The following is a 57,409-nucleotide window of genomic DNA, read 5'->3' on the forward strand; positions in this document are numbered from 1 at the left end:
GATCTACACCGACTATCTCTACGAGCGCATGCAGCGCAAAGGTTTCCTGTTCCGCGACTGCCAGCGGCTGATCAACAACGACCGCAACCACTTCGCCGCCTGCATGGTGGCGCTGGGCGATGCCGACGGCATCGTCACCGGCGTGACCCGCAATTATTCCACCGCGCTCGACGACGTGCGCCGCGTCATCGATGCCAAGCCCGGCCACCGCGTCATCGGCGTGTCGATCGTGCTGGCGCGCGGCAGGACGGTGATCGTCGCCGATACCGCCGTGCACGACATGCCCAACGCCGAGCAGATCGCCGATATCGCCGAGGAGGCAGCGGGCTTTGCCCGCCGCATGGGTTATGAGCCGCGGCTGGCCATGCTCGCCTATTCCACCTTCGGCCATCCGCAGGGCGAGCGTTCCGAGCGTATCCAGGAAGCGGTGCGAATCCTCGACAGGCGCCGCGTCGATTTCGAATATGACGGCGAGATGGCCGCCGATGTCGCGTTGAACGCCCGCGCCATGGCGCAATACCCGTTCATGAGACTGACCGGTCCGGCCAACGTGCTGATCATGCCTGCCTTCCACTCCGCCTCGATCTCGACCAAGATGCTGCAGGAACTCGGCGGCTCGACAGTGATCGGCCCGCTGCTGGTCGGACTGAACAAGCCGGTCCAGATCGTGTCGCTGAACGCCAAGGATAGCGATATCGTCAACATGGCGGCGATCGCGGCTTATACGGCGGGGACTTGAGAAACGCTCAGTCCGGCGTAAACATCCGCGCTGCCTCGACAACCTCCCCGACCTGGTCCTGCCGCAGTAGGTCGATCGGAATGCGGCCGTCGAGTTGCGTCGCCGGACGCGTCAGCCACAGCCAAGCCAGCCTCGGATTGCCGATAAGGGACAGCACGTCGCTTATGCCCGCCACCGGCCTGCCGTCGACGAACTGCGCCAGCGGAAAGACGTGTTTGCGGCCGCCCTTGCGCAGGGCGATGACGTCCCCCCGCCTTTGCCAGCGGTGCAGGGTCGAGCGGGCGATGCGCAGGTTTTCCTCCAGATAGGTCGAACCGGCGACACGGCCGGCCCAGTCCTCGATCAGCATCGATTCGAGGTCGTCGGACTGGGGAGGAGGTGCTTCATCGGCCAACAAGCCCGTCGGCAGGTTTGTGGTTCCGGCGGTGCCGGCTTCGCTGCGGCGCGCGGCTTCCGCCGCCAGCGCGCGCACGAACTTCTGGGCAAGGCCGGGAAGGTCGGCATGGATGGTGTCGATGGCGCGCTGAAGTTTCGGCGACAGCAAGGTGACGGCCGACGCTATGCTGCCGGCGATCTTGCCGACCGAGACCACTGTGGATCGGTTTATCGCCTCGTCATAGTGGGCCAGCGCGCGTTCGACGTCCTCCGCGACCATCTCCGCGAAGTCGTCCTGTCCGAGACCGTTTGTCTGAGATTTGTTCATGCATCTGTCTTCTGGCCGCGTGCTCCTCCCCAAAGCCACGGCCGGTTGCTGAATTTCTAGTGCGGAAAACGGAGATCGCGGCGGCAACGAATCGCGCCCGACAGCCTGATGTCTTGCATCTTTGAGACCCCAACTGGCTGCGGACGTCCCGAAATGTCAGTCACGGGACGCTCGCAAGTTCGTGTAGGTGCGATATGTGACAACCGCGCGACGGTGAGAGCGGTTGCTTTTCCTCCTCCCGGAAGGAAGAGCCATTCCTACAGCAACCCAGCCTGTTCCGCCTCGCGGCGCAGATTCTGCCTTGGTCTTGGGCCGATCTGTTGGATCACCAGTCCGGCGGCGAGCGAGCCGAGATCACCGCAAGTCTTGAGGTCGCGGCCTTGCGTGTAGCCATGCAGGAAACCGGCGGCATAGAGATCGCCGGCGCCAGTTGTGTCGACCAACTCCCTAATGGCGGTCGCCCGGATCACCACGGTCTCGTCGCCGCGCACGATGACCGAGCCTTTTTCAGACCGCGTCACGGCCGCGATCCTGCAGTCCTTGCGGATTTGCGCCAGCGCCTCGTCGAAGGACGATGTCTGGTAGAGCGACTTGATCTCGTGGCTGTTGGCAAAGACGATGTCGACGGTGCCCGAGCGCATCAATTCGAGGAACTCGTCGCGGTAGCGGTCGACGCAGAACGAATCGGACAGCGTCATCGACACTTCACGGCCCGCCGCGTGCGCCAGTCTCGCCGTCTGCCGGATCGCTTCCTTGGCGCGCGGCGGATCCCACAGATAGCCCTCGAAATAGGTGACCTTGGCGCCCGAAGCCTTGTCGGCCTCGACATCTTCGGGCCCGAGTTCGACGCAGGCGCCGAGATAGGTGTTCATGGAGCGCTCGCCGTCGGGGGTGACGAAGATCATCGAGCGCGCCGTCGGCGGCTCGCCCTCGAGCGGCTTGGTGTCGAAGGCGACGCCCTGCGCATGGATGTCGTGCGCGTAGATCTCGCCCAGCGCATCATTGGAAACCTTGCCGAAGAAGGCGGCGCGTCCGCCGAAGCTGGCAACGCCGGCCGCCGTGTTGCCGGCGCTGCCGCCGGAGGCCTCGATCGCAGGGCCCATGCGGCTGTAGAGCAGTTCGGCGCGGTGGGTATCGATGAGGTTCATCGCGCCCTTGATGATGCCGTTGGTCTCGAGGAATTCCTCCTCGCACTGGGCGATGATGTCGACAATGGCATTGCCGATGCAAAGCACGTCATAATCCGGCATCAATGTCTCCGCCAAAAACCGAGCCGGCTTCTTGCCACGCCCGCGCGGGTCTACAGCATGATCCCGAAAATTGGCAACCGATTTTCCGTCGTTGCCGGCGCGGCGGCGATGACCGTTCCCTGTCGACAAGGCGTAAAGCTGCGGTCCTTGCAAATTGGGGTCCACGTGGTGCGCGTCAACAGCCAGGCGCTACGACAATTCGACCGTGGCCGAAGCACTTCTTCGCGGCGTTGGCTAGAACAAGTCCGATTGCACCCCCGAAGGCGACAAGTCCATGTCCGAAAAAAACGATACGACAACCGACCTGGCGTTGCTCGGCGTCTTGGCGGTGCTGTGGGGCGCCTCCTACACCTTCATCAAGATCGGCGTCCAAACGATCCCGCCGGTCACTTTCATTGCCGCCCGCACCTTGATCGCCGGCGGCATCCTGTTCGCCATCATCCGCTGGCGCGGGCTCGCCATGCCGCGCGATGCGGCCACGTGGCGTCGCTTTGCCTTCCAGGCCTGCCTCAACAGCGTGATCCCTTTCACGCTGATCGCCGCCGCCGAGCGCTCGGTCGACGCCGGCCTCGCCACCATCCTCAATGCGACTTCGCCGATCTTCACCTTCCTGCTGACCGCGCTGATCACCCGCCACGAGCCGGTTACGGTGCGCAAGCTGATCGGTGTCGGCGCCGGCATCGCCGGCATCTGCCTCATCGTCGGCACCGAGGCGCTGGGCGGCCTCGGTCACGAACTGTGGGCGCAGGTCGCCATCGTCGTGGCAACAATCTGCTACGCCGGTGCCGCGATCTTCGGCCGTGGCTTCAAGGGCCTCGACCCGACGTTGCCGGCCGCCGGTTCGATGCTCTGCGGCGCGGTCATGCTGGTGCCGCTCAGCCTGATGGTCGACCAGCCATGGACGCTGACCCCCTCGATGGCATCGATCCTGGCGCTGCTCGGCCTGTCGGTGTTCTCGACGGCGCTGGCTTTCGTCATCTATTTCCGCCTCATCCACACGCTGGGTTCCGTCGGCACGACGTCGCAAGCCTATCTGCGCGTGCCGATCGGCGTCGGTATCGGTGCCGTCTTCCTCGGCGAAAGCCTGGGGCCAACCGCATGGGGCTGGAATGGGCTTCGTCGTCGCCGGCGTGGCGGCCATGACCATACCGGTCCGCAAGCAGGCTTTCGCGCGGTAGGAATAATTCCAGGAAGTGTGAAGCGGCTTTCGATCCGCGATCGCATCAACCAGAAAATCATACGCGCTTGTGCTAGCGACCCGCCTTGCCTATCTCGGAAGGCGTCCGCCTTCCGGCGGTGTCCGCCTTACCTGGGGGTGAAGCACGGTGATTTTGGACGCTGCCCGCACTGCGGCCTTGGAACTGCTTTCGCCTCCTTTCCGTGCCGTGTTCATCAAGACGCTTGGCCTGACCCTGCTGGCGCTGGTCGCCCTGTGGTTCGGCCTGACCAGCCTTGTCGAGTGGCTGGCCCTGCCATGGCTTCACACGCTGTTGCCCGGCGCGCCGTCCTGGGCCGGCTGGCTCGGCGGCATCATTGCGGCAATAGCGCTTGCCTTCGGCATGGCGCTGCTCGTCGCGCCGGTGACCGCCGTGGTCGCCGGCCTGTTCCTCGACGACGTCGCCGAGGTGGTCGAGCGCACCGACTATCCCCGGGATCCGGTTGGGCGCGCCATGCCGGCGCTGTGTTCGCTGGTGCTGGCGATAAAATTCCTCGGTGTCGTCATCCTCGGCAACATCGTGGCGGTCGTGCTTCTATTGGTGCCAGGCATCAACATCGCCGCTTTCTTCGTCGTCAACGGCTATCTGCTCGGCCGCGAATTCTTCGAATTCGCCGCCATGCGCTTCCGCCCCGAGGAAGAAGCCAGGGCCTTGCGCGGGCGCTATGCCGGCACGGTGTTTGTCGCCGGGGTGGTCATATCGGCCTTCCTTGCCGTGCCGCTGCTCAATCTGGTGTCGCCGCTCTTCGCCGCCGCGATGATGGTGCATCTGCACAAGGCGATCTCGGCACGGGAAGCGGCTCGCTCCCGCGGTTGAGCGGTTTCTTCAACGCAACAGGAAGCCGCGCCCCAACTCGTCGTCGGGTTCGACGATGTATTCGGTTCGCCCGGAATAGTAGGCGCGGCCGCCGACGCGGGCGACAATCGCCTCGTGCGGACCGGCCTTCGCCGTTCGCGCCACGGCTCCGGAAAAGCGCGAGCCGGCGATGCTCTCGAAGGTGCGCGTCTGCCCGATGGCAATCTGGCCCCTGGCATGCATGGCCGCCAGCCGGGCGGTGACGCCGGAGCCAGTCGGCGAACGGTCGACCTCGGCTTCGGCGAAGACGCAGATGTTTTTCGTCACCTCGCCGGAAAAGGCATTCTTTCCATCCGTCAAAATGGTGCCGTAGAGAAAGGCAAGATCGGCGTGATCGGGATGCGACAGCCGGAAATCCGCTTTCAGCCTGTCCGTCAAAGCCGTCGCCGCGTCGACGAAATCGCGCACCCGGTTGCGGCCGAACTCAAGGCCGAACTGGTGGCAGTCCGCGAGCGCATAGAAGGCGCCGCCATAGGCGACGTCGAAACCGATCGCGCCATAGCCCGGCAATTCGATCCGTTGGTCACGGGCAAACAGGAAGGCCGGCACGCTTTCGAACGACACCGCGCCGGCCCTGCCGTCCTGGACTTCGACCGAGGCGACCACCAAACCGCACGGCGCCTCGATGTTGACCGTCGTGATTGGCTCCTGTTTCACCACCAGGCCTTCGTCGACGGCATAGCGGCCGAGCGCGACGATGGCGTGGCCGCACATGGTCGAATAGCCTTCATTGTGCATGAACAGTACGGCAAGGTCGGCGCCGGGCAAGTCGGGTTCGACCAGCAAGGCGCCATACATGTCGTAGTGGCCGCGCGGCTCGAAGATCAGCAGCTTGCGCAGATGATCGAGATGGTCGCGCACATAGGCGCGCTTTTCCAGGATGGTGCCCTTCGGGATCTCCGGATAGCCGCCGGTGACGATCCTGAGCGGCTCGCCGCCCGTATGCATGTCGACGACGGTAAGGGTCATGTGACGGGGTCTTTTCAGTCCGAGGATTTGCCGAACAGCGCCTGCAACTTGCCGAACGGCATGGCGGCGCGGGTGAAGCCGAACGTGCCATCCTGCTGAATCTCGCGCGCCGCCGTCTCCAGCATGCCATAGGCGAAATTGGTCAGCCACGGGCCGAGCGAAATGCGTTTTGCCCCTGCCGTGGCGAGATCGGCGGTGGTGAAGCCGGGCCTCGCCATGACGTTGACCGGCTTGCTGACCGCCGAGCACAAGGTCCGCACCATCTCGACGTCGCCGATGCCTGGCGCGTAGAGCACATCGGCGCCGGCCTTCTCGAAGGCCTGCAGCCGCTTGATGGTGTCGTCGAGGTCGGACTTGCCCCACAAAAAGTTCTCGGCGCGCGCCGTGAACACGAAATCGCGTTTCAGCGCGCGTGCTGCTTCCACCGCCGCCGCGACGCGCTCGACCGCGTGGGCGAAATCATAGATCGGCTTGTCGGGATCGCCTGTGTGATCCTCGATCGAACAGCCGGCAAGGCCGGCCGCTTCGGCCGCGAAGATGGTTTCAGCGGCCTGCTCGGCGCTGTCGCCCTTGCCTCTCTCGAGATCGGCCGACACCGGCAGGCTGGTTGCCGCCGTCACCTCGCGGCAATGATGGATCATCTGATCGAAGGTCACGGCGCCATCCGGCAGGCCGCGCGAAAACGCAAAGCCGGCGCTGGTCGTCGCCAAAGCCTTGAAACCGAAGGAGCCAAGCAGCTTCGTCGTGCCGACATCCCAAGGATTGGGCATGACGAAGGTCGTGGCATGCAGGTCGCGAAAAATCTTGCCCTTGTCCATGGTAGTTCCCCCATCGCGTGCTGATTGGTGGAGCGGATTTTATCTTGCCCTCTTTGCCTGGGCAAACGAATGCGGTTGGTTCGGAAGCGTTTGGCGTTCTCTGCTGACAAATGTTCGAACGCGTCGGAATCCTTGACGTAATGTGCTGTTTTCCCAAGTGGCGGATGCCGAACTCTCGTGCGACGACGCCTCGCGCGCTGCCTCGGAGATCGTTGACATCACGGCTCGGGGTGTCGGGCGCGTGGAACGTAGCATAGCGCCCCAACAGGTCCAGTCCGCCCGTCAAACTGGATAAATCAGTGGATCGGCACCAATCCGGCAAGTTCGCGCATGTCGTCGAACAGGATGCCGCCAGCCTGGATCAGGCCATCGCGGTCGGAATAGGGATCGCCGTGATAGGAAAACACCCGCATGCCGGCGGCAATGCCAGCCTGCGTGCCGGCGACGCTGTCTTCGATGACGATGCAGTCGGCAGGCGCAAAGCCTAGGGTGTTGGCCGCATGCAGGAACAGGTCCGGGAACGGTTTGCCGCGCCCGACCATGGTGGCGCTGAACATCGCATGTTCGAACAGCGGCAAGAGCCCGGTCTGGCCAAGCGTGATATGCATCTTCGAGATCCTGGCCGATGTGGCCACGCAATAGGCGATGCCGGCCGCGCGCACCGCCTCGACAAACTCCCGGACATAGGGGATCGCCTCGACGCCATGGGCGAACAGATCAGGCAGGCCGGCATTCCAGCGCTCGACGAAATCGGCGCCGAGCCTGACCTCTGTCTGCTCTTCGATCTGCTTCTGCACCGAGACCATGCTGCGGCCGGAAAAATTCTTGCGGCAATATTCGAAGCTTGTCGGATAGCCGGCGGCAACGAGCCATTCGGCGAGGCGTCGGTTGGCAAGGTTCTCGGTGTCGACGAGGATGCCGTCGCAGTCGAAAATAACAAGTTTAGGAAAGGACATTAGGCGGTGCCGGTTGATCCGAACCCGCTCGCGCCACGCGCCGTGCCGCCGGCCAGGGAACGCTCTTCAACGGCCACTTGAGTCACTGGCGCGAAAACGAGCTGGGCGATGCGCATGCCGCGCGTCACGGCGAAATCCTCGTCGCCGAGATTGATCAAGAGCACCTTCACCTCGCCGCGATAGTCGCTGTCGACCGTGCCAGGCGAATTGAGGACGGTGAGGCCGTGTTTGAAGGCAAGGCCGGAGCGAGGCCGGACCTGGCCTTCCATGCCTTCGGGAATTTCCAGGATCAGGCCGGTCGGCACCAAGGCGCGTTTTCCCGGCAGGATCAGCAGCGGCCGGTCATCCGGCACGGCCGCACGCAGATCCATGCCGGCGGCGCCGGTGCTTTCATAGGCGGGAAGCGGTAGTCCTTCACCATGCGGCAACCTGACGAAGCCGACAGTCGGACCGATCACGGAGGGAGTTTGGAGAGCTGCGCGCATAAAATCGATCCTATCGGCGCGAATGCCGATTCGGTCAATTCGCGTGCAAGAGTATCAACGTCTTTCTTTCGGGCATCACTATGGCCGGAGCGCAGCTCAGCGCACTTCCATCGGAACCACCGTCGTCTCCTTGATCTCCTCCATGACGAAGGAGGCGGACACGTCGGACAGCGCCACCTTGGCGATCAGCCGCTGGTATAGCCGGTCATAAGCCTTCACGTCGGCGACACGGGCGCGCAAGACATAGTCGAGGTCGCCGGACATGCGGTAGACGCCGATGATCTCGGGTAAGCCCGTCACCGCCGCGCGGAATTTCTGCAACCAGCCGGGATCATGGTTCGATGTGCGGATCAGGATGAACACCGACAGACCAAGCCCAAGCTTGTCGGCATCGACAAGCGCCACGCGCCCGGTGATGACGCCATCCTCCTCCAGCCGCTTGACGCGCCGCCAGCACGCATTGCGCGACAAGGCCACCCGTTCCGACAGCTGGTCGACCGACAACGTGCCGTCGCGTTGCAATTCGGCAAGCAATTTTCGGTCGATTTCGTCGATTTCGAGCGCCATGTGGGATGTTTGTCCCAAGGAGTAACAAAATACAAGGACATTTTGGGACCGATGAACCAGCAAAGCGTGCCAGGATACTCAACATAAGAACTCAAGCGCTGAAGGGGACCAGCATGTCGGTAGCAAGCATTTTCACCTCTCATCCGGCCAAGGTCGGCGAAACTTATTTCAGCCATATGGCCTTCGCCGCCTGGTTCTCCTCGCGTCTGCTGATGGCGGCGGGCGCCGCGCTCCTTCACGCTTTCTTGCCATTTCTGTTCGAGGCTACCGCCAGCCGAATCGTCCGCCAGCTTTACGAGCGGACGCACAACAGGGGCACACACGCGACCAAGGAGCCCGCGGCTCTTCCCGATCGCGCCTAGAGGACGACGGAAGCGATGTGCCGATGGGCGGCCTATCTCGGTGAAGCGGTCTTTCTCGAAGACATCCTCACGGCGCCCTGCCACTCGCTGATCGCCCAGAGCCACTGCGCCCAGGAAGCGAAGTCGCCGACCAATGGCGACGGCTTCGGCCTTGCCTGGTATGGCGACCGGCCGGAACCGGGTCTCTATCGCGACATCCTGCCGGCCTGGTCGGACCCCAATCTGAAGAGCCTGTGCCGGCAGATCAAGTCCGGCCTGTTCCTCGCCCATGTGCGGGCCTCGACCGGCGGCGCCACCAGCCGCATGAACTGCCATCCCTTCATCTCGGGTCCCTGGTCGTTCATGCACAACGGCCAGATCGGCGGCTTCGAAAAGATCCGCCGCGCGCTGGAGAATTCCTTGTCCGACGCCGTCTTCGACCTGCGCGAAGGTACCACCGATTCCGAATTGTTCTTCCTGCTGATGATTGATGAGGGACTGGCCGGCGACCCGCAAGGCGCGGTGTCGCGCGCCACCGCCCGGGTGCTCGAAGCCTCGCGCCGCGCCGGCCTTGAACCGGCCCTGAAACTCACCGCCGCCTTCTCGGACGGACAGGCGCTGCACGCGGTGCGCTACGCCACCGACGCCCACGCGCCGACGCTCTATACCTCCATGTTCCGCACGGGCGGCGGCCGCTGTATCGTCTCCGAACCTTTCGACCGCGACGGCGGCGATTGGCAGGCTGTTCCGCCGTCGAGCTTTGTCACCATGACCCGAGAGGAGATCGCCATTCGTCCCTTTGCGCCGGCAGCGCCGAAACTGGCGTTGGTCGGGTAGCGATTCTCCGGATTGCAAATGAGAAACGTCGCGGGACAGCGCTGACTTCATCGACTCGGCAACGCAATTTCGATCAAGCGTTGCCGATCCTCGAATGCTCGACTCCGCTTGAAGTCATGCCGCTGTCCGCCATCTTCACTCGGGCGAGCGCGGTCAAGCCGGAGCATTCGCCATGGACGCCATCTTTTCCTCGATCGCCGATCTCGCGGCCGCCATCGCCAAGCGCAAGATTTCGGCCGTCGAAGCACTCGACGCCCATCTCGCGCAGATCGATAGCCACAACGGAGCGGTCAACGCCGTCATTTCGCTCGACAGGGAAGGCGCGCGCGAGCGGGCAAGAAATGCTGACGCGATGGTGGCGCGCGGTGAGGCGCGCGGGGCTTTGCATGGCGTTCCCTTCACGCTGAAAGACACGCACGAGACGGCGGGCATGAAGACCACTGTCGGCTTTCCGCCCTTCGCCGACTACGTCGCGAGCCACGACAGCCCGGTCGTTGCGAGGCTAAAGGCGGCCGGCGGCAATCTCTTCGCCAAGACCAATGTCGCGACCATGCTTTCCGATTGGCAGTCGAACAATCCGCTGTTCGGCCGCACCAGCAATCCCTGGAACCTTGAGCGGACCGCAGGTGGCTCCAGCGGCGGCGCCGCAGCGGCGGTGTCCACTGGCATGACACCATTCGATGTCGGCACGGACATGCAGGATTCGATCCGGCTGCCCGCCGCCTTCTGCGGTGTCTATGGGCTCAAGCCGACGGAGCGCCGCGTCTCGCTGGTAGGCGCCTTCCCGGACCCGGCTGGCGCCGCGCGCAGCGTGCGGCTGATGTCCTGCCTCGGGCCGCTGGCGCGCAGCGTGGACGATCTGTCGTTGATCTACCGAATCATCGCCGGGCCGGACGGGCGCGACACCGATCTTGCGCCGGTGCCGGTTGAGGCCATGCCGGAGCTTGACCTCCAGACAGTGCGCATCGCCTTTGCATCGACCTTTCCCGGTTTCCCGGTGGCCGGCGACATTAGCGCAGCGGTTGAAAATCTCGCAAGACAACTGCAATCGGCCGGCGCCACCGTCGAGGAAGCGAAGCTGCCCAGGCTCGATCTGCACGACGATCTTGCCCAGGGGGGAGCGCTGATCGGCATGATGATGGAAGCCGCACAGCCGGAGCCGCCGGAAGAGCCGACACCGATCTCCCGCTGGTTCGGGGCACTCGCCCGCCGCGACCGGTCCATCCTCGCCTGGGATGCTTTTTTCGAGAGCCATCACGCGCTGCTTTGTCCGGTCGCCATGACCACGGCCTTCCCGCATTGCGAACCGGGCACGACGATCGAGGTCGGCGGTGGGCAACAGAGCTACTGGATGCTGCCGGCCTATGGCGCCGTCTTCAACTACAGCGGCCACCCAGCCCTTTCGATGCCGTGCGGACAGGATGGCGACGGCCTGCCGATCGGCCTGCAACTGGTCGGCAGACGCTGGTCGGAATCGCGGCTGTTCGGCATGGCCAAGGCGATGGCGCCCTTGACTGGCGGCTTCAGTCGCCCGCCGGGCTACTGAGCGAAGCGACCCAATCCGTAAGGTGCCAGCAGCGGGTCACGCTCGCCGTCGAGGATCTCCCGGGCGGCGAACAGGCCGACCGCCGGCGCCAGCGTGATGCCCGAATGCGTGACGGCGACATAGAGACCACGCATGCCCTCGGCGCGGCCGATGACCGGGAAGCCGTCGACCGGCGTCGGCCGGTAGCCGATCGTGTGGAAATCCAGTTCCAGTCCGGCGCTGTCGCGCAGCATGGCCTTCATGACTGCAAACAACTCGCGAGCCGTGGCGTCGGCATCCATGCCCGGGTCGCCGCCGCCGAAATCAGAGCCGGCGATGATGCGGCCCTCCGCGGTCTGGCGCATGTGCAGCCGCTCGGCCAGCACCAGCCCGTTGAGCAGTTTTCTGTATGGCCGCGAATGGACGATCAGGCCCGGCGGCGTCTCGATCGGCAGTCTGACGCCGGCCGTCGCGGCAATGTCCGGCGAGCCGACGCCGGCCGCGATCACCACTTCGTCGGCGGCAACCAGCCCATGTGATGTGTCGACGCCCGTAATGCGGCCATTGCTCTGGGCAAGTGCCGTTACCGCGCTGATGAGGATGCGCGCGCCATGCCGCTCCGCGTCGGCCAGCAGCGCTTTCGCTGTGGCGACGGGTTCCGCGACGCCCTCTTGGGCGACATGCAGGGCGAAATCTGGAAGTTCGGTCAGATTGGGCTCGATGCGCGCGGCTGCGGCGCGGTCGACGCGCTCGATGCCGTAGCCCCAGGATGAATGTTCTTCGGCATAGGTTTTCAGGTCGGCCGCCGACAGATCCCAGCACAGGCCGCCGCACCAGCTGAGCGGCAGGCCGGGCAGGTCCTGCACCAGTCTTGTCCATTCGGCCATGGCGCGGGTGCGCAGCCGGAAATACGGCTCCGGATTGCCCCAACTGGCGTTGATCCAGGCAAACGAATTCGGAGTCGCCACTCCGCCGGCGGCGCTGTCGGCAATGACCGTCACCCGGGCGCCCGCTTTGGTGAGATGCCAGGCGATCGATGCGCCGATGATGCCGGCGCCGATAACGATGACTTGTTTCGCCGCGGTCATGCTTTCACCTCTGCATCGTAGTCCTCAGGCAACGCTCACCCAAGTGCCACGCTGGCAGCTGCTTGCCAACATCGAGCCGCGAGAAATATGCGTCGTGACGTCAAGTGCCGGCTGCCCCTCGGACCGAGTCGGCTTGAGCGAGCTGCGGCACCCGGCGGCGTCCGCGCCGCCGGAACGGTCGACAGCCCGGCACTGCGCTGCTAGAAGCCCGGCCTGTCACACGGAAATCCCAAAAGAATGCCCGAAACAATACCAGAGGAAGTGTCGCGCCGCCGCACCTTCGCGATCATCGCCCACCCGGACGCCGGCAAGACCACGCTCACCGAAAAGCTGCTGCTGTTCGGCGGCGCCATCCAGCTTGCCGGCGAGGTCAAGGCCAAGAAGGATCGCATCCAGACCCGGTCCGACTGGATGAAGATCGAGCGCGAGCGCGGAATCTCGGTCGTCACTTCGGTGATGACCTTCGAGTATGAAGACAACGTCTTCAACCTGCTCGACACGCCCGGCCACGAGGATTTCGCCGACGACACCTACCGCACGCTGTCGGCGGTCGACGCGGCCGTCATGGTGATCGACGCCGCCAAGGGTATCGAGCCGCGCACGCTGAAACTGTTCGAAGTCTGCCGGCTGCGCGATATCCCGATCATCACCTTCGTCAACAAGATGGACCGCGAGAGCCGCGACCCGTTCGAGATCCTCGACGAGATCGAGCAGAAGCTGGCGCTCGACACCGCACCCATCACCTGGCCGATCGGCCGCGGCAAGACCTTCTCCGGCACCTACCATCTGGCGCTGAACGCGGTGCGCAAGGGCGACGACGAGAAGGAGCGCACGCCGGTCAACGGCCCCGATTCCAACCGCGTCGCCGGGCTGTTGCCCGACAACGAGCGCGAAGCCTTCATCGAGGAGCTGGAACTGGCGCGCGAAGCCTGCCGGCCGCTCGACATCGACGCTTTCCGCGAGGGTCATCTGACACCGGTCTATTTCGGCTCGGCGCTGCGCAATTATGGCGTGCGCGACCTGATCGAGGCGCTTGGTGCCTATGGACCGCCGCCGCGCGCGCAGGAGGCCGACACCCGCAAGGTCGAGGCGACCGAGGATAAGATGACCTCCTTCGTCTTCAAGATCCAGGCCAACATGGACCCCAACCATCGCGACCGCATCGCTTTCGTGCGGGTCTGCTCGGGCAAGCTCGAGCGCGGCATGAAGGCCAAGCTGGTGCGCACGGGAAAGCCGATGAGCCTGTCGGCACCGCAGTTCTTCTTCGCCCGCACCCGCGTTACCGCTGACGAAGCCTTTGCCGGCGACGTCGTCGGCATTCCCAACCACGGCACGCTGCGCATCGGCGACACGCTGACAGAAGGCGAGGAAATACTGTTCAGGGGCGTGCCGAACTTCGCCCCGGAAATCCTGCGCCGCGTCCGCCTCGGCGACGCCATGAAGGCGAAGAAACTCAAGGAAGCGCTGCACCAGATGGCCGAGGAAGGCGTCGTGCAGCTGTTTTCGCCCGAGGATGGCTCACCGGCCATCGTCGGCGTCGTCGGCGCACTGCAGCTCGATGTGCTGAAGGAACGGCTGAACTTCGAATACACGCTGCCCGTCGAATTCGAGATGTCGCGCTTTTCCGTCTGCCGCTGGATATCGGCCGACGACAAGGCCGAGGTTCAGCGCTTCATCGAAGCACATCGCGGCGACATCGCCCGCGACCTCGACAACGACCCGGTGTTCCTCGCCCAGCACGCCTTCTCGCTGAACTACGAAGCCGAACGCTGGAAGGCGATCCGTTTCGAAACGATCAAGGACTATCAGGTCCGCGACAAAGCAGCCTGAGCTGCCGCCTTTTCCTTCTCCCCGTCCACGGGGAGAAGGTGCCCGAAGGGCGGATGAGGGGCGGCGCCGACCTCAAGGACCGATCGGCAATGTGCCCGCCCTTCGCAAGCTCAGGGCGTTCGCTCAGCCCTTCGCCGCCTCTTCGATCTTGGCGATGTCGATCTTGCCCATCTGCATCATCGCCGACATCACCCGGCCTGCCTTGGCCCTGTCGGGGTCCTGGAGCAACTTCGGCAGCTGCTCGGGCACGACCTGCCAGGAAACGCCGAACTTGTCCTTCAGCCAGCTGCAGCGTCCAGGTTCGCCGCCGCCTTCGGTGAGCCTGGTCCAGAAATGATCTACCTCTTCCTGCGTCTTGCAGTCGATCGACAGCGACATGGCCTCGGTGAACTTGTATTGCGGGCCGCCGTTGAGCGCCTGGAATTGCACGCCGTCGAGCTCGAACGAGGCCACCAGCACCTTGCCTTCCGAGGCGTGGCCCTGGGGCCAGCGCGTGACGCTCAGCACCTTCGAATTCTTGAAAATGGACACATAGTGGTTCATGGCCTCTTCGGCCTCACCGTCGAACCACAGGAAGGTGGTAATCTTTTGCATGGTGCACTCCTCGGTTGCTCTGCTGTTGTAGTGAAACGGCTGACTCCGAGAATGGTGCCATTCCTGCCGTCCGTCCCAAGGACGCCTTTGCGGCACCTGATCCGACAACCGCATGCATTTTTTTCGGGAGCCCTCGAATTTTCCAGGAAAATCTGGCGCATTGCAAAAATGTGGCCAGACCATATTTGCGAGTCTATAACGCCTGCGGTCCGAATTCAGCGCCGCCACGCTCCGCATCGAGCGCAGCCGGCCAGCCAAGGAAGAGTCATGCCTGCCTATCGCTCCCGCACCACCACCCATGGCCGCAATATGGCCGGCGCCCGCGGCCTCTGGCGCGCCACCGGCATGAAGGACTCTGATTTCGGCAAGCCGATTATCGCGGTGGTCAACTCGTTCACCCAGTTCGTGCCGGGCCATGTCCATCTGAAGGACCTCGGCCAGCTGGTCGCGCGCGAGATCGAGAAGGCCGGCGGCGTCGCCAAGGAATTCAACACCATCGCCGTCGATGACGGCATCGCCATGGGCCATGACGGCATGCTCTATTCGCTGCCGTCGCGCGAATTGATCGCCGATTCGGTCGAATACATGGTCAACGCGCACTGCGCCGACGCCATGGTCTGCATCTCCAATTGCGACAAGATCACGCCCGGCATGCTGATGGCCTCGCTGCGCCTGAACATCCCGACTGTCTTTGTCTCCGGCGGGCCGATGGAAGCCGGCAAGGTGGTGCTGGCCGGCAAGGCGCAGGCGCTCGATCTGGTCGACGCCATGGTGGCGGCCGCCGACGACAAGATCTCCGACGAGGACGTCAAGGTCATCGAGCGCTCGGCCTGCCCGACCTGCGGCTCCTGCTCGGGCATGTTCACCGCCAATTCGATGAACTGCCTGACCGAGGCGCTCGGCCTGTCGCTGCCGGGCAACGGCTCGACCTTGGCGACGCACGCCGACCGCAAGCGGTTGTTCGTCGAGGCGGGTCACCTCGTCGTCGATCTCGCCCAGCGCTATTACGAGCAGGATGACGAGACAGCGCTGCCGCGCAGCATTGCCTCGAAGGGTGCCTTCGAGAACGCCATGACCCTCGACATCGCCATGGGCGGCTCGACCAACACCGTGCTGCACATCCTGGCCGCCGCCTACGAGGGCGAGGTCGACTTCACCATGGAGGACATCGACCGACTGTCGCGGCGGGTTCCGGTGCTGTGCAAGGTCGCGCCGGCCAAGTCGGACGTGCATATGGAAGACGTCCACCGCGCCGGCGGCATTATGGCCATCCTTGGCCAGCTCGACAATGCCGGGCTGATCAATCGCGACCTGCCGACCGTGCACACGGCTAGCCTCGGCGAGGCGCTCGACCGCTGGGACATTTCCCGCACCACCAGCCAGAACGTACGCGATTTCTTCCTCGCCGCTCCCGGCGGCGTGCCGACACAGGTCGCTTTCAGCCAGGACCGCCGCTGGGACGATCTCGATCTTGATCGCGAGAAGGGTGTCATCCGCTCGGCGGAGACGCCGTTTTCGAAAGACGGTGGGCTTGCCGTGCTGAAAGGCAATCTGGCGCTCGACGGCTGTATCGTGAAGACGGCCGGCGTCGACGAGTCGATCCTGAAGTTCACCGGCCCGGCGCGGGTGTTCGAAAGCCAGGACGCCAGCGTGAAGGCCATCCTCTCCAACGAGATCAAGGCTGGCGACGTTGTCGTCATCCGCTACGAGGGACCGCGTGGCGGCCCCGGCATGCAGGAAATGCTCTACCCGACCAGCTATCTGAAGTCGAAGGGCCTCGGCAAGGCCTGCGCGCTGGTCACCGACGGCCGCTTCTCCGGCGGCACGTCGGGCCTGTCGATCGGCCATGTCTCGCCGGAAGCCGCCGAGGGCGGCACGATCGGGCTGGTGAGGGAAGGCGACACGATCGAGATCGACATCCCCAACCGCACCATCCGCCTCGCCATCAGCGACGCCGAACTGGAAACGCGCCGCGCGGCGATGGAAGCCAAGGGCGCGGACGCCTGGAAGCCCGAGGAAAAGCGCAAGCGCAAGGTGACCACCGCGCTACGCGCCTACGCCGCCTTCGCCACCAGCGCCGACAAGGGCGCGGTGCGGGTCGTGCCGGAGTAAGATCCTGGTGGGGAGTTTGAAGACGCGGCGACAGCTGCGCTCCGTGAGCGGCTTCAACTATGCTCGTTGCCGGTCACGTCGGCGCTGCCCCTCATCTGCCTGCCGGCATCTTCTCCCCGTATAGGGACGGGGAGAAGGGGCTGGCGGCAACCTCTTAGCATTCTTGCAACAACGACAAATTGGGCGAAGCCGTTGGTGCCGACCTCTTTCTCCCCGTCCCTATACAGGGAGAAATGTCCGGCAGGACAATGAGGGGCAGCACAAACTCTGCAGGACTACCTGTCCTCGGCTTGCGCTGCTCCACACTCACGGCATCAGCTGATATTCATAAAGCTTCTGGTAGAGCCCGCCCTGTCTGAGCAGTGTCTTGTGCGGGCCGCTCTCCACCACCTTGCCGGCTTCCAGCACGACGATCGTGTCGGCTTGGTGCACGGTCGACAGGCGGTGCGCGATGACGATGGTCGTACGCCCTTCCGTCAATTGCTGCAGCGCGTCGCGGAACAGGGCTTCCGATTCGGCGTCGAGCGCGCTGGTCGCCTCGTCCAGCAGCAGGATTTCGGCGTTGCGCAGCATGGCGCGTGCGATCGAGATGCGCTGGCGCTGGCCGCCCGACAGCAGACCGCCATTCTCGCCGACATCGGTCTCGTAACCCTTCGCTTGCGCGATGATGAAGTCATGCGCATTGGCCGCCTTGGCCGCGGCAATCACCTCTTCGTCCGTCGCGTCCTGCCGCCCGAGCCGGATGTTGTGCATGATCGTACCGGCAAACAGGAACGTGTCCTGGCCGACATAGGCGATCTTTTCCCTGAGCGAGGCAAGGGTCGCCTGGGAAATGTCCTGGCCGTCGAGCAACACCTTGCCGCTCTTCGGGTCGTACATGCGCATGATCAGGTTCAGGATCGTCGACTTGCCGCCGCCGGAAGGCCCGACCAGCGCCGTCATCTTGCCGGGCGCGAAGGTCAGGTCGAACCGGTCCAGCACCGGCGGGCCATTCTGATAGGCGAAGCTGACGGCGTCGAACCGGATTTCGCCCGGTCCGGCCCGGAGCGACGTTGCATCCGGCTTCTCGGCCAGCGTCAGCGGCTCGTCGGCCAGCTGGAACATTATGCGCACGCCGACAATGCCGCTTTCCAACGCGATGCGCACGCGCGCCAGGCGTTTTGCCGGTTCATAGGCCAGCAGCAGTGCCGCGATGAAGGCCATGATGCCGCCCGGCGTCTGGCCGCCCTGCAGCACCAGCAAGCCGCTGACCAGCACGGCACCGGCGATGGCCAGGCCGGCCAGCGTTTCCATCACGGGACTGGTGATCGCCTCCAGCGCGGCGATGTTGTTGGCCCGGTCCTCGACATCGGACACCGCCCTGTACATGCGCTTGCGCATCAGGCCTTCGAGGTTGAAGGATTTGACGACGCGCACGCCGATCGCGGTTTCCTGCATCACCTGGACGATCTGGCCGACCGAGCGGAACTCCATCGCCGCGAACTTGCGCACGCGTTTCAGGATGCGGTTGACGCCGTAGATGGCCAGCGGACCGACGACGAAGCAGATCAGCGACAGCGCCGGCTGCTGCCAGACCATGACCCCGATCAAGGCAGCCAGGGTCACCAGATCGCGCACATAGGAGGTGACGATGAGGTCGAGCACGTTGCGCGCCGCCTGGGCATTGTTGGTCATGCGGGTGATCAGGTCGGACGACGAGGTCGAGTGGTAGAATTCGATGCCTTGCGCCAGGATGCGGTCATAGATCTTGCGCTGCCGTTCGGCGATGATGGCGTTGCCGACCCGGCTCATGAAGTAGGCCTGGACGAAATTGGCTATGCCCTTGACGATGAAGATCGCGGCGACCGCCACGGCGATCATGTTGACGCGCTCGATCCTTTTGTCGATCACGAATTCATTGGTGATTTCGCGCAGGATCCAGGCGCTGGCAGCCGTCATGCCGGCCACCACGAGCATCGACAGGATGGCAGCGGCGTAGCCGGCCCTGTGCTGCCGGAACGATTCCCTGAGCAGCCTCGCCACGAGGCGCTGGTTCTCCGTCGAACGGAAGAAACGAAACAACGGCTGATCCTTGATGCCGGGATGTCGAAGGCGGCTTATAGAGGGAGTTGCGGCCGGATGGAACCATTGGCGGCTTCTGGAAAGAAACCGCTGCGGCATGCTGTCTTTTGGGACACGATGGAAAAGTGATTCTTGAAGCGGGATGACGACAGATGGACTTCGACCTTATCGTTCGTGGCGGCACGCTGCCGGATGGCAGGATTGCCGATCTCGGCATCAGCGGCGAGACGATCGCGGCGATCGAGCCCAGGCTGGAGGGTTCCGCCCGGGCCGAAATCGACGCCCGTGGCAATCTTGTGTCGCCGCCCTTCGTCGATCCGCATTTCCATATGGATGCCACGCTCTCCTATGGCATTCCGCGCATCAACGCGTCGGGCACGCTGCTCGAAGGCATTTCGCTGTGGGGCGAACTGAAGCCGCTTTTGACGCATGAGGCGGTGCGCGACCGGGCGCTCGCCTATTGCGACTGGGCGGTGTCGACGGGGCTGCTCGCCATCCGCACCCATGTCGATGTCTGCGACGACCGGCTGCTGGCGGTCGAGGCTCTGCTCGACGTCAAGAAAACGGTCGCTCCTTACATCGACCTGCAATTGGTGGCGTTTCCTCAGGATGGCTTCTATCGCTCGCCGACGGCACGCCAGAACACCATCCGTGCGCTCGACATGGGCGTCGACGTCGTTGGCGGCATTCCGCATTTCGAGCGCACCATGGCCGACGGCACGCGCTCGGTGACCGAGCTTTGCGAAATCGCAGCCAAGCGCGGCCTGATGGTCGACCTGCATTGCGACGAGACCGACGACCCGCTCTCGCGCCACATCGAGCAACTGGCCTATGAAACGCAGCGGTTGGGGCTGCAGGGCAGGGTGGCCGGCTCGCACCTCACCTCGATGCATTCGATGGACAATTATTACGTTTCGAAGCTTTTGCCGCTGATCGCGGAAGCCGGCGTCTCCGCCATCCCCAATCCGCTGATCAACATCATGCTGCAGGGCCGCCACGACACCTTCCCGAAACGCCGTGGCCTGACCCGGGTCAAGGAGATGCAGGCGCTCGGCATCCGCGTCGGCTGGGGTCAGGATTGCGTGCTCGACCCCTGGTATTCGCTGGGCACCGCCGACATGCTCGACGTCGCCTTCATGGGCCTGCATGTCGCCCAGATGTCGAGCCCGGCCGACATGGCACGCTGCTTCGACATGGTCACCAATGTCAACGCCGCCATCATGGGGCTCGATCATCTCGGCCTCGCGGTCGGCAAGCGCGCCAGCCTCGTCATCCTCGACGCCGGCAATCCGATCGAGGCCCTGCGTCTGCGCGGCGAACGCATTTGCGTCATCGCCAGGGGCAAGGTGGTGGCGGAGCGCACGAGGCAGGATACCAGGCTTTCGATCGAGGGCAGGCCAGCGGCGGTGAACCGCAGGCACAAAGCCATCTAGGCCCAGCCGATTCCCGGTTCTGGTCCCGCGATTTCCCGGATTCTCCTCGTCAAAGCGGTCGCTTCCGTCTACGACGCAGCTTCGCATGAGAAGAATTGGGATCGGCATGACGCAACCCGTGGCGCAGAATTCCACAATCAGGAACGTGCTTCTGGCCGGCATTTTGTTGATGCTGGCCGGCGACTTCCTGTTTGCGCTGAACGATGCGATGGGCAAGTGGCTGGTCGCCAGCTTCTCCGTTGGCCAGGTGGTGCTGATCCGTTCCATTGGCGCCTTCTTCGTGCTCGGCCCGATGATCGCCCATCAGGGCACCGCCAAGCTGTTTCGCATGGAGCGGCCCGAATTGCAGATATTGCGTGTCGTCATGACCACGCTCGACACCGCGCTCTTCTATGCCGCTGTCGTCTATCTGCCGCTGGCAGATGTCATGAGTTTCTACATGGCCGGGCCGATCTATGTCGCGGCACTCTCGCACCTGCTGCTTGGCGAAAAGGTCGGCTGGCGCCGCTGGCTGGCGATCCTGCTTGGCTTCTGCGGCGTGGTGATCATGCTGAAGCCATCCTCTGCCGCGTTCTCCTTGTCGTCGGGCTTCGCGCTTGCCGGCAGCATCGCCTTCGCCTTCGCCATCATCCTCAACCGGCGGCTGCGCGGCACCAGCGACACCAATCTGGTGACATGGCAAACGATCGGCACGCTGCTGGTCGGCGGCGTCCTGACCATCGGCGCTTGGCGCACACCTTCGGCGCTCGACGTCGGCGCCATGCTGCTGCTCGGCATCGTTTCCTGCGGCGCGCATCTGATGATCACGCGGGCGCTGAAACTGGCGCCGGCTTCGACACTGGCGCCGCTGCACTACACGCTGCTCCTTTGGGCAGTGGTGTTTGGACTGGTGTTCTTCGGCGATGTTCCCGGCCCGCGCATCCTGATCGGCTCCGGCATCATCGTGCTGGCCGGCCTGTTCATCTTCCACCGCCAGAAGGTGGTCGACACCACGGTGCCACCCGAAAATGTGCCGAAGGGCGTCAATTAAAGCCCGGATTTCTGGTGCCTAACCCAAGCTTATCGCGGCCAGGTGCCGTGAAAACTCCGGCGTCTCCATCAGCGCCCTGCAGCGCGCGAAGCGGCTGTCGGCATAGGCGCGGAAATCGTCGACCGGGTTGTTGTTGGCAAGCTGGATCAGCCTCCACAGTGTCCACAGCAAGTCGCACATCGCCTTGTAGATGATGATACGGCCGTGTTCCGCAGGTCTCGCCTCGCCACCGAAATAGGCGCGCATCATCTCTTCATCCTGGAAGGCATCGAATTTGCCTTCCACGCTGAGATCGCCGAGATCCCACAGCGGATCATTCATTCCCGAATATTCCCAGTCGACGATCCACATCCTGTCGCCCGTATCGAGAAAATTCTCGCACAGCGGATCGCAATGGCAGGCGACGAGCGGCAACGGATGGGCGGCGAAGGCGGAGCGCACGCTCTCCGCCTCCCGCACCACGTCGTGATAGCCCGCGGGCAGGGCGACGTCCTTGGTCGAAAGCACCTTGAGATAGTCGTCGATCATCGCGAACAGTTCGAAGCGGAAGGGGAACACGGCGCCCGATGTGTGCAGCTTGCGGAAGGCTTCGCCGGCGCGGGCCGGACTGCCCCGACGTTCCCTAAATTTCTCCGGCGACATCGTCTCGGCCCCGGCGATGAAGCGCGTCACCATCACGCCGGTGTCGGCGTCGACATAGAGCACTTCCGGGCTGACGCCGGCCTTTGCCGCCGCGCGCGCCGCTACCGCTTCATTGGCGCGGTTGATGTATTCCTGGGTGCCTTTGCCGGGGATGCGCAGGCAGTAGTCACCGGCCCTGAAGACGAGGTTGGTGAGGCCGCCAAGCCGGTCCAGCGACCCGGTATAGCCGGCCAGCACCGGAATGGCGTCAAGTGTTGCCCGCGCCTCGTCTGTCGCCATGGCTGCGCCCCACGCCGTTATTTCTTCGGGCAACGGTTCCACAATTTTCGCCGTTTGGCTATCATCCCTCGCGGGACAAGGGATTGGTGAGTACGTGGCGGACAGCAAACATCAGGGCGCGCTCGGCGCGGTCTACGCGGCCAAGCGCCCGGAAGAGGTGGCGGCACTCTATGATCGCTGGTCACAAACCTACGACGCCGACATGTCGGCTGCCGGCTACCGCCATCCGACCATCTGCCTTGCGTTGCTCGCCCGTCATCTGCCACGCGGCTCAGCCCCGCTGCTCGATGCCGGGGCAGGCACCGGGCTGATCGGCGAATGGCTTGACATAACAGGCTATCCCCAGGTCGAGGCGCTCGACATCTCGCAAGGCATGCTGGACCAGGCCGCGCGCAAGGGCGTCTATTCGGCCCTGCATTGCCTGGCGCTCGGCGGTCGGCTGCCTTTCGCCGATCATGCCTATGCGGGGATCATCTCGGCCGGCGTGTTCACCTCGGGCCATGTCGGCGCCGAGGGGCTGGACGAACTGATCCGCATCTGCCGGCCCGACGGGGTGATCGTGCTGACGGTCAAGAACACGCTTTGGGACCAGGGTTTTGCCGCACGCATCGCCGAACTCGAGGCGCAAGGCCTCGTCACCCGCGTTGAAGAAACGCGCCCCTACGTCTCGATGCCTGGCGAGGCGGATACCGTGCCGAGCCGTGGTCTCGCCCTGCGGGTGAACTAAGCTTTCACCCTCTCCGCTGTCGGATCGTACATCGGCTCGAGATGGATTTTGGCCGGCGTCCGCTCCATCGCGACCACCAACTCATAGTCGCCCGAGGTGAGGAAGTCATCGCTCATCCCATCGGCGTTGCGCACATAGCCGAAGCCGATATTCCTGCCGATCGTGTAGCCATAGCCGCCGCTGGTCAGATAGCCGACCGACTCGCCATTGCGCAGGATGGTCTCGCGCCCTAGCAGCACGATATCCGGATCATCGACCGTGAAGCCGGCAAAGCGCTTCTTCAAGGGCGCGCCGCCAACCTTCTCGAGCGCGCGCCGTCCGACGAAATCGGTGTTCTTGCGCAGCTTGACCGCCCAGCCAAGGCCGGCTTCCTGCGGCGTGTCGTTGGGGGTGATGTCGGAGCCCCAGGCGCGGTAGCCCTTTTCCAGCCGCAGCGATTCCAGCGCCCGATAGCCGACTGGGCGGATGCCGTGTTTCTTGCCCGCCGCCATCAGCGCGTCGAAGACTTCGCCTGTCGCCGCGACCGGCACGTGCAGTTCCCAGCCGAGCTCGCCGACATAGGTGACGCGCAGCGCCCGCACGATTTGGCCGGCGATTGCGATCTCGCGCACATGGCCGAACGGGAAGCCGGCATTCGATACATCGGCCACGGTGACGGCCGCAAGCACGTCGCGTGCGCGCGGCCCCATCAGCGACAGCGTGCCGAAATCCTCGGTGACATCGGTCAGCTTGGCATTGAGGCCCTCGCCGATATGGTCGCTGATCCATGAGGCATCATGGGTGCGAAAACCGGTGCCCGTGACGATGTAGAATTTTTCCTCGGCCAGCCGCGCCACCGTCAGGTCAGCCTCGATGCCGCCGCGCGTGTTGAGAAGTTGCGTATAGATCAGCCTTCCGGTGGGCTTGCTGACATCGTTGGCGCAGATCCAGTCCAGCGCCTTGGCCGCATCGGGCCCGCTCAACTCGTATTTGGCGAAGGAGGACTGGTCGAAAATGCCGACTTGCTCGCGCACATGCCGGTGTTCGTCGCCAACCGCCGCGAACCAGTTCTGGCGCCCCATCGAATAGATGTCCTTGGGCTCGACGCCATTCGGCGCGAACCAGTTCGGCCGTTCCCAGCCGAGCTTCGAGCCGAACACGGCGCGCTGCTCCTTCAGCCTGTCGTAAAGCGGCGAGACGATGCGCGGCCGGCCGCTGGCATACTCCTCGTGTGGAAAGCCGATCGTGTAGTGCTTGCCATAGGCTTCCAGCGTGCGCTCGCACACCCACTGCCGGTCCCGGTGCAGGCTGGAAAAACGCCTGATGTCGACCACCCACAGGTCGAGCGGCGCCTCGCCGTCGACCACCCACTGCGCCAGCACCCAGCCGGCGCCACCGCCCGAAGCGATGCCGAAGGCATTGAAGCCGGCGCCGACGAACATGTTGGCGCATTCGGGCGCCACGCCGAGGATGAAATTGCCGTCCGGCGTAAAGCTTTCCGGCCCGTTGATCATCTGCTTGACGCCGACGGTTTCCAGCGCCGGTACCCGCGCGATCGCCTGCGTCATGTGCTGCTCGAAATGATCGTAATCATCGTCGAACAGCCGGAATTGCCAGTCATTGGGCACGTCGCCCCCGGCGAAATCGGTCGTCCATGCCTGCGGGTTCGGCTCATAGCCGCCCATCACCAGCCCGCCGACCTCTTCCTTGAAATAGGTGCGCCGGTCTGGGTCGCGCAGCGTCGGCGCGTCGGTCGCCAGCCCCTCGATCTTCTCGGTGATGATGTACTGGTGCTTCACCGGCTGCAGCGGCACGTTGATGCCCGCCATGGCGCCGACCTGCCGAGCCCATTGCCCGGCGCAGTTCACCACCTTGTCGCAGGCGATGTCGCTCTGATTGGTCTTCACCGCCGTGATGCGGCCGTCCTTCATCTCGAAGCCGGTGACGCGCACATTCTCGTAGAGTTTGGCGCCATGCATGCGCGCGCCCCTGGCCAGCGACTGCGTGATGTCGGAAGGGCTCGCCTGGCCGTCGGTCGGCAGCCAGGAGGCGCCGACCAGATCGCCGGTTTCCATCAGCGGCCACATCGCCTTGACTTCGGCCGGCGACAGCAACTGCATATCCATGCCGAAGCTTTTCGCCGTCGTCACCAGCCTTTTGTACTCGGTCCAGCGGTCGGCATTGGTGGCGAGCCGCAGGCAGCCGGTCATCTTCCAGCCGGTGGCAAGGCCGGTTTCGGCCTCCAGCCCCTTGTAGAGGTCGACCGAGTATTTGAGCACTCGGGTGATCGATGCCGACGAGCGCAATTGCCCGACCAGACCGGCGGCATGCCAGGTCGAGCCCGAGGTCAGCTTGCCCTGTTCGAGCAGCACCACGTCGGCCTTGTGGTCGCGCGCCAGATGATAGGCCGTTGAACAGCCGATGATGCCGCCGCCGATCACGACGATCGCGGCCTGGCTAGGCAAGGTCATGATTTCAGAATCCCGTATTTTGTCCGGTAGTTTTCCAGCGCCGCGTCGAGCCGCACCAGGTTTTCCTCGGTGTAGGCGACGTAGTCGATACCCGGTGCGTCGAGATAGAGTTCCGACACCATGCTCCACATCGCCTCGCGCAGCAGCGAGGCGCATTGCATGGCGGCGTGCGAGCGGCGGATTGCCTCGTCCGGTTCCTTCATGAAATAGGCGGTCAGGAAAGCAAAAGATTCCTCGTCGCTCATGCCCGCGTTCGAGGCGACGCCGGCAAGGTCGAACATCGCCGTGTTGAAGCCGGCATATTCGAAATCGATCAGCCACAGCCGGCTGCCGTCGTCAAGAATATTAGCCGGCAAAAGATCATTATGGCCAAAGACGATCGGCAACAACTTCTGTGCCCGCTCCAGCTCGTCGGCCAGCGCCAGGAACCGCGGCAGGTCGCCACGCTTGCGGCTGCCGCCTTCCTCAAGCGTGCGCGCGTAGTCGCGGATGACGTGGAACACCCAGAACATGAAGCCGGCGCCGGAGATATGGTTTGGCATCTCACGGTGGAAGCCGCGCATCAGGGCCGCGACCCGGCCAAGATTGGCACGCACGTCCTCGGCCAGATAGGTCTTGGCGCCGAGAAACGCCGTCACCATGATCCCCGGTTCGGCATAGTGGACCGCCGGCGCGAAACCGGCGGCATGCGCTGCCCGCGCGGTCATCACCTCGCGCTCGCGGAAGACGTGGTGGAATGGATAGTCCTGGCCGAAGCGCACGACATGTTTGCCGGCCGTGTCCGTGACGACAAAGTTGGCGTTACTCAGGCCACCCGGCAGCGGAGCGATCTCGATGCTGCCAGTCCAGCAGGGCAGGGTGCGGATGCGATCTTCGGCGGTCACGAGCTTGCCCCGGGTTCAGCCAGTCTTCGACATAGCGATGATGAGAAAAAAACGGAAAACCTCGTCGGTGCGGGATACCGGGAACTGTATCCCGCACCGCACCGACGAGCCCCTTGGCCGGTTTTTGAACCCGGCATCCGCCCCCGCGGATCTGAAAAATCTGGCGCCAGGCATATTCCAGACGAACTGGCCAGTCGGTTGCGGCTCTGCCATCACCCTCCCGTGGCAGTTCCGAGCCTGTCACGAAGTCAATCTCACGCCAGCATCGCGTCGCTGTCAATAAAAAGCTGTGACTTTTTTTGGGTATTTTGCCCGAAAGCAGAGGGCATTCCTTTAAAAGCGTTAGGAATGCTCTAGAATCGGTCAATTTCGGGACGCTCAGATGATCCACTCGAAACGGCATGGCGAAATCCTGCGGCTGCTGCAGGAAGAGGGAACCATCACCATCAACAGCCTGGCCGACCGGCTGGGCGTCTCGCTCGAGACCGTGCGCCGCGACGTCAAGCCGCTCACCAGTGACGGCTCGGTGCTGAAGATGCATGGCGCCATCGGCCTGCCGTCGATGATCGGCGAAGCGCCCTTCGAACGCCGCATGCGCGAGAATGCCGATGCCAAGCGCGTCATTGCACGCATGGTCGCCGCCACCATTCGCGACGGCGAGTCGATCATGCTCGACACCGGCACAACGACCTCGTTCCTGGCGCGGGAGCTGCTCGGCCACCGGCGCCTGACGGTCGTCACCAACTCGTCGGATATCGCCCGCACGCTGGCCACCGTCAACGGCAACAAGGTCTATATGGCCGGCGGCGAACTGCGCAGCGATTCAGGCGCTGCGTTCGGGACTCCGGCCATCGAGTTCGTCAGCCGTTTTTCCGTCAGCCATGCTATCATCTCCATCGGTGCCGTCGATGCGGTGACAGGTGTCATGGACTACGATCTGGAAGAGGCCGAATTCGCACGCATGGTGCTGTCGCGCGGCCAGCGTTCGCTCGTCATCACCGACCACAGCAAATTCGGCCGTCAGGGTCTTGTTCAGGTCTGCGGCTTCGACGGCTTTTCCGAGCTTGCCACCGACCTGGCACCGCCGCGCGACATAGCCGCGGCGCTGGCGCAAGCCGGAGCGCGGCTCAGCATCGCGGGCGACGCAGCCGGGTTCTAACCGAACACCAGCGACTGGTGGGCGCATACGCCCGCGAACGTCCCGCCCGACACGGCAAAGGCGATGTTGTGCATCGCGCGTGCCGCGTCTCCGGCGGCATAGGCACTGCGCTACGGCCCCGCATGGCGGCGGCGCATCAGGCTGGTGCTCGGCTGAGCGCCGGCTCTCCAGCCACGGGATAAGCACTGCCACTGGCTTTTCTTCGTGGCTGCGGCGGTGTTTAGTCCGGCCATGGCCTTCACCATCCGCCAGTTGCAATTCTTCGTCGCCGTCGCCGAGCAGGGCACGGTGTCGCGCGCGGCACAAAACCTTTCCATCTCGCAATCGTCGGTCACCGAAGCGATCAAGGAACTCGAAAGCGACCTCGGCGTCGAACTGTTCGACCGCCATCCGCGCGGCCTCAACATCACCCACAAGGGCCACCAGTTCCTGCGCCACGCCACGAAGATACTCGCCGACGTGTCCGACGCCCGCCGCTCTTTTCCGGCGAGAAGGCTGCTTTCGGCGGTCGGCTGCAACTCGGCGTCACCTCGCTGGTCGCCGGCTATGTGCTGTCGGACCTGCTTGCTCGCTACCGCCGCGCCTATCCCGGCGTCGAGGTCTCGGCCATCGAGGACAATGGCGACTATCTCGAACATCTGTTGATCGGCGGCAAGCTCGACATTGCCGTCATGGTCACGTCCAATCTGCGCGATCGCACGGCGTTGCAGTCGGAAATCCTCGAAGTTTCGGCCTATCGCCTCTGGCTGCCGCTCGGCCATCCGCTCGCCGGTGCCGACATTATAGGCATCGGCGATATCGCCTCCGAGCCGCTGATCATGCTCACCGTCGATGAAATCGAGGAGAACACCGGCAAGCTGCTGACGGCGATCGGCGCCAAGCCGCATGTCGCCTTCCGCACCCGCTCCGTGGAAGCCGTGCGCAGCCTTGTCGCCACCGGCGCCGGCGTGGCGCTGCTGCCCGACCTTGTCTACCGGCCATGGTCGCTGGAAGGCGACCGTATCGAATCGCGCGATGTTTCCGGCGCTTTGCCGGTGGTTCAGGTTGGCATGGTCTGGCGGCGCGGCTCCGGTCTGCCGCAGGCGGCGCGCGACTTCATCGGGCTTGCCCAGTCGCAGCGGATGGCCCGGCAGCGCCCTTGATGACTTGTTTGACATATCGGAAAAACCGATACCGCATTTCTGATAAATGAATTTGCGAAACCGGAATTTTCCAAGCACCTTGCGCTTCAGGAACCAAAGCCGCCACCAGAGCGGCATCAAGTCCGTCGACGAACTGACAGTTTTTCGGTCCGCGCATGACCTTTGGCGAAAACCGGAACCGGTTTTCGGGCCAGGCGCCAAAATGGGAGATTGATGATGAATTCATTCCTGAAGTCATGCACTGCGCTCACGGTGGCACTGACCTTCTCCGGTCAGGCCATCGCCCAGGTCAAGGAACTCGGCAAGGGCGAAGGCCAGGTCAACATCGTTGCCTGGCCGGGCTATATCGAGCGCGGCGAAACCGACAAGGGTTATGACTGGGTCACGTCCTTCGAGAAGGAGACAGGCTGCAAGGTCAACGTCAAGACGGCCAACACCTCCGACGAGATGGTCTCGCTGATGAACGAAGGCGGTTTCGACCTCGTCACGGCTTCGGGCGATGCCTCGCTGCGCCTCGTCGCCGGAAAGCGCGTGCAGCCCATCAACACCGATCTCATCCCCAGCTGGAAGACGGTCGACGACCGCCTGAAGGATGCGCCATGGTTCACCGTCGGTGGCGTCCACTACGGCGTGCCCTATCAGTGGGGCCCGAACATCCTGATGTACAACACCGACGTGTTCAAGGAAGCGCCGAAGAGCTGGAATGTCGTGTTCGAGGAGATGAACCTGCCGGACGGCAAGTCCAACAAGGGCCGTGTCCAGGCCTATGATGGGCCGATCCACATTGCCGACGCCGCCAACTACCTGATGTTCCACAAGCCGGAGCTGGGTATCAAGGACCCCTACGAACTGAACGAAGACCAGTACAAGGCAGCACTGGCGCTGCTGCGCGTCCAGCGCACGCTGGTCGGCCGCTATTGGCATGACGCGGCGATCCAGGTCGACGACTTCCAGAACGAAGGCGTTGTCGCTTCGGGTTCGTGGCCGTTCCAGGTCAACACGCTGGTCGCCGCCAAGAAGCCGATTGCCTCGACCGTTCCCGAGGAAGGCGTCACTGGCTGGGCCGACACCACCATGATGGAAGCCGATGCGGCCAATCCGAACTGCGCCTATAAGTGGCTTGAACATTCGCTGGCGCCGAAAGTGCAGGGTGACGTTTCCGCCTGGTTCGGTTCGCTCCCTGTCGTGCCCGCCGCCTGCAAGGGCAACGAGCTTCTCGGCGAGGAAGGCTGCAAGACCAACGGCTACGAGAACTTCGACAAGATCAGGTTCTGGAAGACGCCGGTCTCGAAATGCGCCAGCCAGAACGACCAGTGCGTGCCCTACTACCGCTGGGTGTCGGACTATATCGGCGTCATCGGCGGTCGGTGATCCCCTTACCCTCCCCCTTGTGGGGAGGGTCGACGCAAAGCTTCGGGGTGGGGGGCAGCGCGGACGTTCGGCGCTAACCACCCCACCCGCGGCTTCGCCGCGACCTCCCCCATCGAGGGGGAGGTAAAGCGTCGTGCGAACCCGTTTAACCGGCAACCGAACTGACAGGCCCATGACCTCAGCCGTCTCCTTCCAGAAAGTTTCGCGCCATTTCGGCAGCGTTCGCGCCGTCGATGCGGTCGATCTCGACATCGCACCGGGCGAGTTCTTTGCCATGCTCGGGCCGTCTGGATCCGGCAAGACCACGTGCCTGCGGCTGATCGCCGGCTTCGAGCAGCCGACGGCGGGGTCGATCTCGATCTTCGGTGAACGTGCCGAGGGCGTGCCGCCTTACCGCCGCAACGTCAACACCGTGTTCCAGGATTACGCGCTGTTCCCGCATCTCAATGTGCTCGACAACGTCGCCTACGGGCTGATGGTCAAAGGCGTTGGCAAGGCCGAGCGGCACAAGGCGGCGGAAGAAGCGTTGTCGCTGGTGCGGCTGCCCGGCTATGGCGCCCGCCGGCCCGGCCAGCTTTCCGGCGGCCAGCGCCAGCGTGTCGCGCTCGCCCGCGCGCTGGTCAACCAGCCCAAGGTGCTGCTGCTCGACGAGCCGCTCGGTGCGCTCGACCTGAAGCTGCGCGAAAACATGCAGGAGGAACTGAAGTCGCTGCAGAAGGCGCTCGGCATCACCTTTGTCTTCGTCACCCACGACCAGGGCGAGGCGCTGTCGATGGCCGACCGCGTCGCCGTTTTCAACGACGGCAGGATCATGCAGATCGGCACGCCGGAGGATATCTACCAACGGCCGAGCACCCGCTTCGTCGCCGACTTCGTCGGCTCGTCCAACGTGCTGCCGCCGGACTTCGTCCAGCGCTATTCCGGCCAGCATCGCTGGGGAAGTCTGCGTCCGGAATCCATTCGCGTTTCAAACGCAACGAACGGGGACGGTGTTGCTGCCCGCCTGGTCGGCACGAATTATCTCGGCGCCACCACAAGGCTGGCGCTCGACGCAGATGGGCTGAGGCTTCACGCCATGGTGCCGGCCGGCACCGCTTTGCCGGCTGAGGGCGAGGCGGTGATGCTGACGTTCAATCGCGAGCACCTGCATCTGATGGATGAGCCGGCATGATGGCGGTCCGCGCGAAGCACCCCCCTCTGTCCTGCCGGACATCTCCCCCTCAAGGGGGGAGATTAGCAGTTTCTCGGCCTCGCCAATTCTGCTGCGTGGGAGATTGGCGAAGTCCGGAGGGACAGCCGATCTCCCCCCTTGAGGGGGAGATGTCCGGCAGGACAGAGGGGGGCGCGAAGGATCGCGGCTTCTCTCATTCCCCCGCCCAAGACGGTGTGTCGCCATGACAGTCGCGGCGCTCAACGCCAATCCCGCCCCCGCCATCCTGCCCGGCAGCGGCGGCATGCGTGGCGCGCTGTCGGACCTGTTGTGGCGCAGGCCGCAATTCCTGCTCCTGCTGATGCTGCTGCCGCCGGTGTTGTGGCTCGGCATCGTCTATATCGGCTCGCTGTTCGCCCTGCTGGCACAGAGCTTCTTTTCCATCGACGAGTACTCCGGCCTCATCAACCGCCAGTTCACGCTGAAGACCTATGGCGACCTGTTCCAGGCCGCCAATCTCGACATCATCCTGCGCACGGTGACGATGGCGGCGCTGGTCACGCTGGCCTCGGCCATCGTCGCCTTCCCGATTGCCTACTATGCCGCGCGTTATGCGCGCGGCCGCTGGAAGGCGCTGTTCTATCTCGGCGTCATGCTGCCGCTGTGGTCGAGCTACCTGGTCAAGATCTATGCCTGGAAACTGATCCTCGCCAAGGAAGGCATCCTCACCTGGCTGCTCGCCAAGCTCAATCTGTTGTGGCTGCTCGATGCATGGCTGTCGTTGCCGGTCGTCGGCGGCAACTCGCTGTCGGTGTCGTTCACCGGCACCTTCATCGTCTTCGTCTATGTCTGGCTGCCCTTCATGATCCTGCCGGTGCAGGCGGCACTCGAACGCGTGCCCGGCAACCTGGTGGAAGCCTCGTCCGATCTCGGCGCCTCGCCCGGCCAGACCTTCCGCAATGTGCTGTTCCCGCTGGCGCTGCCTGGCATCGTCGCCGGCTCGATCTTCACCTTCTCGCTGACATTGGGCGACTACATCATCCCGCAGATCATCGGCACCTCGCGCCTGTTCATCGGCCAGGCGGTCTATTCCCAGCAGGGCACGGCCGGCAACATTCCGCTCGCCGCCGCCTTCACCGTGGTACCCATCGTCATCATGGGGTTCTACCTCTGGGGCGCCAAACGCATGGGGGCCTTCGATGCGCTCTGACCGTGGCCAATCCGCCCCCCTCGGCCTGAAGATATCAGCCGCCTGCGGCCTGCTCTTCCTGCACCTGCCGATCCTGCTGATCTTCGTCTATGCCTTCACCACGGAGGAGAAGAGTTTCGTCTGGCCGCCGCCGGGGCTCACCACGCAATGGTTCGCTGTCACCTGGAACCGGCCCGACGTCTGGCAGGCGCTGTCGCTGTCGGTGCGCGTCGCCTCCATCTCGACCACCATTGCGCTGGTGCTGGGCACGCTGTGCGCTGCCGCGGTCTCGCGGACCAAATTCTTCGGCCGCGAGACGATCTCGCTGCTGGTCATCCTGCCGATTGCTCTGCCCGGCATCATCACCGGCATCGCGCTGCGCTCCGCGTTTGCGCTGGCCGACATCCCCTTCTCGTTCTGGACGATCGTGCTCGGCCACGCCACTTTCTGCGTGGTCGTCGTCTACAACAATGCCGTCGCCCGCTTCCGCCGCACCTCGGGCTCGATGATCGAGGCCTCGATGGATCTCGGCGCCGACGGCTTCCAGACCTTCCGGCACGTCGTGCTGCCCAACATCGCAACCGCGCTTCTTGCAGGCGGCATGCTGGCCTTCGCCCTTTCGTTCGATGAGGTCATCGTCACCACCTTCACCGCCGGCCAGCAGCAGACCGTGCCCATCTGGATGCTTGAGGAACTGATCCGCCCACGCCAGCGCCCGGTCACCAATGTCGTGGCCATGGTCGTCGTGCTGGTGACGCTGCTGCCGATCCTGTTTGCCTACTACCTGACCCGCGACGGCGACCAGATTGCCGGTTCGGGCAAATAACGCCAGTTCATAAGGGAGAGACGTCCATGGACACCCAGATGCTGATCGGCTCGAAATTCGAGAAGGGCACCGAAACCGAGGAGCCGATCCTCAATCCGAAGACCGGGGCCAACATTCTCAACCTGCCCGAGGCCAGCCAGGCGCAGATCGAGGCTGCGGTCGCGGCGGCGGAAAAGGCGTTCGTCTTGTGGTCGCGCACGACGCCGGCGCAGCGCTCCGGCTATCTGCTGAAGATCGCCGACCGCATTGAGGCCGTCGCGCAGGAATTCGCGACGCTCGAGGCGCTGAACTGCGGCAAGCCGATCAATGCCGTGCTCAATGACGAGATCCCGGCGATCGTCGACTGCTATCGCTTTTTTGCCGGCGCGGTCCGCTCGATGCCGGGGGTCGTCGCGGGTGAATATCTGCCCGGCCACACTTCGATGGTGCGGCGCGATCCGATCGGCATCGTCGCCTCGATAGCGCCGTGGAACTATCCGCTGATGATGATGGCCTGGAAGCTGGCGCCGGCCATCGCCGGCGGCAACACCGTGGTCTTCAAGCCGTCGGAGCAGACCCCGCTGACGGCGCTGAAGCTGGCGAGGATTCTGGCCGAGGTGCTGCCGGAAGGCGTCGTCAATGTCGTGCTCGGTCGTGGCGACAGCGTCGGCAACACACTGATCAACCATCCCAAAATCAACATGATCTCGATCACCGGTGACGTCGCCACCGGCAAGAAGGTGCTGCAGGCCGCCGCCAAGTCGGTCAAGCGCACGCATCTGGAACTTGGCGGCAAGGCGCCCGTCATCGTCTTCGACGACGCCGATCTCGGTGCGGTGGTCAACGGCTTGCGCGCCTTCGGCTATTACAATGCCGGCCAGGACTGCACCGCCGCCTGCCGCATCTATGCCGGCAAGAAGATCTACGACAAGCTCGTCGCCGATCTCTCCTCCGCCGTCTCGACCATAAAGTATGATCGCGCTGACGATACCGAGAACGAGATCGGCCCGCTGATCTCGCGTCGCCAGCGCGACCGCGTGTCGAGCTTCGTCGAGCGCGCGTCCGAATTGAAGCACATCGAGATCACCACCGGCGGCAAGCCGGGCGAGGGCACCGGCTTCTACTACCAGCCTACCGTCGTTGCCGGCGCGCTGCAGGAGGACGAGATCGTGCGCCGTGAAGTGTTCGGCCCGGTCGTCTCGGTCACCCGCTTCTCGGAAGTCGACGAGGCGGTGAAATGGGCCAATGACAGCGACTATGGCCTCGCGTCATCGGTGTGGACCAAGGACGTCTCGCGCGCCATGGCGACGGCTGCCCGCCTGCAATATGGCTGCACCTGGATCAACACCCATTTCATGCTGACCAACGAGATGCCGCATGGCGGACTGAAGCAGTCCGGCTACGGCAAGGACATGTCGCTCTACGCGCTGGAGGACTATACCGCCGTGCGCCATGTCATGGTGGCGCACACGTAACATTTTCGAGAAAACGCAAGCATTCAACCAGGGAGGAACGAACCATGCATCGCCGCCAGTTTCTGACATCCGCGGCCGTAGCCGCCACACTATTGGCCGTAACGCCAGCCCTTGCCGCCGATACCGCGCAAGCGGTGGTCGAAGCCTATGTCGCCGCCTGGAATGCGCATGACTCGGCCAAGGCTGCCGGATATTTCGCCGACGAGGTCACCTATTACGACGCTTCCGTAGGCAAGCCGGTCACGGGCAAGGAAGCCGCCAAGACCGGCGTCATCGACAACTTCCTCAAAGCGGTCCCAGACGCGGTGTGGACGATGAAGGGCAAGCCCGTCATCGACGGGGATCGCGTTGCGTTCGAATGGGAATTTTCCGGCACCAACACCGGGGCCTGGGGCGATGGCACGGCCGCGACCGGCAAGAAGTTCTCCTTCACCGGCGCCTCGATGTTTTCCATCAAGGACGGCAAGATCGCGACCCAGAGCGACTACTACGACGCGCTCGGCTTTTACAAGCAGCTTGGCCTGATGTAATCGCGGCTTCCATTCTCCCCGTAAACGCCGTTCACGGGGAGAATGTGACCCAAAGGACCGACGAGCATCAGCGACCCGGCAGCTATGCGGCCGTCCTACCCTGCTCCGCCGATGTCGCGGGCTTGATGTTCTGGTTGACCCGGAAGACGTTGGATGGGTCATAGGTCCGCTTCACCTGGCTCAGCCGCTCGTAATTCGCGCCATAGCTCGCCCGCAGACGCTGTTCTCCCTCGTCATCCATCATGAAATTCACGTAGCCGCCTTCGCCGTTGTGGGGATGGATGCTCGCCCAGTAGTTTCGGGCCCATTCGATCAGTTCGGCGGCCTTGCCCGGATCGGGATCGATCGCCGCTATGACCATCGACCAGTTTGCGTCGCGCGCGTTCCAGGCGGTCTCGTCCTTGCCAACGCGGCGGACCGCGCCGTCGATCGGGTAAAGATGCATGAGCGACAATTCGCTGGGCGCCTGGGCGGCCTGTGCGATATGGGTCGCGATGGCTTCGTCGGGAAGCGATTTGACGAAATCGCCCTTCCAGTACCATTGCAGGCCTTTCGGAAGGAGCGGGTCGAACAGCGACTGCAGCGCCGGGAACGGCATTACGCCCATCCAGTTGAAGATCGGCGGCGGCAAGGTGTCCAGCAGCGGCGCCATGGCCTTGCGCCCGTCTTCCTCCGTGCCGTTGTAGCACGAGATAATGGCGCAAACGCGCTTGCCCCAATACTCGCGCGGGAAGGGGTCGGTCGAGGGGACCGACTTCAACCCGACAAAGGCGCCGAGCTCTTCCGGTGCCTCCGGCAGATAATCGCGATAGGTACGCATGACCGCCGGCGCGTCCTTGGCCTCCCAGAATACCGGGCCGCCGAAGATCATGTCCACAGGATGGGCCTGGAACAGGAAGCTGGTCACCACGCCGAAATTGCCGCCGCCGCCCCGCAGCGCCCAGAACAGGTCGGGATTGTCGCTTTTGCTGGCCGTCACCAGGCTGCCATCGGCGAGCACCAGATCCGCCTCGATCAGATTGTCGATCGTGAGGCCGTATTTGCGCGTGAGATAGCCCGTTCCACCGCCGAGCGTAAGGCCGGCGACGCCCGTGGTCGAGACGATGCCGAACGGAACGGCGAGCCCGAATGGATGGGTGGCGTGGTCCACGTCACCCGAGGTGCAACCGGGCGCGACCCTCACAGTCCGGGTTTTCGGATCGACATGGACCCCCTTCATCATCGACAGGTCGATGACGAGGCCATTGTCGCAAATTCCCAATCCGGCACCGTTATGTCCTCCGCTGCGCACGGCGACCAGCAGGTCGTTGTCGCGCGCATACGCCACGGCGGTGATCACGTCGGCGACATCGGCACAGCGCGCAATCAGCAGCGGTCGCTTGTCGATCATGCCGTTATAGACCCTGCGCGCTTCGTCATATCCGCCATCCTCGCGCAGGATCAGCTCTCCGCGCAGGCCTTCACGCAGTTTTGCATGGGTTCCGTCGGTCATCGGTTTTCTCCCTGGTTGCGCCCGCGCCATGCGGCTTCGCCGCGAGGACTAATCTTGTTACTTGTTTGTGCCGCCATCCGGCGGGTGCATAGGGATAGCGCAGGAGCGGCACATTGCACCGATCTGGTTCTCCGCTGCTTCGCCCGAAAGGGCCAATGGTATGATGGCCCATGAGAGCCATAGGCTGGCTTCCGCAAGCTGCGGGATGCCGAGCCTCGTCCTTGGGTTGCTTGCACCACGAACGCGGCAGCTCGTCGGCCGCTCTTGTCCATCGTGCCAGTCGGCCTCTTCCGGCGCTCGACCGCTTCTACTCGACGATGCGGAAAATCTGCCACAGGCTGGTGCCCGACACGACATAGGGCTCCATCTCCTTGCCCCATTTGGCGTGCGCGTCGATCTTGCCGATCTTGGCGAAGAACGCCTCCAACTGGGCCAGGCTCTCGACCTGGTGATGGGATTCGACCGTCGCCTCCCGGGCGCCGATCGAACCGGTCATGATCCGAAACTCGAGGTCGGCGAGACCGACTTGTGAGCCGATTTCGCGCTCCCATTTCTTCATCAATTCGAGCACGGTCTGCTTGTGTCCGAACTTGGCATCGATCTGCCATCTGGCGCTGAACATTTTTCTTCTCCTCCGGTTACGGCCCGAGCATGATCCCGAAAAGTGGCATCCTATTTTGAGGGCATGCTCCGGCACTAAGACGGCTCCATCCCATTCGATCGGGGTGGACAGGCTCCGCGGTTGACTACTCGTCCCAGGCTTGCACGACAGTCTGCCGGGCGATGCGCCCGTCCTTCAGCTCGAGCATCGACGCGCAGAACACTTTCGTGCCGTCAGGATAGGCACAGGCCTGGGTGAAGGCGAGGCTGTCGCCCTGCGCGACGGTGGCATCGACCTTGTGGGTCATGGCCCGGCTGCAGATGTCGTCCCAGAAGATGCTGATCGCCGCGCGACCGCGGATCTCGCGCGGCTTGCTCGGCGGATTGTTGCGGTCGATCACCCGCACCGTCGCATCGTCGGCATAGAAGCCCGACAGCATCTTGCCGTCACGGCCTTCGATCGCCTTCTTGATCGCTGTGCCGTCCACTGCGGGAGTCTTGGTCAACATTTTATCCTCCATGGCCCATCTTCGCGGTCGGGCGGTTGATGTCGGGAAGTGCCCGACGTCCATCGACGGGCAGTGTCGTTCATTGCGACTTTGCCTTGACCGCCGCGAACACGTCGTCGGTCTGCTTCTTGAAGGTCGCCAGATCGACCTGGCTGCCGTTGAGTATCGTCGACCAATGGCGCACGATTGCCGCCATCGCGATCGTCTCCTTGATCTCCTCGTCGCTGGCGCCGTTGAGCTTGGCCGCCTCGGTGTGGAAATAGATGCAATACTGGCATGGGATCTGCGAGGCGACCGCGAGGCCCATCAACTCCTTGGTCTTGCCGTCAAGTGCGGTTTTGGGATTGAGCTGCACGCCCTTGATCTCGGCCCAGGCACCGGCGATGGCGACGTCAGGCAGTGTCTTGAACATGTCCGGCACCGAGCCGAGCGTCGCCTGGATGTCCTTGTAGGCGGCTGTCGCCGATGCGTCCTCGGCTTTTGCAGGAGAGATCGCCGACAGTGCGCCAATGCCTGCCGCGATCAAAAGTGATCTGACATTCAGTTTCGACTTGAGCATTTCATCCTCCGTTCGCAGTGCTTTGCTGGCTACATCCGCCTGGCCTGCATGGGGGAATTGATAGCGCCTGCATCGGCATGGCCGCTTCGCCCGAAAGCGCCATGGCTCTCATGGCCCATCCAGGCCAGTGTGCCTGACGGAAAATGCCGCCGCCGCCGCCCGCGATGGCAGGTCGAGCTTGAGCAGTATGTTGGCGACATGGCGCTTGACCGTATGTTCGCTCAGCCTGAGTTCGGCGGCGATCGCTGCATTGCTCTTGCCGTCGGCGATCAGATTCACGACCTCGCTCTCGCGAGCCGTCAGGCAAGCCGGCTCGGTCGCCTTGGCCTTGGGGCGGCAGGCCGGTTCCAGATGCTGTTCGGACATCGCCCGGACAAGTGCCATGGGCTCGTCCAACTCGTCGATGCTGATGCGGCCGGCGTCGGCGAAATGAAGCCCGGAGCCGGCCGCCAGGTCAGCGACCAGCCGCGACGCCAGTATGTCGCCGCGCCCGGCATGGGTGGCGAGGTGCATTGTAACGCGGCCTGTCAATCCGGCCGGTGGCCCGCGCGCCTCGATCTCGCCGACATGCGCGCCCTGGGCACTCGCCACGCCGATGTGCTGCGCTGCTTCGCGCAACGCCGCCGCGCAACGCAAGGCACGCCCTGGCCCGTCGAAACGAGAAATCATCATTTCGCCATGCATATCCACGCAGCGCCCGCCATGGCGCCCGACAAGCGTTCGCCATGTTTCCTGGAAGCGCTGGCTGCGTTCGCTCCACATCCGGTCGCCAAGCCTTGCCGTGTCGTAGATGCGTGTCACCAGCAGCGCTGCCAGGACGCGTTCGGCTTCTGTCACGGCGCATTCGCCGGTGAGGAATTCCTCGATCAGGTCGGCCACCCTGTCAACATCGCCGGTCCAGATTGGATGGTCGCGTCCGGGGATCTCGGCCAGCCGCGCATTCGGGATATTCCTGGCCAGGAAGCGGCTGGCATCGGGATCGACCCGCGCATCGTTACGGCGATGGATCAGCAGCGTTGGCGCGCTGATCGCCGCCAGCACGCCGCGCACATCGATTTCCGCGTTCATCCGTGCCAGTGCCGCCGCCGCCGTCGGGCTCGCCGACTGCCGCTCGAAGCGCGCCCACCAGGTCGAGAAATGCGGGTCATCCACCCGGCCGGGTGCGAAATTGGGCAAGGTGGCGCCGGTGCCCCAGCCCGTTTCGGCCGTTTCGATGAAAGCTTCGAGCCGTTCGGGCGGCATCACCCATTTGTGGAAATGCGCATAGCCGCCATAGAGCGCCAGTGCTCGCGTCCGCTCCGGATAGGTGGCGGCAAACAGCATTGCCATCGGCGCGCCCTCGGAGGCCCCGAGCAATGCGGCCCGGCCGCTGCCGGTCGCGTCCATCACCGCGCGCACATCGTCCATGCGGGTTTCGAGGCTGGGCAGGTGATGGACATCGACACGGTCGGAAAGACCCGTGCCGCGCTTGTCGAACAGGATCAGCCGCGAGAATGCCGAAAGCCGTTTCAGGAGCCTGGTATAGCCCTCGTCTTCCCAATGCAGGTCGAGATTGGAAATGAAACCAGGGATGAAGACGAGATCAAGCGACCCCTGGCCGACCACCTGATAAGCGATCCGCACCTCGCCGCTTAGGGCATATCGAGTCTCGATCGGCCTCACGAGTTTTTCCGCCTGGCCTGACGATTTCTGATCGCCGACCATAGCAGAGCCGCGTCGATTGCGGCAGCTTAAACTTTAGCGGAAAGGAATATAAGCTGCCGGGCCCCCGGCTATTTCTGCGACGCGACAGCGTCGCCCGGAGGAACCTTGAGCCCGAGTTTCAAATCCGCCTCGGCCGGCGTGATTGGGCGCTTGATCCTGGCGGCGGCTACCACGACGAGTTCGTCGAAGCCTGCGGCGCCGTTGTCCAGCATCTCGAAGAACTGCCGCCGCATCCTCGGCTCCCAGAACTTGTTGATGTGCTCGGCAACGCCGGTAATGCCTTCCTCGCGCGGCCTGGAATGGAAAAAGGCAGCGATCTGGTTGGCCATGCGTATCAGTTTTTCGCTGGTGCTCATGATGTGATCTTCGTCATGCGACATGCTGGGTAACTCCGAAAACCATGCGGTCGGGCTGGGTGAAAACATCGAAATCGTCGCCGCGCACCAACGCCACCAACGTCATGCCGGCCTCTTGCGCGGTGCGGATGGCCAGCGCGGTCGGGGCCGAGACGGCGATGATGAAGGCAGAGCCGATCGCTGCCGTCTTCTGCACCATCTCTACCGAGACGCGTGACGTGACGATCACGGCACCCGAAGCGCCATCGAGGCCGGCTTTCGCCAATGCGCCGGCCAGCTTGTCCAGCGCATTGTGGCGGCCGACGTCCTCGCGCGCCATGACGACACCCTTGCCCGGTATGTAGAAGCCGGCGGCATGCACGGCGCCTGTTTCGCTGTGCAGCGGCTGCATCTTGGACAGCAGTTTGACCGAGCGGGTAATATCATTCGCCTCAAGCGTAAGTCTTGACGCACCGACGGCGTCGACCGAACGCATCGCTTCCTCGATGGATTCGATTCCGCAGAGTCCGCAGCCGACCGGTCCGGCAAGCCGCCGCCGCCGCGCTTCGAAGCGCGTGTTGGCCTGGTCCTTCAGCCGGATCTGGATGTCGATGCCAGCGCCGAGATCCTCGACCTCGATCGCCTCGATCTCGTCCGGAGCGGCGATAATGCCTTCAGTGAGCGAGAAGCCGAGCGCGAAATCCTCGAAGTCGGCCGGGCTTGCCATCATCACCGCATGGGTGGTGCCGGCAAAGGAGAATGCCACCGGCGTCTCCTCCGGCACCATGCGGTTGGCGGCAGCGGTGCCGCTGGCGCGGTGCGCCAGCCGCGAGATCTGTGTCGTGGCTTTGCGGCGCGCGCTCAAGACTACTCCGCCGCCTGCAGCGGAGCGATGCGCCGGCTGTTGCGCGCCTGCTCCTCATAATCACGCTGCCAGTCCGACGGCCCGTTGGAGGCACCGACCTGGACCGCCGTCACCTTGTACTCCGGACAGTTGGTCGCCCAGTCGGAGAAGTCGGTGGTGATGACGTTGGCCTGCGTGTCGGGGTGGTGGAAGGTGGTGTAGACCACGCCGGGCGACACCCGGTCGGTGATCAGCGCCCGCAGCGTCGTCTCGCCCGAACGGCTGGTCAGCCGCACCCAGTCACCATCGCGCAGGCCGCGGTTTTCGGCATCGTGGGGATGGATTTCCAGCCTGTCCTCCGAGTGCCACAGGACATTGTCGGTACGCCGCGTCTGCGCGCCGACATTGTACTGGCTGAGGATACGCCCGGTGGTGAGCAGCAGCGGGAAACGCGGCCCGGTTCTCTCGTCCGTCGCGACATATTCGGTGCGGATGAACTTGCCCTTGCCGCGCACGAACCCATCGACATGCATGATCGGGGTGCCGAGCGGCGCCTTGTCGTTGCAGGGCCATTGCACGGATCCGACACGGTCGAGCAGTTCGAAGGAGACGTTGGCGAAGCTCGGCGTCGTCTTGGCGATCTCGTCCATGATCTCGGAGGGATGCTGATAGTTCCAGTCCAGCCCCATGGCGCGGGCAAGCACCTGCGTCGCCTCCCAGTCGGCGTAGCGCGCCTTGGGCTCCAGAACCTTTCGCACCATGTTGATGCGGCGCTCGGCGTTGGTGAAGGTGCCGTCCTTTTCGAGGAAGGTCGAGCCCGGCAGGAAGACATGCGCGTAGTTCGCCGTCTCGTTGAGGAAGAGATCGTGCACAACCACGCATTCCATCGCGGCGAGGCCGGCGGCGACATGCTTGGTGTCGGGGTCGGACTGCAGGATGTCCTCGCCCTGGATGTAGATGCCCTTGAAGCTGCCGTCGACGGCGGCATCCAGCATGTTGGGGATGCGCAGGCCCGGCTCGTCGTCGAGCTTCACGCCCCACAGGCTCTCATAGATGTCGCGCACGGCTTCACCCGAGATATGGCGATAGCCGGGCAATTCGTGCGGGAAGGAGCCCATGTCGCAGGAACCCTGCACATTGTTCTGGCCGCGCAGCGGGTTCACGCCGACGCCCGGCCGGCCGATATTGCCGGTGGCCATGGCAAGGTTGGCGATCGCCATCACGGTGGTCGAGCCTTGGCTGTGTTCCGTCACGCCCAGGCCGTAGTAGATCGCGCCGTTGCCGCCGGTGGCGTAGAGACGCGCTGCACCGCGGATCAACTCGGGATCGACGCCCGACAGCTTGCCGACGGTTTCGGGGCTGTTTTCCGGCAGTGCCACGAACGATGCCCAGTCCTGGAACTCCGCCCAGTCGCAGCGCTCGCGGATGAAGGCTTCGTCGAACAGGCCCTCGGTGACGATGACATGCGCCAGCGCCGTCAGCACGGCCACATTGGTGCCGGGCTTCAATGGCAGGTGGTACTCCGCCTCGATATGCGCCGACTTGACCATCTCGGTGCGCCGCGGATCGAGCACGATCAGCTTGGCGCCCTCGCGCAACCGCTTCTTCAACCGCGAGGCGAACACCGGATGGGCGGTAGCCGGATTGGCGCCGATGACGACGGCGACGTCGGTGAATTCGACGGAATCGAAATCCTGCGTGCCGGCCGAGGTGCCGTAGGTCTGGCCGAGGCCGTAGCCGGTCGGCGAATGGCAGACGCGCGCGCAGGTGTCGACATTGTTGTTGCGGAAGCCCTGCCGAACCAGCTTCTGGACGAGGTAGGTCTCTTCGTTCGTGCAGCGCGAGGAGGTGATGCCGCCGATGGATGCGCGTCCATACTGATACTGGATGCGGCGGAATTCCTTCGCCGTATGGGCGATCGCCTCTTCCCAGCTCACTTCACGCCAGGGATCGCTCACCTTCTCGCGGATCATCGGCGACAGGATACGGTCCTTGTGGGTGGCGTAGCCGTATGCGAAACGGCCCTTCACACACGAGTGGCCGTGGTTTGCCTTGCCCTCCTTGTAGGGCATCATGCGGATGACCTCGTCGCCCTTTACCTCGGCCTTGAACGAGCAGCCGACGCCGCAATAGGCGCAGGTGGTGACAGCAGAACGCTCCGGCAGCCCCTTCTCGAGCACGGTCTTCTCGCGCAGAGCATCGGTCGGACAGGCCTGTACGCAGGCGCCGCAGGAGACGCATTCCGAGGCGATGAAATCCTCGTGCATGCCGGCCACCATGCGCGATTCGAAGCCGCGGCCCTCGATGGTCAGCGCGAACGTGCCCTGCACCTCTTCGCAGGCGCGCACGCAGCGCGAGCAGACGATGCATTGGGCCGGATCATAGGTGAAGTAAGGGTTCGATTCATCACGGGCAATGTAGTCCACCGCCAGCGAGCCATGGCCGGGCGCGACGCCGTCTTCCTGCTTGACGTGGTTGCGCCCGTCGATGCCGTAGCGGTTCTCGGTCAGGCCGACCGATTTCGCCACCGTGTCGAACTCGCTGGCGCCGGTGCCGGCCTTTTCGTTCCAGCCGGTCGGATGGTCGGAAACATAGAGCTCCATGACGCCACGGCGGATGGCGTCAAGGCGATCCGACTGCGTGTGTACAATCATACCTTCGCCGACCGGCGTCGTGCAGGAGGCCGGCGTGCCGCCGCGCCCTTCGATCTCAACCAGGCAAACGCGGCAGGAGCCGAAGGAGTCCAGCATGTCGGTGGCGCAGAGTTTCGGGATTTCGACCCCGCCCTCCATCGCCGCGCGCATGATCGAGGTGCCTTCCGGCACGCTGATGCTGCGGCCGTCGACGACCAGTGTGATTTGCTTCGTCGCTTTCGATTCCGGGGTTCCGTAGTCGAGTTCTTCGATGAGCGTCGGGAAGTCGGCCTTGATGTTCATCTGCCAGCTCCTATTCAGCAGCCACGCGCGCCGGCGCGGGCTTGAAATCCTCGGGGAAATGCGTGATCGAGCTCATCACCGGGTAGGGCGTGAAGCCGCCCAGCGCGCACAGCGATCCGAACTTCATCGTGTTGCAGAGGTCGGTGACCAGAGCCAGGTTCTTTTCCGGTTCGATGCCGGCGGCGAGCCTGTCGATGGTCTCCACCCCGCGCGTCGAACCGATGCGGCAGGGCGTGCACTTGCCGCAGCTTTCGATGGCGCAGAACTCCATGGCGAAGCGCGCCTGCTTCAGCATGTCGGCTGTGTCGTCGAAGACGGTGATGCCGGCATGGCCGATCAGACCGTCCTTCGCGGCGAAAGCCTCGTAGTCGAACGGCGTGTCGAACAGCGCGCGCGGGAAATAGGCGCCGAGCGGCCCGCCGACCTGCACCGCCTTGACCGGACGCCCGGTCGCCGTGCCGCCGCCGATATCATCGACGATCTCGCCGAGCGTCAGGCCGAAGGCCGTTTCGAACAGGCCGCCATGTTTGATATTGCCGGCGATCTGGATCGGGATCGTGCCGCGCGAGCGGCCCATGCCGAAATCCTTGTAGAAGGCGGCGCCCCTGTCCATGATGATCGGCACGGAGGCCAGCGAGATGACATTGTTGATCACCGTCGGTTTGCCGAACAAGCCCTGGATCGCCGGCAGCGGCGGCTTGGCGCGCACCACGCCGCGCTTGCCCTCCAGGCTGTTCAAGAGCGAGGTCTCCTCGCCGCAGACATAGGCGCCGGCGCCGGCGCGGATTTCCATGTCGAACGCGTTGGGGGAACCCAGCACGTTGACGCCGAGCACGCCCGCCTCGCGGGCGATTTCGACGGCCTTGTTCATGATGGCCACCGCATGCGGATATTCCGAGCGGATATAGACGAAGCCTTTGGTCGCGCCGGTGGCGATGCCGGCGATCGCCATGCCCTCGATCAGCACGAAGGGATCGCCTTCCATGATCATGCGGTCGGCGAAGGTGGCGCTGTCGCCCTCATCGGCGTTGCAGACGATGTATTTGCGATCGCCCGCCGTATCGAGCACCGTCTTCCATTTGATGCCGGTCGGGAAACCGGCGCCGCCGCGTCCGCGCAGGCCGGACTCCGTGACCTGCTTGACGATATCGGCTGGCGCCATTGCGACCGCGTTCTGCAGGCCTTTCAGCCCGCCGAGCGATTTGTAGGCGTCGAGCGACAGCGGGTCGTTGATGCCGCAGCGGGCAAAGGTCAGGCGCGTCTGCTTGGCCAGGAACGGGATCTTGTCCGGCGCGCCCAGCCAGCGCTTATGGTGGCCGCCGGTGAGGAAGCCGCTGTCGAACAGACTCTTGACCTCGGAGGGTTTCACCGGCCCGTAAGCGACGCGGCCATTGGCGGTCGCCACCTCGACCATCGGTTCGAGGAAATAGGCGCCGCGCGAGCCGTTGCGTACGATCTTGGCCTCGATGCCACGCTCGGCGAGTTCCGCGCGAACAGCCTTGGCGACCTTTTCGGCGCCGAGAGCCAGCGCGCCGGAATCGCCGGGAATGTAGATGCGGGGGATCATGAGCGCACCTCGGCAACGATCTCGTCGATCTTGTCGTCATCGAGCCGCCCGATCACCTCGCCGTCGAGCATCGCCGATGGCGAACAGGCGCAAAGCCCGAGACAATAGACCGGTTCGAGTGTAACCGATCCGTCGCGGGTGGTCTCGTGGAAATCGATGCCGAGCAACTGTTTGACCTTGGCGGCGACCGCATCGGAACCCATCGACTGGCAGGCTTCCGCCTGGCAGAGCTTGAGTACGTGGCGGCCGGCCGGTCGGGCACGGAAATCATGATAGAAGGTCACGACGCCGTGCACCTCCGCCCTGGAGAGGTTCAGCCCGTCGGCAATGACGGGCAGGGCGTCTTGCGGCACATGGCCGAACTCTTCCTGTATCTCATGGAGGATAGGCAGCAGCGGACCTTCGAGGCCCTTCAACTCCTGAATGATCGCCGCCGTGCGCGATGCGATCTCGGTACTTGCAGGCTGCATCGTCATGCAGCGCCCTCCCTGGTCGATAGTGCTCTAACGCTAAGTCTTTTCAAAAACAGGAAAAACCCGCGAAATCAATAAAGCTGATCCGTTGCTCGATAGAAATTTTCTATCAACCACATCCAGCCGCCATTCTCTACCCTAGCGATGTGCGCGGAAGTCGTCCGCCAGCGCCATTGCCTCGTCCAGCAGCGCCTGCACCAGCGGCGTGTGCGGCTCACGCGGCGCCGCCACCAGGCCGACCGTGTGGCTGGCATCGGGCTCGACGATCGGAATGGCCCGGATCGGCTCGGAGAAGCCGAATGTTTCCGCGAGGTTGAGCGGCATGATCGACGACCATTTGCCGGTGCGGATATGCGAGAACAGCACGATCATCGAGTTGGATTCGAGCGTCGGCCGCACCTGCACCCCGGCCTCAGCCAGATGCTGGTCGATGATGCGGCGGTTCTGCATATCCGGCGTCAAGAGGCAGAGCGGCAGGCTGCTGAGCTCCGCCCATGTCACTTTGTCGCGGTCGAAATAGGGGTTCCCGACCGCCGTGATCAGCTGATAGCGCTCGTCGTAGAGCGGCACGCTGGTCACCCGCCCAAGCGGCTCGTTGTCGAGATAGGTGATGCCGGCGTCGATGTCGAAATTGCCGAGCAGCGACAGCACCTCTATCGATGTGCGCGACAGCACCGAAAAGGTGACGCCGGGGTGCTTGGCCCGAAATGGTGTCGTCAGCCGTGCCACCATGGCAAGGGCCGTGGGGATGGCGGCGATGCGGATGCGCCCGGAAAGACCGTAGCGCGCCGCCCGCATCTCCTCGCGCATGGTTCTTGAGTCGCCGACGATGCGGCGCGCCCACACCAGCACCTGCTTGCCTTCCGGCGTCAGGCCCTGGAAGCGCGAGCCGCGCAGCACCAGCATCACGCCAAGCTGGCCTTCCAACTGCTTGATGCCGGCCGACAAGGTCGGCTGGGTGACGCCGCACACTTCAGCCGCCCGGCCGAAATGCTCCTCCTTGGCCAACGCGATGAAGAATTCCAGCTTGTCGATCATCGACGCAAGCTATCGGGCGCGGGACGGCTGCGCCAGATGGTGCCGGCGTCACAACGACACAATCCCGCGTCAGGCAGGGGGTGGCTGGTGCTGCGTGGCCATCGCTATTTGTCCACGAGGTTCAGGATGTTGCCGTCAGGATCCTTGAACCAGGCAACCTTCATGCCTTGGCCGACATGGTGTCGCCTTCGAGCGACAGGCCGGGCATCTCGTAGTGTTCGAAGGCGACGCCCTTCGATTTCAGCGACTTGACGATCGGCTCGATCTGGTCGCCGACAGTCCAGGTGACCGCCGTCGCCTTGTTGGTGCCGGCGAATTGCGAATGATAGACGTTGATGAGGGTGCCGCCGCTCTTGTACACGACCAGTTCGCCTTCCATGTCGTCGACCTGTTTGAGGCCGAGCGTTCCCTCATAAAAGGCCTTCGCTTTAGCCATATCCCTCACAGCGAGATTGGCCGTCGCGTTGCTGTTTTCGAGCATGACCGTCTCCTTTCCTAATTGTCGTCTCATGCCGATCATCGAAATAGCGCTGCATGGCCTGTTGACGACGGCACATGCCGATTTGTCCGGCCGCCCGGCGGAGAACGCGGCCGGATAGATGCGGCGATGTGCCTCTATCTTTTTCAGGACAGGCCGATGCAGCTTGGTTCCGTCCGGAAACTGCATTATCTGAACCGGCAAACGCCAAGGGAAAGATCATGGCCGTAACCAAGGAAATCGTCGTCGAGCGCCTGAAGACGGTCAACGGGCCGGATTTCACCGGCAACATCGTCGACCTGGGCATGGTGTCCGAGATATTCATCGCCGATTCGAAAGTGTTCTTCTCGATCACGGTTCCGGCCGCCCGTGCCCAGGAAATGGAGCCGTTGCGCGCCGCTGCCGAGCGGGTCGTCAAGGCAATTCCAGGGGTCGCCGGCGCGGTGGTGGCACTGACGGCGGAGAAAAAGGGCGGCGGCATGGAGGCGCCTGTCGCGCAGCGCCAGGCGCCAAGGCCAGCGCCACCGGCAGCGCCTCAACGTCCTGTTCCGCAGGCCCCCGCCTCGCACAGCCAGGGCAAGCGCGGCGTGCCCGGCATCGAGGCGATCATCGCGGTGGCTTCGGGCAAGGGCGGCGTCGGCAAGTCGACCACCGCCGTCAACCTGGCGCTTGGCCTCGCCGCCAACGGCCTGCGGGTCGGCGTGCTCGATGCCGACATTTATGGCCCGTCGATGCCGAGGCTCCTCAACATCCACGGCCGGCCGCAGACGGTTGACGGCAAGGTCCTGAAACCGATGGAGAATTACGGCCTCAAGGTGATGTCGATGGGCTTCCTCGTCGACGAGGAGACGCCGATGATCTGGCGCGGCCCGATGGTGATGTCGGCGCTGACGCAGATGCTGCGCGAGGTCGAATGGGGACGACTCGACGTGCTCGTCGTCGACATGCCGCCCGGCACCGGCGACGCCCAATTGACCATGGCGCAGCAGGTGCCGCTGGCCGGCGCCGTCATCGTTTCCACGCCGCAGGACCTGGCGCTGATCGATGCCCGCAAAGGACTGAACATGTTCAGGAAAGTCGACGTGCCGCTGCTCGGCATCGTCGAGAACATGAGCTACTTCATCGCCCCGGATACCGGCAAACGCTACGACATCTTCGGCCATGGCGGCGCGCGCCGCGAGGCCGAGCGGCTCGGCGTCACCTTCCTCGGCGAGGTGCCGCTGGAAATGGGCATCCGCGAAAGCTCGGATGCCGGCGCGCCGGTGGTTGTTTCGAAGCCCGATGCCGCCGAGGCGAAAATCTACCGCGACATCGCCGTCAAGGTCTGGGACCGGGTCAACGAGGAACGGGGTGCTGCGGAAGCGGCGGTGCCAAGCATCGTGTTTGAGTAGTTTTCTGCTTGGTTGGCGCCGCCCCTCATCCGCCTGCCGGCACCTTCTCCCCGTATAGTGACGGGGAGAAGAGACCTGGCCTCAACCTCGGCGCCTAACCTGCCATGCCGGTGATTGGCGGAACCGTCGGCGCGGGCTTCTTTCCCCCCGTCACTATACGGGCAGAAATGCCCGGCAGGGCAATGATGGGCGGCGCCGGCCCTAAGCCGGCCCTAAATAGATAGGGCTTCAAGCGAGTCACAACTAAGGCGCGCCCACTTTCTCCCCAAAGTTGGAAAAGAATTGCCCAGCCAGTTTCTTCGATGTCGACGCGATCAGCCGGCTGCCGAGCTGGGCGATCTTGCCGCCGACATCGGCCTTGGCCGCGTATTTCAGGACGGTGGCGTCCGGCCCATCCTCGGTCAGCGTCACGTCGGCGCCGCCCTTGGCGAAGCCGGCAACGCCGCCCTTGCCTTCGCCCTGGATGGTGTAGGCATGTGGCGGCTTCAGGTTTTTCAGCGTCACTTCGCCGTTGAAGGTCGCCTTGATCGGCCCGATCTTCAACACGACCGTCGCCGTCAACTCGGTGTCCGATTTCTTCTCCAGGCTCTGGCAGCCGGGAATGCTCTCCTTCAGCACCGCCGGATCGTTCAGAGCCTCCCAAACTTTCTGGACGGGTGCGGCAATGCGCTCCTCGCCTTCGATCACCAAAGCCATCAAGACCTCCCGGATTGCTGATGCCAATTGGTCCTATCGCGCGGCCGGATACATGTCTATCGCACCAAAGTCCGGATTCAGATCACGCGTGCCCCTTGCCTGCATCCGCGCGTTGTCATATCGATTTGTCATACAAATACGGAGACCATGATGGCTGGCGCCCCTACACACAAGAAAAAATTTCGCTCGCAGGAGTGGTTCGACAATCCCGATAACCCGGGAATGACGGCGCTCTATCTGGAGCGTTACCTGAATTACGGGCTGACGCGCGCCGAACTAATGTCGGGCAAGCCGCTGATCGGCATCGCCCAGACCGGCTCGGATCTTTCACCTTGCAACCGCCACCATATCGAGCTTGCCAAGCGCGTGCGCGAAGGTATCGTCTCGATGGGCGGCATTCCCTTCGAATTCCCCTGCCATCCGATCCAGGAGACCGGCAAGCGCCCGACCGCGGCGCTTGACCGCAACCTCGCCTATCTCAGCCTCGTCGAGGTGCTCTACGGCTATCCGCTCGACGGCGTCGTGCTGACCATTGGCTGTGACAAGACGACTCCAGCGCTCCTTATGGCGGCGGCCACCGTCAACATCCCGGCCATCGCGCTGTCGGTTGGCCCGATGCTCAATGGCTGGCACAAGGGCAAGCGCACCGGTTCCGGCACCATCGTCTGGGAGTCGCGCCAGCGCCTGTCGGCCGGCGAGATCGATTACGACGAGTTCATGGACATCGTCGCCTCCTCGGCGCCGTCCACCGGCTACTGCAACACCATGGGCACGGCGACCACGATGAATTCGCTGGCCGAAGCGCTCGGCATGCAACTGCCGGGCTCCGCCGCCATCCCGGCGCCCTACCGTGAGCGTGGCCAGATCGCCTATGAGACGGGCAAACGCATCGTCGACATGGTGCACGAGGATTTGAAGCCATCCGACATCATGACGCGCAAGGCCTTGGAGAATGCCATCGTCGTCAACTCGGCGATCGGCGGCTCGACCAACGCGCCGATCCATCTCAACGCCATTGCCCGCCATCTCGGCGTGCCGCTTGACAATGACGACTGGCAGAAGATCGGCCTCAGCGTGCCGCTCATCGTCAACCTGCAGCCGTCGGGCGAATACCTTGGCGAGGACTATCACCATGCCGGCGGCGTGCCGGCGGTGGTGGCAGAACTCATGAAGGCCGGGCGGCTGCCGCATCCCGACGCCATGACCGCCAACGGCAAGACCATCGGCGACAATTGCCAGGGCGCCGTCAACGAGAATCCTGATGTCATCCGCAGCGTCGACAAGCCGCTCAAGGCCAATGCCGGCTTCATCAACTTCAAGGGCAATCTGTTCGATTCCGCGATCATGAAGATGAGCGGCATCTCGCCGGAATTCCGCGAGCGCTATCTGTCCAACCCGAACGATCCGGAAGCCTTCGAGGGCAACGCCATGGTCTTCGACGGGCCGGAGGACTACCACGCCCGCATCGACGATCCGGCGCAAGGCATCGATGAGCACACGATCCTGTTCATGCGCGGCGCCGGCCCGGTCGGCTATCCGGGCGGCGCCGAGGTCGTCAACATGCAGCCGCCAGCCTACCTGATCAAGAAGGGCATCCATTCGCTGGCCTGCATCGGCGACGGCCGCCAGTCGGGCACGTCGGGCTCGCCGTCGATCCTGAACGCCTCTCCCGAAGCCGCGGTCGGCGGTGGGTTGGCGCTGCTGAAGACAGGCGACCGCGTCCGCATCGATCTCAGGAAGGGCACCGCCGACATTCTCGTCACCGATGACGAGATCGCGCGGCGCCGCGCCGAACTGCAGAACAATGGTGGTTATCACTATCCGAAGCACCAGACGCCATGGCAGGAGATCCAGCGCGGCATGGTCGACCAGTTCTCGGGTGGCATGGTGCTGAAGCCGGCCGTGAAATACCAGGACGTCGCGCATACGATGGGCATTCCCCGCGACAATCACTGATTGTTTGCATCCGCGACAGCGGCGGCTTGATCCTGATCACGCCGCCGCTGGCCATCCTTGACAAGCGCGCCCAACAAATCCACCATCGGGGTAAGGGGTGAATCGCGACGACCTCGTGAGGCGTCAGCCCAACGTTCGCGTCCAGGCTTCTCTATCAGGAGGTGGACGCCATGCCGTCAACAACCGCTATCACCGTTCCGCAACTGTCCCGTCTCGTCGGTCTGCCGGGCGCGCCCGAAATCGTCGATGTCCGCACCGATGAAGATTTCGACGCCGATCCGCGCCTGCTGCCGGCTTCGAGCCGGCGCGATTTCAAAACCGTTTCGACCTGGGCGCCCGATTTCGCCGGCAAGCCGGTGGTGGTCGTCTGCCAGAAAGGCCGGAAACTCTCGCAAGGTGTGGCCGCATGGCTGCGGCATGAGAGTATTTCCGCCGAAACCCTCGAAGGCGGCTTCGAAGCCTGGCGCGAAGCGAAGGGGCTTCTGGTCCGCACCGACAAGTTGCCCCCGCGCCACGAAAAGGGCCGCACGGTGTGGGTGACACGGGCTCGCCCGAAGGTCGACCGTATCGCCTGCCCCTGGTTGATCCGGCGTTTCGTCGACCCTCACGCGGTGTTCCTGTTTGTCGAAGCGGCCGAAGTGCGTGATGTGGCCGACCGCTTTCACGCCGTGCCGTTCGACATCGACAATGTGTTCTGGAGCCATCGCGGCGAACGCTGCACTTTCGACACGATGATCGAGGAGTTCGGGCTGGAATCCGAGGCGCTCGATCGCCTTGCCTTGATCGTGCGCGCCGCCGACACCGCGAGACTCGACCTGGTACCCCAGGCTGCCGGCTTTCTGGCCGCTTCGCTTGGCCTGTCGCGCATGTTTCGGGACGATCTGGAACAGCTGGAAGCAGGCATGCCTTTCTACGATGCGTTCTTTCGTTGGTGTCGCGACGCCACCGAGGAGACGCACAACTGGCCCGGTGCAGGCGCGGACAAACAAACGGGGACGAGCCGATGAACAAGGCCGAGAGCATCAAGGCGACGCCGGCGAGACTTTCCGGCACGCCGGCTCATGGCATTCCGTTCAGCGAAGCCGTCCGCGTTTGGGCGCGGGTCGCGGCACTAAGTTTTGGCGGTCCGGCGGGGCAGATCGCAGTGATGCACCGTATCCTCGTCGAGGAGAAACGCTGGATCGGCGAGATGCGGTTCCTGCATGCGCTGAACTACTGCATGCTGCTGCCAGGCCCCGAGGCTCAGCAACTTGCGATCTATATCGGCTGGCTGCTGCACAAGACCAAGGGCGGGCTCATCGCTGGTATCCTGTTCGTGCTGCCTGGCGTCGTTGCCATCATGGCGCTGAGCTGGATCTACGCAATCTTCGGCAATATCGGCGTGGTCCAGGCTCTGTTCTTTGGATTGAAAGCCGCTGTGCTGGCCATCGTACTTGAAGCTGTGGTCCGGGTCGGCAAGCGGGCGCTCAGGAACAACGTCATGGTGGCGCTCGCCGCCGCCGCCTTTATCGCGATCTTCTTCTTCCGCATGCCGTTTCCGCTGATCATATTGACGGCCGCGGTGATTGGCTTCATCGGCGGGCGGTCGGAACTGGCGCCGTTCATGGCCGGCAACGGGCATGGCAAGGTCAGCGGCCAGCAGGTTGCCGATGCCGGCACGGCGCTGGGCGAAGACACACCAGTCCATTCCAGGCCGACCCTTGGCTGGTCGCTCAAAATCGCCGCCGTGTTTCTGGTGCTGTGGTTCACGCCCGTCCTCGGCCTGTTGGCGGCGTTCGGGCCCGGGAACGTCTTTACCGCCATCGCCATCTTCTTCTCGAAGATGGCCGTGGTGACCTTCGGCGGCGCCTATGCGGTGCTCGCCTATGTCGCGCAGCAGGCCGTCACGACCTATGGCTGGCTCAAGCCTGGCGAGATGCTCGATGGCCTCGGCATGGCCGAGACCACGCCTGGCCCTTTGATCATGGTTACGCAGTTCGTCGGTTTCATGGGTGCGTTTCGCGCGCCCGGCACGCTTCATCCGCTCGTTGCCGGAACCCTGGCTGGCCTTTTGACGACGTGGGTCACCTTTACGCCGTGCTTTCTCTGGATCTTTCTCGGCGCCCCCTACATCGAGAAATTGCGAAGCAACAAGGCGTTGTCCGCCTCGCTCGCGACGATCACCGCCGCCGTCGTCGGCGTGATCCTGAACCTGGCGGTGTGGTTTGGGCTCCACGTGCTGTTTCGCGAGCTGCATGAAAGGCAAGGTTTCGGCATGAACGTCGACGTGCCGGTGCTGAGTTCAATCAACATCCCCTCGCTGGTCCTGACGCTGGGGGCATTGCTGGCCGTCTTCCGCTTCAAGGTTGGCATGCTGCCGGTATTGGCTGTCTGCTCGGTGCTTGGAGTGCTCTACGGCTTCGCCAGCGGCGCGATATAGGCGGAGCGATCTCAGCCGCGCCGCAGGCTTGGTCCGTGCCGTGCGCTGACTTTGTATTCCTTTGGCCAACCACCTAAATGGTTGGGAGCGGATTGGACAATCATGGCGCAACGACGCTCTTCCCTCGGCTTCCTCGGAATGTTCGGACGGTCGGGAGACCTGAGGCAGCTCGATGCGGCCTTGCGCGGCGCCGACCTCCACCCCGCCCTCGTGCCGGAGGGTGTGAAACTCACCCTCGTCAATCTGATGAAGGATCGCTGGTCCGACGAACCGCCGCCACAGGCCTACCCAGAAGTGGCGCGGCTGTTCAGCTATTGCATTGCCGGGCCGGAAGCATTCGAGCGCTCCCATGGCCCTCAACTGCGGGACGAGGTAGAGCGCCGGATCGAGGCGGCGGTCGAGGCCGGCGACAGTTTCGATGCCCAGATCGTGCTGATGACGCTGCACGCCAAGCTGATCAACGCCGAGGTAATCGAGCGCTATGGGCTGGGTGCGGATTGATTTGGACTATTGGGCGAGCGGAGGCGCTACCCGCCCATATTGGCGCGCGGCAGCTTGATCATGTCGCCGAAGCGGGCGCGTAGTCTGTCGTCGAGCATCTTCGGCACATGGCGCGGGAAACGCTCGGCAAGGACGCGCTTCTTCTCGATGATCGCCCGCTGCAGGATGTCGGGCCGGCCCTTCTCGTTCCATTCCTTCGGCGAAAACCGGTCGCCGACGGCCGGATAGAAATATTCGGTCTGCATCAGCCGCAGCGTCTGTTCGTTGCCGAGATAGTGGCCTGGACCCCTGAGGCAGACATCAGCGATGGTGTCGATCGACAGCGCCTCGTCGGTCACCTCGATGCCGCGCACGCAGCGCAGGCAATGGCCGAGCATGTCATTGTCGATGATCAGGCTTTCCAGGCAGAAGCCGAGCAGCGAGGCGTGCATGCCGGCCGATTCATAGACGAGGTTGAGCCCGGCAAGGCCGGCCATCACATCGGTGATGCCCTTTTCATAGCCGGACTGGATATCGGGCAGTTTCGAATCCGTCATGCCGGCCGCCGAACCGCCCGGCAGGTCATAGAACTGCGCCATCTGCGCGCAAGCAGCAGTCAAGACCGCCTGTTCGGCAGAGCCGCCCGACATGGCGCCTGTCCTCAGATCCGATACGAACGGCCAGGTGCCGAAGATCGCCGGATGCCCCGGCTTGATGGCGTTGACATAGACAAGGCCTGCCAGCACTTCGGCCACCGCCTGCACCACGGCGCCCGCGATCGCCGCCGGCGCGGTGGCGCCTGCCTGTCCGGCCGACAGCAGCAGGATCGGGATGCCGCCCTCGACACAGGCTTCGAGCACGCCGCAGGCGTCCTCGGCGAACTTCATCGGCGGCACGACGAAGCAGTTGGAGTTCGACACGAACGGCCTGGCGCGGAAATTCTCCTCGCCGCCGGCGATGGCATAAAGCATTTCCAGTGCCGGCTGGACGTTCTCGCGCACGGTGAACGAGGTGCCGACATGCTTGGATGTGCCCATCACGCAGGCATAGAGCGTGTTGAAATCCATCTCGAGCGGATCGGGAATGTCGCGCGGCACCATCGGCCGCTGGAAGAAATGGATGTTGTCGAGCCCCTCGACGATGCGGGCTGCGTCATAGATGTCCTGCAGCAGCGACTCGCGATATTCGCGCTTCTCGACATCGACCAGATGGACGGCGGCACCCGCCGTGCCGTAGTGCACGCGCTTGCCCTGGATCACCATGTCGTGTTTTGGGTCCTGGCCGTGCAAGGTGAAATTCCGTGCCGCCTTCTTGATCGTATCGAGCACCAGCGCGCGGGGGAAACGGATGCGGCCATCGTCGCCATAGGTGGCGCCTGCCGTGGTCAGCGCCTCGATGCAGGAGGGAATGGCATTGGCGAAGCCGACCGTCTCCAGCAGCGTCAGCACAGCCTCGTGGATACGCTCGCGGTCATTGCCGCGCAGGGGGCCGTAGCTGCCGCCCTCGAGGCCGGCGCGCACCGGCCTGATGTCGTCGGCCAAGGGCGCCGCCCGCATGGCGCGGCGCGCTTCGCGTCCGCCGGAACGGCGCGACCGTTGATCCGCCGCGTCCTGCTTTTCAAGAACCACTGACATGGAGCACTCCACCTTTCCTGGAAGCAGGGCAGCGGTTGGTCCACCATCGGCTGCTTCTTCCCCTTTGTGCCACGACTATGCCGCCGGCATTGGCACAGCCTATGAGCCAGCCAATCCGGTTGAGTATGCCAGGGCTAAAGGGAGCCGAAGCCGCCGCTAGCGGTTCCCGTAGGAGGGGATCAGGCGGCGGCGGGCCTGCGTCCGGCGGCCGTGGCGAGTTCACGGATGCCGGGCTCGATGTGCTGCAGTGCGATTGAGGAGATGCCCAACCGCATGAAGCGCGAAGGCTTTTCGGTGCGGTCGAAGAAGCGGTCGCCCGGCTCGATGATGACGCTGCGCGAGGCGGCGGCCTCGGCCAGGCCGCGGGAATCGGTACCCCGCGGCCCCTCCAGCCAAAGCGACGTGCCGCCGGCCGAGTCGGTCGAACGCCATTCCGGCAGGAAAGCGGAAATCGCATGGACCAGACGCTTGCGCCGTTCGTCGAAGGCGGAGGACAGCCGCCGCACCAGCGCTTCGTGATGGCCGAGCGACAGGAACAGTGCCACGGCGCGCTGGTTGTTGGCCGGCGGATGGCGCAGCATGAAGCGGCGCAACGCCCTGAGTTCCGCGATCAGTCCAGCCGAGGCCACGATGTAGCCAAGCCGCAGGCCCGGAGCCAGTGTCTTCGACATCGAGCCGACATAGACGACGCGGCCGGAACGATCGAGGCTCTTCAGCGCCTGCTGCGGCGCCTCATCGAGAAGCTGGCTGTCATAGCCGTCCTCGATGATGATCTGGTTGTGCCGGTTGGCGCGCGCCAGAAGGTCCTGCCGGCGCTCCGCCGACAACGGCACCATGGTCGGGCAGTGATGGCTGGGCGTGACGAACACGAACCCGGAATCATTGGGAATAGAAGAGGTTACGATACCGGACTGGTCGACCGGCACCGGCTGGATATCGGCCCCGGCAAGCCTGAAGATCGAGCGCGCGTCGGGGTAGCCAGGATCTTCCATCGCCACTTTCGATCCCTTGGTCATCAAAAGCGACGCCAGCATGTAGAGCGCGTTCTGGGCGCCGAGCGTGACGATGATCTCGTCGGGATTGGC

At 63.9% G+C, this 57,409-nt stretch carries 49 protein-coding genes and 4 pseudogenes (1 of these 53 cut by a window edge); 24 read left to right on the top strand and 29 right to left on the bottom strand.

Annotated elements, in window-relative coordinates:
- Positions 1–739, top strand: a 739-nt coding sequence (locus FJ938_RS03265; RefSeq protein WP_281409089.1) for a phosphate acyltransferase, incomplete at its 5' end; no start/stop codon positions are given.
- 7 nt (positions 740–746) lie between these two features.
- Here FJ938_RS03265 and FJ938_RS03270 read toward each other — a convergent pair.
- Positions 747–1,442: an antitoxin Xre/MbcA/ParS toxin-binding domain-containing protein gene (locus FJ938_RS03270; protein WP_140691061.1), complete on the bottom strand. Its 696-nt coding sequence runs from the start codon at positions 1,440–1,442 to the stop codon at positions 747–749.
- 257 nt (positions 1,443–1,699) lie between these two features.
- Positions 1,700–2,692: an adenosine kinase gene (locus FJ938_RS03275; protein WP_140691064.1), complete on the bottom strand. Its 993-nt coding sequence runs from the start codon at positions 2,690–2,692 to the stop codon at positions 1,700–1,702.
- 274 nt (positions 2,693–2,966) lie between these two features.
- On the opposite strand from FJ938_RS03275, the pseudogene FJ938_RS03280 reads away from it, so the two are divergent.
- A pseudogene (locus FJ938_RS03280) lies at positions 2,967–3,870 on the top strand (EamA family transporter).
- A gap of 147 nt (positions 3,871–4,017) precedes the next feature.
- A complete protein-coding gene (locus tag FJ938_RS03285; protein WP_140691067.1) occupies positions 4,018–4,725 on the top strand; it encodes a sulfate transporter family protein in 708 nt (235 codons plus the stop codon).
- A 9-nt stretch (positions 4,726–4,734) separates the two neighbouring features.
- Here the strand turns inward: FJ938_RS03285 and FJ938_RS03290 are convergent, their stop codons facing one another.
- The 5 genes from FJ938_RS03290 to FJ938_RS03310 form a co-directional block, all read right to left on the bottom strand.
- On the bottom strand, positions 4,735–5,733 hold the full coding sequence (locus FJ938_RS03290) for a proline racemase family protein (RefSeq protein ID WP_140691069.1): 999 nt from the start codon (positions 5,731–5,733) through the stop codon (positions 4,735–4,737).
- 14 nt (positions 5,734–5,747) lie between these two features.
- Positions 5,748–6,551 (bottom strand): oxaloacetate decarboxylase, encoded by an 804-nt coding sequence (locus FJ938_RS03295; protein ID WP_140612965.1) that lies wholly within the window; start codon positions 6,549–6,551, stop codon positions 5,748–5,750.
- Positions 6,552–6,847: 296 nt separating this feature from the next.
- The gene (locus tag FJ938_RS03300) at positions 6,848–7,507 is read right to left on the bottom strand and encodes an HAD family phosphatase (protein WP_140612964.1); all 660 of its coding nucleotides are present in this window, start codon (positions 7,505–7,507) and stop codon (positions 6,848–6,850) included.
- The gene (gene dut / locus FJ938_RS03305; protein ID WP_140612963.1) at positions 7,507–7,992 is read right to left on the bottom strand and encodes a dUTP diphosphatase; all 486 of its coding nucleotides are present in this window, start codon (positions 7,990–7,992) and stop codon (positions 7,507–7,509) included. Before dut ends, FJ938_RS03300 begins: the two co-directional genes overlap by 1 nt.
- Positions 7,993–8,088: 96 nt before the next feature.
- Complete coding sequence (locus FJ938_RS03310; RefSeq protein ID WP_140612962.1) at positions 8,089–8,559, bottom strand: Lrp/AsnC family transcriptional regulator; 471 nt, start codon at positions 8,557–8,559, stop codon at positions 8,089–8,091.
- 113 nt (positions 8,560–8,672) lie between these two features.
- On the opposite strand from FJ938_RS03310, the gene FJ938_RS03315 reads away from it, so the two are divergent.
- From FJ938_RS03315 to FJ938_RS03325, 3 genes are all read left to right on the top strand, one after another.
- Complete coding sequence (locus FJ938_RS03315) at positions 8,673–8,921, top strand: DUF6356 family protein (protein ID WP_140691071.1); 249 nt, start codon at positions 8,673–8,675, stop codon at positions 8,919–8,921.
- 15 nt (positions 8,922–8,936) lie between these two features.
- A complete protein-coding gene (locus tag FJ938_RS03320) occupies positions 8,937–9,737 on the top strand; it encodes a class II glutamine amidotransferase (protein WP_140612960.1) in 801 nt (266 codons plus the stop codon).
- Positions 9,738–9,909: 172 nt separating this feature from the next.
- Positions 9,910–11,283, top strand: coding sequence for an amidase (locus FJ938_RS03325; protein ID WP_140612959.1), 1,374 nt, complete (start codon positions 9,910–9,912; stop codon positions 11,281–11,283).
- Here the strand turns inward: FJ938_RS03325 and FJ938_RS03330 are convergent.
- Entirely contained in the window at positions 11,277–12,350 is a 1,074-nt protein-coding gene (locus tag FJ938_RS03330) for an FAD-binding oxidoreductase (protein WP_140691074.1), read from the bottom strand. The two genes, FJ938_RS03325 and FJ938_RS03330, sit on opposite strands and share 7 nt — an antisense overlap.
- 237 nt (positions 12,351–12,587) lie before the next feature.
- Here FJ938_RS03330 and FJ938_RS03335 point away from each other — a divergent pair, with 237 nt between their 5' ends.
- Positions 12,588–14,180: a peptide chain release factor 3 gene (locus FJ938_RS03335; protein ID WP_140612957.1), complete on the top strand. Its 1,593-nt coding sequence runs from the start codon at positions 12,588–12,590 to the stop codon at positions 14,178–14,180.
- Between the two features lie 123 nt (positions 14,181–14,303).
- Here FJ938_RS03335 and FJ938_RS03340 read toward each other — a convergent pair whose 3' ends face one another.
- Entirely contained in the window at positions 14,304–14,774 is a 471-nt protein-coding gene (locus FJ938_RS03340) for a VOC family protein (protein ID WP_140612956.1), read from the bottom strand.
- Between the two features lie 267 nt (positions 14,775–15,041).
- On the opposite strand from FJ938_RS03340, the gene ilvD reads away from it, so the two are divergent.
- On the top strand, positions 15,042–16,886 hold the full coding sequence (ilvD, locus tag FJ938_RS03345) for a dihydroxy-acid dehydratase (RefSeq protein ID WP_140612955.1): 1,845 nt from the start codon (positions 15,042–15,044) through the stop codon (positions 16,884–16,886).
- A 306-nt stretch (positions 16,887–17,192) separates the two neighbouring features.
- On the opposite strand, the gene FJ938_RS03355 is transcribed toward ilvD, so the two are convergent.
- Complete coding sequence (locus FJ938_RS03355; protein ID WP_140691077.1) at positions 17,193–18,947, bottom strand: ABC transporter ATP-binding protein; 1,755 nt, start codon at positions 18,945–18,947, stop codon at positions 17,193–17,195.
- A gap of 152 nt (positions 18,948–19,099) precedes the next feature.
- Here FJ938_RS03355 and FJ938_RS03360 point away from each other — a divergent pair, with 152 nt between their 5' ends.
- Positions 19,100–20,380, top strand: coding sequence for an amidohydrolase family protein (locus tag FJ938_RS03360; RefSeq protein WP_140691080.1), 1,281 nt, complete (start codon positions 19,100–19,102; stop codon positions 20,378–20,380).
- A 106-nt stretch (positions 20,381–20,486) separates the two neighbouring features.
- Entirely contained in the window at positions 20,487–21,410 is a 924-nt protein-coding gene (locus FJ938_RS03365) for a DMT family transporter (RefSeq protein ID WP_140691569.1), read from the top strand.
- A gap of 18 nt (positions 21,411–21,428) precedes the next feature.
- On the opposite strand, the gene FJ938_RS03370 is transcribed toward FJ938_RS03365, so the two are convergent.
- Positions 21,429–22,331 carry a phosphotransferase family protein gene (locus tag FJ938_RS03370; RefSeq protein WP_140691083.1) on the bottom strand — a complete coding sequence of 301 codons (903 nt, stop codon included), beginning with the start codon at positions 22,329–22,331 and terminating at the stop codon, positions 21,429–21,431.
- A gap of 94 nt (positions 22,332–22,425) precedes the next feature.
- On the opposite strand from FJ938_RS03370, the gene FJ938_RS03375 reads away from it, so the two are divergent.
- On the top strand, positions 22,426–23,058 hold the full coding sequence (locus tag FJ938_RS03375; RefSeq protein WP_140691086.1) for a class I SAM-dependent methyltransferase: 633 nt from the start codon (positions 22,426–22,428) through the stop codon (positions 23,056–23,058).
- Here the strand turns inward: FJ938_RS03375 and FJ938_RS03380 are convergent.
- Both FJ938_RS03380 and FJ938_RS03385 read right to left on the bottom strand, forming a co-directional pair.
- Positions 23,055–25,508: an FAD-dependent oxidoreductase gene (locus FJ938_RS03380; RefSeq protein WP_140691089.1), complete on the bottom strand. Its 2,454-nt coding sequence runs from the start codon at positions 25,506–25,508 to the stop codon at positions 23,055–23,057. The two genes, FJ938_RS03375 and FJ938_RS03380, sit on opposite strands and share 4 nt — an antisense overlap.
- Positions 25,505–26,392 (bottom strand): phosphotransferase family protein, encoded by an 888-nt coding sequence (locus FJ938_RS03385; protein WP_140691092.1) that lies wholly within the window; start codon positions 26,390–26,392, stop codon positions 25,505–25,507. The genes FJ938_RS03380 and FJ938_RS03385 overlap by 4 nt, the downstream gene beginning before the upstream one ends.
- 382 nt (positions 26,393–26,774) lie before the next feature.
- On the opposite strand from FJ938_RS03385, the gene FJ938_RS03390 reads away from it, so the two are divergent.
- Entirely contained in the window at positions 26,775–27,551 is a 777-nt protein-coding gene (locus FJ938_RS03390; protein ID WP_140691095.1) for a DeoR/GlpR family DNA-binding transcription regulator, read from the top strand.
- Here FJ938_RS03390 and FJ938_RS29790 read toward each other — a convergent pair.
- Positions 27,548–27,652, bottom strand: a pseudogene (locus FJ938_RS29790) (NAD(P)/FAD-dependent oxidoreductase); the annotation flags it as partial. The gene FJ938_RS03390 and the pseudogene FJ938_RS29790 overlap by 4 nt on opposite strands.
- Positions 27,653–27,782: 130 nt before the next feature.
- On the opposite strand from FJ938_RS29790, the pseudogene FJ938_RS03400 reads away from it, so the two are divergent.
- The 7 genes and pseudogenes from FJ938_RS03400 (at position 27,783) to FJ938_RS03435 (ending at position 35,213) form a co-directional block, all read left to right on the top strand.
- A pseudogene (locus FJ938_RS03400) lies at positions 27,783–28,693 on the top strand (LysR substrate-binding domain-containing protein).
- A gap of 216 nt (positions 28,694–28,909) precedes the next feature.
- Positions 28,910–30,064, top strand: a complete 1,155-nt coding sequence (locus FJ938_RS03405) for an ABC transporter substrate-binding protein (protein ID WP_140691572.1) — start codon at positions 28,910–28,912, stop codon at positions 30,062–30,064.
- A gap of 172 nt (positions 30,065–30,236) precedes the next feature.
- Entirely contained in the window at positions 30,237–31,235 is a 999-nt protein-coding gene (locus FJ938_RS03410; protein ID WP_140691098.1) for an ABC transporter ATP-binding protein, read from the top strand.
- A gap of 283 nt (positions 31,236–31,518) precedes the next feature.
- Complete coding sequence (locus tag FJ938_RS03420) at positions 31,519–32,424, top strand: ABC transporter permease (protein WP_181168791.1); 906 nt, start codon at positions 31,519–31,521, stop codon at positions 32,422–32,424.
- Positions 32,414–33,229, top strand: a complete 816-nt coding sequence (locus tag FJ938_RS03425) for an ABC transporter permease (RefSeq protein WP_140691104.1) — start codon at positions 32,414–32,416, stop codon at positions 33,227–33,229. Before FJ938_RS03420 ends, FJ938_RS03425 begins: the two co-directional genes overlap by 11 nt.
- A 26-nt stretch (positions 33,230–33,255) precedes the next feature.
- Complete coding sequence (locus tag FJ938_RS03430) at positions 33,256–34,683, top strand: gamma-aminobutyraldehyde dehydrogenase (protein WP_140691107.1); 1,428 nt, start codon at positions 33,256–33,258, stop codon at positions 34,681–34,683.
- Positions 34,684–34,727: 44 nt separating this feature from the next.
- Positions 34,728–35,213, top strand: a complete 486-nt coding sequence (locus FJ938_RS03435) for an ester cyclase (RefSeq protein WP_140612723.1) — start codon at positions 34,728–34,730, stop codon at positions 35,211–35,213.
- An 82-nt stretch (positions 35,214–35,295) separates the two neighbouring features.
- On the opposite strand, the gene FJ938_RS03440 is transcribed toward FJ938_RS03435, so the two are convergent.
- The 12 genes and pseudogenes from FJ938_RS03440 to FJ938_RS03495 form a co-directional block, all read right to left on the bottom strand.
- Positions 35,296–36,705: an FAD-binding oxidoreductase gene (locus FJ938_RS03440; RefSeq protein ID WP_140691110.1), complete on the bottom strand. Its 1,410-nt coding sequence runs from the start codon at positions 36,703–36,705 to the stop codon at positions 35,296–35,298.
- Positions 36,706–37,012: 307 nt separating this feature from the next.
- A complete protein-coding gene (locus tag FJ938_RS03445) occupies positions 37,013–37,327 on the bottom strand; it encodes a hypothetical protein (protein WP_140612725.1) in 315 nt (104 codons plus the stop codon).
- Between the two features lie 124 nt (positions 37,328–37,451).
- A complete protein-coding gene (locus tag FJ938_RS03450; RefSeq protein ID WP_140691113.1) occupies positions 37,452–37,814 on the bottom strand; it encodes a nuclear transport factor 2 family protein in 363 nt (120 codons plus the stop codon).
- A 79-nt stretch (positions 37,815–37,893) separates the two neighbouring features.
- Positions 37,894–38,373, bottom strand: coding sequence for a carboxymuconolactone decarboxylase family protein (locus FJ938_RS03455; protein ID WP_140691116.1), 480 nt, complete (start codon positions 38,371–38,373; stop codon positions 37,894–37,896).
- 108 nt (positions 38,374–38,481) lie between these two features.
- Positions 38,482–40,035: an alpha/beta fold hydrolase gene (locus FJ938_RS03460; RefSeq protein ID WP_140691118.1), complete on the bottom strand. Its 1,554-nt coding sequence runs from the start codon at positions 40,033–40,035 to the stop codon at positions 38,482–38,484.
- Between the two features lie 110 nt (positions 40,036–40,145).
- Positions 40,146–40,457, bottom strand: a complete 312-nt coding sequence (locus FJ938_RS03465) for a formate dehydrogenase subunit delta (RefSeq protein ID WP_140691120.1) — start codon at positions 40,455–40,457, stop codon at positions 40,146–40,148.
- The gene (gene fdhD, locus FJ938_RS03470; RefSeq protein WP_140691123.1) at positions 40,447–41,277 is read right to left on the bottom strand and encodes a formate dehydrogenase accessory sulfurtransferase FdhD; all 831 of its coding nucleotides are present in this window, start codon (positions 41,275–41,277) and stop codon (positions 40,447–40,449) included. Before fdhD ends, FJ938_RS03465 begins: the two co-directional genes overlap by 11 nt.
- A gap of 2 nt (positions 41,278–41,279) precedes the next feature.
- Complete coding sequence (fdhF, locus tag FJ938_RS03475) at positions 41,280–44,192, bottom strand: formate dehydrogenase subunit alpha (RefSeq protein WP_140612731.1); 2,913 nt, start codon at positions 44,190–44,192, stop codon at positions 41,280–41,282.
- Between the two features lie 10 nt (positions 44,193–44,202).
- Positions 44,203–45,759 (bottom strand): NADH-quinone oxidoreductase subunit NuoF, encoded by a 1,557-nt coding sequence (locus tag FJ938_RS03480; protein WP_140612732.1) that lies wholly within the window; start codon positions 45,757–45,759, stop codon positions 44,203–44,205.
- Positions 45,756–46,235, bottom strand: a complete 480-nt coding sequence (locus FJ938_RS03485) for a formate dehydrogenase subunit gamma (RefSeq protein WP_140612733.1) — start codon at positions 46,233–46,235, stop codon at positions 45,756–45,758. The genes FJ938_RS03480 and FJ938_RS03485 overlap by 4 nt, the downstream gene beginning before the upstream one ends.
- Positions 46,236–46,370: 135 nt before the next feature.
- Positions 46,371–47,270, bottom strand: coding sequence for a LysR family transcriptional regulator (locus FJ938_RS03490; protein WP_140612734.1), 900 nt, complete (start codon positions 47,268–47,270; stop codon positions 46,371–46,373).
- A gap of 104 nt (positions 47,271–47,374) precedes the next feature.
- Positions 47,375–47,751 (bottom strand): annotated as a pseudogene (locus tag FJ938_RS03495) (VOC family protein).
- A gap of 218 nt (positions 47,752–47,969) precedes the next feature.
- Here FJ938_RS03495 and FJ938_RS03500 point away from each other — a divergent pair.
- Positions 47,970–49,139, top strand: coding sequence for an Mrp/NBP35 family ATP-binding protein (locus FJ938_RS03500; protein ID WP_140691126.1), 1,170 nt, complete (start codon positions 47,970–47,972; stop codon positions 49,137–49,139).
- 243 nt (positions 49,140–49,382) lie between these two features.
- Here the strand turns inward: FJ938_RS03500 and FJ938_RS03510 are convergent, their stop codons facing one another.
- Positions 49,383–49,835, bottom strand: a complete 453-nt coding sequence (locus FJ938_RS03510) for a carbon monoxide dehydrogenase subunit G (protein WP_140612737.1) — start codon at positions 49,833–49,835, stop codon at positions 49,383–49,385.
- Positions 49,836–49,985: 150 nt separating this feature from the next.
- On the opposite strand from FJ938_RS03510, the gene FJ938_RS03515 reads away from it, so the two are divergent.
- The 4 genes from FJ938_RS03515 (at position 49,986) to FJ938_RS03530 (ending at position 54,711) form a co-directional block, all read left to right on the top strand.
- Complete coding sequence (locus FJ938_RS03515; protein WP_140691128.1) at positions 49,986–51,791, top strand: IlvD/Edd family dehydratase; 1,806 nt, start codon at positions 49,986–49,988, stop codon at positions 51,789–51,791.
- A 170-nt stretch (positions 51,792–51,961) separates the two neighbouring features.
- Positions 51,962–52,798, top strand: coding sequence for a chromate resistance protein ChrB domain-containing protein (locus tag FJ938_RS03520; RefSeq protein ID WP_140691131.1), 837 nt, complete (start codon positions 51,962–51,964; stop codon positions 52,796–52,798).
- The gene (gene chrA / locus FJ938_RS03525) at positions 52,795–54,210 is read left to right on the top strand and encodes a chromate efflux transporter (RefSeq protein WP_140691134.1); all 1,416 of its coding nucleotides are present in this window, start codon (positions 52,795–52,797) and stop codon (positions 54,208–54,210) included. The genes FJ938_RS03520 and chrA overlap by 4 nt, the downstream gene beginning before the upstream one ends.
- Before the next feature lie 102 nt (positions 54,211–54,312).
- Entirely contained in the window at positions 54,313–54,711 is a 399-nt protein-coding gene (locus FJ938_RS03530) for a hypothetical protein (protein WP_140691137.1), read from the top strand.
- A 26-nt stretch (positions 54,712–54,737) separates the two neighbouring features.
- On the opposite strand, the gene FJ938_RS03535 is transcribed toward FJ938_RS03530, so the two are convergent.
- Positions 54,738–56,324 carry a trimethylamine methyltransferase family protein gene (locus tag FJ938_RS03535; RefSeq protein ID WP_140612742.1) on the bottom strand — a complete coding sequence of 529 codons (1,587 nt, stop codon included), beginning with the start codon at positions 56,322–56,324 and terminating at the stop codon, positions 54,738–54,740.
- 179 nt (positions 56,325–56,503) lie between these two features.
- On the bottom strand, positions 56,504–57,409 hold the 3' portion of the coding sequence (locus tag FJ938_RS03540; protein WP_140691141.1) for a PLP-dependent aminotransferase family protein. 588 nt of this gene lie beyond the right edge of the window; only the last 906 of its 1,494 coding nucleotides appear in the window; its start codon lies beyond the right edge, outside the window — the gene reads right to left on this strand; it ends in the stop codon at positions 56,504–56,506.

The organism is Mesorhizobium sp. B2-4-14 (assembly GCF_006442155.1).
Classification (GTDB): Bacteria; Pseudomonadota; Alphaproteobacteria; order Rhizobiales; family Rhizobiaceae; genus Mesorhizobium.

Bases quoted from the DNA above. Each gene is read 5' to 3' on its own strand.
- FJ938_RS03365 (WP_140691569.1), top strand. From the start codon at position 20,487: ATGACGCAACCCGTGGCGCAGAATTCCACAATCAGGAACGTGCTTCTG.
- FJ938_RS03450 (WP_140691113.1), bottom strand. From the start codon at position 37,814: ATGTTGACCAAGACTCCCGCAGTGGACGGCACAGCGATCAAGAAGGCG.
- FJ938_RS03480 (WP_140612732.1), bottom strand. From the start codon at position 45,759: ATGATCCCCCGCATCTACATTCCCGGCGATTCCGGCGCGCTGGCTCTC.
- FJ938_RS03430 (WP_140691107.1), top strand. From the start codon at position 33,256: ATGGACACCCAGATGCTGATCGGCTCGAAATTCGAGAAGGGCACCGAA.
- FJ938_RS03310 (WP_140612962.1), bottom strand. From the start codon at position 8,559: ATGGCGCTCGAAATCGACGAAATCGACCGAAAATTGCTTGCCGAATTG.
- FJ938_RS03325 (WP_140612959.1), top strand. From the start codon at position 9,910: ATGGACGCCATCTTTTCCTCGATCGCCGATCTCGCGGCCGCCATCGCC.
- FJ938_RS03535 (WP_140612742.1), bottom strand. From the start codon at position 56,324: ATGTCAGTGGTTCTTGAAAAGCAGGACGCGGCGGATCAACGGTCGCGC.
- FJ938_RS03500 (WP_140691126.1), top strand. From the start codon at position 47,970: ATGGCCGTAACCAAGGAAATCGTCGTCGAGCGCCTGAAGACGGTCAAC.
- FJ938_RS03315 (WP_140691071.1), top strand. From the start codon at position 8,673: ATGTCGGTAGCAAGCATTTTCACCTCTCATCCGGCCAAGGTCGGCGAA.
- FJ938_RS03275 (WP_140691064.1), bottom strand. From the start codon at position 2,692: ATGCCGGATTATGACGTGCTTTGCATCGGCAATGCCATTGTCGACATC.
- FJ938_RS03485 (WP_140612733.1), bottom strand. From the start codon at position 46,235: ATGACGATGCAGCCTGCAAGTACCGAGATCGCATCGCGCACGGCGGCG.
- FJ938_RS03440 (WP_140691110.1), bottom strand. From the start codon at position 36,705: ATGACCGACGGAACCCATGCAAAACTGCGTGAAGGCCTGCGCGGAGAG.
- FJ938_RS03420 (WP_181168791.1), top strand. From the start codon at position 31,519: ATGCGTGGCGCGCTGTCGGACCTGTTGTGGCGCAGGCCGCAATTCCTG.
- FJ938_RS03340 (WP_140612956.1), bottom strand. From the start codon at position 14,774: ATGCAAAAGATTACCACCTTCCTGTGGTTCGACGGTGAGGCCGAAGAG.
- ilvD (WP_140612955.1), top strand. From the start codon at position 15,042: ATGCCTGCCTATCGCTCCCGCACCACCACCCATGGCCGCAATATGGCC.
- FJ938_RS03330 (WP_140691074.1), bottom strand. From the start codon at position 12,350: ATGACCGCGGCGAAACAAGTCATCGTTATCGGCGCCGGCATCATCGGC.
- FJ938_RS03425 (WP_140691104.1), top strand. From the start codon at position 32,414: ATGCGCTCTGACCGTGGCCAATCCGCCCCCCTCGGCCTGAAGATATCA.
- fdhF (WP_140612731.1), bottom strand. From the start codon at position 44,192: ATGAACATCAAGGCCGACTTCCCGACGCTCATCGAAGAACTCGACTAC.
- FJ938_RS03530 (WP_140691137.1), top strand. From the start codon at position 54,313: ATGGCGCAACGACGCTCTTCCCTCGGCTTCCTCGGAATGTTCGGACGG.
- FJ938_RS03360 (WP_140691080.1), top strand. From the start codon at position 19,100: ATGGACTTCGACCTTATCGTTCGTGGCGGCACGCTGCCGGATGGCAGG.
- FJ938_RS03380 (WP_140691089.1), bottom strand. From the start codon at position 25,508: ATGACCTTGCCTAGCCAGGCCGCGATCGTCGTGATCGGCGGCGGCATC.
- FJ938_RS03410 (WP_140691098.1), top strand. From the start codon at position 30,237: ATGACCTCAGCCGTCTCCTTCCAGAAAGTTTCGCGCCATTTCGGCAGC.
- FJ938_RS03455 (WP_140691116.1), bottom strand. From the start codon at position 38,373: ATGCTCAAGTCGAAACTGAATGTCAGATCACTTTTGATCGCGGCAGGC.
- chrA (WP_140691134.1), top strand. From the start codon at position 52,795: ATGAACAAGGCCGAGAGCATCAAGGCGACGCCGGCGAGACTTTCCGGC.
- FJ938_RS03370 (WP_140691083.1), bottom strand. From the start codon at position 22,331: ATGGCGACAGACGAGGCGCGGGCAACACTTGACGCCATTCCGGTGCTG.
- FJ938_RS03300 (WP_140612964.1), bottom strand. From the start codon at position 7,507: ATGTCCTTTCCTAAACTTGTTATTTTCGACTGCGACGGCATCCTCGTC.
- FJ938_RS03445 (WP_140612725.1), bottom strand. From the start codon at position 37,327: ATGTTCAGCGCCAGATGGCAGATCGATGCCAAGTTCGGACACAAGCAG.
- FJ938_RS03435 (WP_140612723.1), top strand. From the start codon at position 34,728: ATGCATCGCCGCCAGTTTCTGACATCCGCGGCCGTAGCCGCCACACTA.
- FJ938_RS03320 (WP_140612960.1), top strand. From the start codon at position 8,937: ATGTGCCGATGGGCGGCCTATCTCGGTGAAGCGGTCTTTCTCGAAGAC.
- FJ938_RS03520 (WP_140691131.1), top strand. From the start codon at position 51,962: ATGCCGTCAACAACCGCTATCACCGTTCCGCAACTGTCCCGTCTCGTC.
- FJ938_RS03510 (WP_140612737.1), bottom strand. From the start codon at position 49,835: ATGGCTTTGGTGATCGAAGGCGAGGAGCGCATTGCCGCACCCGTCCAG.
- FJ938_RS03295 (WP_140612965.1), bottom strand. From the start codon at position 6,551: ATGGACAAGGGCAAGATTTTTCGCGACCTGCATGCCACGACCTTCGTC.
- FJ938_RS03465 (WP_140691120.1), bottom strand. From the start codon at position 40,457: ATGTCGCATGACGAAGATCACATCATGAGCACCAGCGAAAAACTGATA.
- FJ938_RS03390 (WP_140691095.1), top strand. From the start codon at position 26,775: ATGATCCACTCGAAACGGCATGGCGAAATCCTGCGGCTGCTGCAGGAA.
- FJ938_RS03335 (WP_140612957.1), top strand. From the start codon at position 12,588: ATGCCCGAAACAATACCAGAGGAAGTGTCGCGCCGCCGCACCTTCGCG.
- FJ938_RS03515 (WP_140691128.1), top strand. From the start codon at position 49,986: ATGGCTGGCGCCCCTACACACAAGAAAAAATTTCGCTCGCAGGAGTGG.
- FJ938_RS03490 (WP_140612734.1), bottom strand. From the start codon at position 47,270: ATGATCGACAAGCTGGAATTCTTCATCGCGTTGGCCAAGGAGGAGCAT.
- dut (WP_140612963.1), bottom strand. From the start codon at position 7,992: ATGCGCGCAGCTCTCCAAACTCCCTCCGTGATCGGTCCGACTGTCGGC.
- FJ938_RS03290 (WP_140691069.1), bottom strand. From the start codon at position 5,733: ATGACCCTTACCGTCGTCGACATGCATACGGGCGGCGAGCCGCTCAGG.
- FJ938_RS03405 (WP_140691572.1), top strand. From the start codon at position 28,910: ATGAATTCATTCCTGAAGTCATGCACTGCGCTCACGGTGGCACTGACC.
- FJ938_RS03270 (WP_140691061.1), bottom strand. From the start codon at position 1,442: ATGAACAAATCTCAGACAAACGGTCTCGGACAGGACGACTTCGCGGAG.